The organism is Oryzisolibacter propanilivorax (assembly GCF_900103645.1).
In the GTDB taxonomy this organism is placed as follows: Bacteria; Pseudomonadota; Gammaproteobacteria; order Burkholderiales; family Burkholderiaceae_C; genus Melaminivora; species Melaminivora propanilivorax.
In genome coordinates this window covers 280,930-337,878 of sequence record NZ_FNHP01000001.1, presented here as the reverse complement: position 1 = coordinate 337,878, position 56,949 = coordinate 280,930, and the positions used below count along the sequence as shown (strand labels likewise).

Below are 56,949 nucleotides of genomic sequence, written 5' to 3'. Positions count from 1 at the left end.
GCGGCGCGGTGGTGGTCGGCGCGCGGGTGTCGGACAAGATCATGCCCGGCGTGGTGAGCCTGTACGAAGGCGCCTGGCCGCAGCTGGACAGCAAGGGCCGCTGCAACAACGGGCAGATCAACTTCCTGACCTCCAGCCGCGGCGCCAGCGGCCTGACGCAGGCGGCCACGGCCAACAGCTGCATCGCCTCGATCCGCAAGTGCCGCGACGCCGACGCCGGCGGCACGCGCGCCTTCGCGCCGCCGAAGATCCGCAAGAGCGACATCAAGTTCGACGCCCAGTTCTTCGGCGCCGACCGGGCGGTGTCGCTGCGCGAGAAAGCCACCGCTTCGCTGTCGCCGGCCGAGAAGATCTTTTACCAGCGCTGCACCATGTGCCACGGCCCGCGCGACCCCGGACAGTTCACGGAAAAGCAGTGGCTGGGCATCACGCCCAGCATGTTCCAGCGCGCCGGCCTGAACGACAACGAGCGCAAGGTGGTGCTGGAGTTCCTGCTGAAAAACGCCAAGCAGTAAGTCGGCACGCGCGCACGGCGCGCACGGCGCATGCGGGTCGTCCTGCGGGCGCCGGTGCGCTTTTTTGCGTACCGGCCGACAGGGCGCGCGCCAGGGTGCAAAATTCCGTCCACGGCGCCGCGTGGCGCCCTTTCCACCGTATTCCGAACAAGGCCCTCGCCCATGAGCAGCAGCAACGTCCACGTCATCGACCACCCCCTGGTGCAGCACAAGCTGACCCTGATGCGCAGGAAGGACGCCAGCACCAACAGCTTCCGCCGCCTGCTGGGCGAGCTGTCCACGCTGATGGCCTACGAGGTGACGCGCGACATGCCGTTGCAGGACATCCAGGTCGAAACGCCCCTGGAGACCATGACCAGCAAGGTCATCGACGGCAAGAAGCTGGTGCTGGTGTCTATCCTGCGCGCCGGCAACGGCTTCCTCGACGGCATGCTGAACGTGGTGCCGGGCGCGCGCATCGGTCACATCGGCCTGTACCGCGACCCCGAGACACTGCAGCCCGTGGAGTACTACTTCAAGATGCCGTCCGAGATGCAGGAGCGCGACATCATCGTCGTCGATCCGATGCTGGCCACTGGCAACTCGGCCGCCGCCGCCGTGGCGCGCCTGAAACAGCTGCAGCCGCGCTCGGTCAAGTTTGTCTGCCTGCTGGCCGCGCCCGAAGGCGTCGCCACGCTGCAGGCGGCACACCCGGACGTGCCCATTTTCACCGCCGCCATCGACCGCGAGCTGGACGCGCACGGCTATATCCTGCCGGGCTTGGGCGACGCGGGCGACCGGATCTTCGGCACCAAGTAGTTACCGTTTAAACGGCGCTACAGGTTGGACACTGCCATCCGCATGGACGTATCGTGCAAGGCCATCATCGGAGACCCACCATGCAACATCCTGTAGTGCCCTGCCGTTCGTGCTCGGCCGCGCGTCGCCTTGTCCCGGCGTTGGCGGGTGCCGCGCTGGCGGTGGCCAATGCCTCTGCCCAGGAGGTTCCCGCTGACTTCAGCGCCCACGAAGTGCCTTCTGGTGTACATCCGCGCTACGTAGTCGATCCGGCCCGGCCGACCTGGCCAGGCGCGGTGGTGAATTACTTCTACAACCCGAGTCGCCAGCCAGCCGGATTGAGCGTCGCCACCGTGCTGCAGGCGCTGGTCAACGCTGCGCGCAAATGGGAAGACGTATGCAACGTGCGTTTTCAATATCGGGGGACAAGCACCGCCGAGCCAGCGTTGGACACCGTTTTCAGCACTGTCGACAGGGTGAATGTGGTGGGCTGGCGGCTGCTTTCCGGCAACCAGTCCGGATATGCTGGTTATGTGGCGTGGTGGTGGCAGGGTGCCGGCATGGTGGACGCCGACATGGTGCTCAACACCGCCTATGGCGCACAGCTGTCGCGCAACCCGCGTGAACTGGAAGCCCTGGCCACGCACGAGATGGGACACATGCTGGCGATTGAGCATTCGGACAAACAACAGTCGGTGATGTTTGCCAATCCCTACAACAACTTCGCTTTCCAGACCACTCTGCGAGGCGACGATGCTGCAGCTTGCGCCAGCCTGTATGGGAGCGCGCCGCACGCTCCCGCCAATCGCATCTTCAACTGGGCTGAGCAGACTTTCACGCAGTTTGTCGGCCCCGCCGGTCAGTCCTCCCAGAACCTGGACGGCTATCACTACCGCTATTACCCTGGCACCGCCAGCTATCTGGCGGAAAAAGACGGCATGCTGCTGTACTTGCCCGCGGACGGACCGCTGATCCCTCTGGGCGGAGTGCAGGACACATTGCCGGCGGCTTCAGCAGCAGGTTTTTGACCACTGCCGGCAATCCTTCCCGGGTTCACGGCACGACCTGCCCCACCGTCGCCGACGGAGGTGCCGCCAGATCGGCCGATGGGCCGGGCGCCGCGGCAGTGGCGCTCGTCGGGGCACTGGCCAGGCCACGCCAGCTCGCCACCAGGTCATCGGCCATGGCCTGCAGCAGCCGCAGCTCGCTCGTATCGAAGGCGCGCGGACGTGCATCCAGCAGGCACAGCGAGCCCAGGACATGCCCGGCAGGGTCGCGCAGCGGCGCTCCGGCATAGAAGCGCACGCCCCGGCTGCGCAAGGCCGGGTTGCCGGCAAAGCGCGCATCGCGCGACAGGTCGGGCACGACCATCGTCTGGCGCAATGCCACCACATGCGCGCACAGCGACAGGCGGCGCGGCATGCTTGCGGAACCTTCCCCCCCAGGATCGTCGTCACTGGCCGATGCGGCGTTGGCCTGGAGCAATGCGCCGTGGCTGCACAGAGCGATCTGGTGCTCGCCGTCCACCAGCGACACCATGGCCTGCGGCATGTCGAAAATGTCTGCCGCGCGCTTGGCAGCGTGCAGGCAGGCTTGGCGCACGGCGTCGCTCTCCAGCACGCCGCTGGCCAGCAGCGCCTGCACCCGTGCGGCGTCGTCCTCGGGCACCGCTGCCTCCTCGAACGTGGCATGCAACTGCACGCCCTGCAGCTCGCCCACACGTGCCACCGTCTCAGCCAGCGACAGCGCGACCGCATCCGCACCCAGGGTCTGCACGGCCTCGGCGCTACCGGGCGGACCCTCCTGCGACTCGCCCCACAGCGCCAGCACGATGCGCAGGTGCGGCCACCGCCGGTGCAACCGGCGGCTGAAATGCCGCGCCGCGGCGATCGGTTCGCTGGCCAGCCAGACCACACAGACCACGTGCACGCCCTCCAGTGCCAGTTCGTCCAGATGTTCGTTGGTCAGCGTGCCGAACGAACGCGTCTGCGCTGGCCAGCCCTGCAGGTTGAGCGCGTGCGCCGCCATGCGCGCAGCCATGTGGTCCAGTTCCCATTTCCCGCCCAGGCAGACGATGGGCTGCTGCTGGTGCGTCGCGGCGATGGTGGTGGTGAGCGGTGGCGGGTATTGCTCTTCCAGGTCATCCAGCAGCGCGTCCAGGCCTTCGAACAGCCGCAGGCGATGTTCGGGCGTGGCCACGCGCAGGTGGTCGCCCATGGCCATGTGCAGCACGGGCACGCCGACTTGGCCATAGAACGCCTGCACCGAGCCCTTGAGCGCCTCGATGCGGTGCACGCTCAGCTCGATGGCCTCTTCCGGGTCGCCGGCCAGCAGCCGCTGGTAGATCCGGGTGGGCTCGTCCAGCACCGGCTGGCTGCCCAGCAGGATGTCCAGGAACCCCAGCTGCGGCAGGTAGCGGCCGATGACCAGCAGGCACACCGTCAGCGGCGTGGACATGATCAGCCCGACCGGGCCCCACAGCGTGGCCCAGAACGTGGCCGCCACCACCAGCGACAGGATGGACAGCCCGGTGCTGGAGCCGTACAGCCAGGGCTCGACGATGTTGTTGCTGATCAGTTCCAGCACCACGATCAGGGCGATGGTCCACAGTACCAGGCTCCAGCCGGGATTGACGGCAAACGCCAGCGTGACCGGGAACAGCGCCGCCACGAAGGCGCCGACATAGGGCACGAAGCGCATCAGCCCGGCCAAGGCTCCCCACAGGAAGGCGCCAGGCACGCCGATCAGCCACAGTCCCAGCGCCATCGGAATGCCGTAGCTGACGTTGACCATCAGCTGCATGGTCAGGTAGCGCGAGATGCGTGCGCCGGCCTCGTCCATGGCGTCGGTGGCGCGGTGCAGGTTGCCGCCCAGCAGGCGCAGCAGTCGATCGCGCAGGTCCACCCGGTCCAGCAGGATGAAGATCACGAACACCAGCACCAGGCCGGCATCGGTCAGCGGGCGCTTGAGCGCGTCGAACGCCGCCAGCGCCTGCTGCGCGGGCGACAGCTGCAGCGGCTGCACCTGCACCTTCTGCACCGAGCGGCTGCGGCTGGCGTCGGGTGGCGTCGCCGCCTCGACCTCGCTTTGCACGATGTCCAGCGTGCGCTTGGCGCCATCGAACATGCCGGGCGCGCGCAGCTCGCGTGCCAGGCTGCGCAGCTTCTTGCGGATGGTGGTCTGGTATTGCGGCAGCTGCTCGCTCAGCGAGCGCGCCTCGTTGGTCACGAACAGCGCCGTCACCCCCAGCACCGACAGCGTCGCCGCCACCACCAGCAGCACCGCCGGCAGGCGTGGCAGGCCGATGCGCTTGAGCCGCACCACCAGCGGATCGAGCACGAAGCTGAGCAGGAACGCCAGCGCCAGCGGCACCAGGATGGTGCGCCCGGCGTAGAGGCCGGTGATGATCAGCGCCGCGGTCACCATGCCGGCCATGAAGCGCAGGCTGGGCGCCAGTGTGACCAGGCCCGAAGACTCGCGCCCTATCGGGCCGCCCAGGGGGGCGGGCGCAGGCGCGGCGGCGCCGGAAGGAGTTTCGTTACGGGACATGAACGGCAGGCCTGATGGAATCAGACGATTGTCAGGTCCGGCTGTCCTGCCAGGTTGTAGGCGCTGGCGCGCTGCACCCTAAGGGCAAAGCCCACGCGCAGCGCTGGCGCCCGCTCTCAAGACGCGCCTAAAACGTCGTCGCGAAGGGATGGTGGCGGTGGAGCGGGATCGGTTGCAAGGCGCCAACCGCAGCTAGGGCCGCAGCTGTTCCGAGCATGTGCCACCACGCAGGCCACTCAAGGCCACGGCTGTGCACCGGCATGCAGACCGTGAGCACGCTTTCAGGCCAACTCGGGCGCGATGCTCTCGGCCCAGTCGTACAGTGCGGCCAGGATGGCCTGCCCGCGCTCATCGGCCTGGTCGCCCAACTCGTCCAAACGTTCGAACAGCGTGTCGAAGGTCAGGCCGCCACCGCGCCCCTCCAGCAGCACCGTGGCGCGGTGCGCCTGCCAGCGCTGCTCTTCCTCGGGCGTGAGCGTTTGCGGGAAGTTGCGCGCGCGCCAGCGCCACAGCAGCTCGCCCAGGCGCGGGTCGTCGAAACCGGGACGCGCATGCGCCAGCTCTTCGGGCGGCAGAGCGCGCAGACGCTCCAGCCGGCGCCGGTCCTCGGCGCCCACGAAGCCGCCGTACAGGTCCTGATCCACATCCGACGCGCCTTCCGCCGGCCGCGTGAAGACCTCGGCCCAGATGGCGCTCATGTCGGGCAGCGCACGCGCCGCCTCGGCATGCCGCGCGGCCTGTGCCACGTCGATACCCCAGCGCTGGGCCAGCGCCTCGCTCAGCACGTTCAGGTTGCCCACCACCATCGGCGACTTGTTCAGATGCACGGATTTCAGCGCCAGCCGGCTGACGCCCTCGGGCAGGTCGGCGCTGCGGGTGAACAGGCGCTGGCGGATGGCGGCCGCATCCAGGGCCGCCAGTTCCGCCGGGTCGTGCGCCAGGTCCCAGGCCAGCAGCTCGTTGCGGTTGGTCGGGTGGCTGGCCAGGGGCCACATCAGCGCCAGGCAGCCGCGCTCGGTGCCGAACATGCCCGAGACATGCAGGAACGGCCGCGCGGTCTGCGCGGTGGACGGCAGGCGCAGTTCGGCCGCCACGCGGTCCTTCTTGTGCAGCGACAGCGCGAAGTCGAACAGGCGCGGCTGGTGCCGGCGGATCAGCCGTGCCAAGGCAATGGTGGCGCGCACGTCAGACAGCGCGTCATGCGCCGCCTCGTGCGCAATGCCGTTAGCGCGTGTCAGCTGCTCCAGCTTGAAGCCAGGCTTGCCGTCCGGCCCCTGCGGCCACTGGATGCCATCGGGGCGCAGCGCATGGCACAGGCGCACCACGTCCAGTAGGTCCCAGCGGCCACAGCCGTTCTGCCACTCGCGACCGTAGGGCTCGATCAGGTTGCGCCAGAGCAGGAAACGCGTTACCTCGTCGTCGAAGCGGATGGTGTTGTAGCCCACGCCGATGGTGCCGGCCAGCGCCAGTTCGGCATGGATGCGGCGCGCGAATTCATGCTCCGGCAGGCCGCGCTCGGCGCACAGCTGCGGGGTGATGCCGGTGATCAGGCAGGCGCCCGGGTCGGGCAGGTAGTCCAGCGCCGGCTGGCAGTACCACATCAGCGGCTCGCCGATCTCGTTCAGCTCGGCGTCGGTGCGGATGGCCGCGAACTGCGCCGGACGGTCGCGGCGCGGAACGGTGCCAAAGGTTTCGTAGTCGTGCCAGAGGAAGGTGTGCATGGCGGGCTTGGGGCCGGTCGGCGGCAACGATGGAAAACACGCCAGTATGCCGTCTGGGCGGCGGCACAATGCCAGGCCATGGACCGTCGTTTTTTCCACCTCCTGCCCGGCCGGCTGGCGCGCGGCCTGGCACTGGCCGGCCTGGGCGCTGCCGCTGGCTGCGCCAGCGCCCCTGCACCGACTGCCGCGCCCACCCTGGCGCCGGCGCCCGCAAGTGTCGCCGTGCCGGCAGCCCCGCCAACATCGCCCTGGGTGGCACCCGCCCGGCCACCCGCCGCTCCCGCACCTGCCGCTGCGCCAGCGGTGCGGCCGGCGCCGACGCCGGCGCCAGCTGCCGACACGCGCGGCGCGGCACTGGACGCCCAGGGTTTCCGCCAATGGGTCGAAGCCTTCGTGCCGCAGGCACTGCAGGCCGGCATCGCCCCCGCCACCGTGCAGGCCACGCTGGGCCAGGCGCGCTTCGTGCCGCAGGCCGTGCAGCTGGACCGTGCCCAGCCCGAGTACACCCGCCCACCCTGGGCCTATCTGGACGCGGCCGTGTCGCGCGAGCGCGTGGCGGAAGGCCGGGCGCGCCGCCGCGCCAACGCCGCGGCGCTGGATGCTGCCGCTGCCCGCTGGGGCGTGCCGGCCAGCATCGTGACCGCCATCTGGGGCATGGAGAGCGACTTCGGCCGCAATTTCGGCAACTTCCGCACCGTGGACGCGCTGGCCACGCTGGCCTACGAGGGTCGGCGGCGCGAGTGGGCCCAGCGCGAACTGCTGGCGGCGCTGCGCATCGTGGACCGGGGTGAAATAGCCGCTGACGCGCTCATCGGCTCGTGGGCCGGCGCCATGGGCCACACCCAGTTCCTGCCGTCGGTATTCCTGGAGCATGCCGTGGATGCCGACGGCGACGGGCGGCGCGACATCTGGACCAGTGTGCCGGACGTGGTGGCCTCGACGGCCAACTTCCTGGCGCATTCGGGTTGGACACGCGGCGAGCCCTGGGGCGTGGAGGTGCGCCTGCCCGAGGGTTTTGACTACGCCCGGGCAGAACTTACCGTGCGCCAGGACAGCAGCCAGTGGAGTGCCGAGGGCGTGCGCAGCCGCGACGGCGCGGCACTGCCGGCGCTGGCCGGCGCATCCATCCTCGCGCCGGCCGGCGCGCGCGGGCCGGCCATTTTGGTCGGCGGTAACTTCCGCGCGCTGCTGCGCTACAACAACTCGGTCAGCTATGCGCTGGCGGTGGCACTGCTGGCGCACCAGATCGACGGTGGCACAAGCCTGCAGGCGTCCTGGCCGCGTGAGCTCAAACCGCTGTCGCGCACCGAGGTACTCGCGCTGCAGGAAGCCCTGAATGCACGCGGTTTGGACGTGGGCGCGGTCGACGGCGTGATGGGCCCAGCCACGCGCGACGGAGTGCGCCGCCTGCAGCAGCAGCTGGGCCTGCCCGCCGACGGTTTCGCCACGCGCGAGCTGCTGCTGCAGGTCCAGCAGCGCTGAGTCTGAAAGCTATATATTTCATAGCTAGAGGCCCATGCAAAGCAAGGGCCACAGCCTGATTTGATATAAAAAAACCGCAGCCATGGCTGCGGTTTTTCATATTCCCGGCCCAGGGGACTAGGCGCCAGTTGCATCAGTCGGCGGTGGCTTCTTCCGGCTCAGCCGGCTCGGCCTTGGCGCGGTCCTTCTTGAGCAGCGGCTGGATGTCCAGCTTGACTTCGGAGGTTTCGGCGCCCTTGTCATCGGTGCCGGTCTCGATGTCCACCTCCAGCCGGCCACCTTCGGTCAGGCGACCGAACAGCAGCTCGTCGGCCAACGCCTTGCGGATCATGTCCTGGATCAGGCGCTGCATGGGACGCGCGCCCATCAGCGGATCGAAGCCCTTCTTGGCCAGGTGCTTGCGCAGCGGGTCGGTGAAGGTGACCTCGACCTTCTTCTCGGCCAGCTGGGTTTCGAGCTGCAGCAGGAACTTGTCCACGACGCGCAGGATGATCTGCTCGTCCAGCGCCTTGAAGTTCACGATCGCGTCGAGGCGGTTGCGGAACTCGGGCGTGAATAGGCGCTTGATGTCGGCCATCTCGTCGCCCGCCTGGCGCGGGTTGGTGAAGCCGATGGTCGCCTTGTTCATGGTCTCGGCGCCCGCATTGGTCGTCATGATCAGGATGACGTTGCGGAAGTCGGCCTTGCGCCCGTTGTTGTCCGTCAGCGTGCCGTGGTCCATGACCTGCAGCAGCACATTGAAGATGTCCGGGTGCGCCTTCTCGATCTCGTCGAGCAGCAGCACGCAGTGCGGCTTCTTGGTGACGGCCTCGGTCAGCAGGCCGCCCTGGTCGAAACCGACGTAGCCCGGAGGCGCGCCGATCAGGCGGCTCACGGCGTGGCGCTCCATGTACTCGGACATGTCGAAGCGGATCAGGTCGACGCCCATGATGTAGGCGAGCTGTTTGGCCGCTTCCGTCTTGCCGACACCGGTGGGGCCGGAGAACAGGAACGCGCCGATCGGCTTGTCGCCCTTGCCCAGGCCCGAGCGCGCCATCTTCACGCTGGCGGCGAGCACCTCCAGCGCCTTGTCCTGGCCGAAGACCACGCTCTTGAGGTCGCGCTCCAGCGTCTGCAGCTTGCTGCGGTCGTCGTTGCTGACATTGGCGGGCGGAATGCGGGCGATCTTCGCGACGATCTCCTCGATCTCGTTCTTGCCAATGGTCTTCTTGCGCTTGGACGGCGTCAGGATACGCTGCGCCGCCCCGGCCTCGTCGATCACGTCGATGGCCTTGTCGGGCAGGTGCCGGTCGTTGATGTACTTGGCCGACAGCTCAGCCGCGGCCTGCAGCGCGGCGGCGGCGTACTTCACGCTGTGGTGCTCCTCGAAACGGCTCTTCAGCCCCTTCAGGATGTCGATAGTCTCGGCCACCGTCGGCTCGACCACGTCCACCTTCTGGAAGCGCCGCGACAGCGCCGCGTCTTTTTCGAAGATGCCGCGGTACTCGGTGAAGGTGGTCGCGCCGATGCACTTGAGCTGGCCCGACGACAGCGCGGGCTTGAGCAGGTTGCTCGCGTCCAGCGTCCCGCCCGACGCGGCGCCGGCGCCGATAAGGGTGTGAATCTCGTCGATGAACAGCACCGCGTTGGGTTTGTCCTTGAGGCTCTTCAGGACGCCCTTCAGGCGCTGCTCGAAGTCGCCGCGGTACTTGGTGCCCGCCAGCAAAGCTCCCATGTCGAGCGAGTACACCGTGGCTTCGGCCAGGATCTCTGGCACGTCGCCCTGGGTGATGCGCCAGGCCAGGCCCTCGGCGATTGCCGTCTTGCCGACACCGGCCTCGCCCACCAGCAGCGGGTTGTTCTTGCGCCGGCGGCACAGGATCTGGATGGTGCGCTCGACCTCGTAGTTGCGGCCGATCAGCGGGTCGATCTTGCCATCCTTGGCCGCTTGGTTCAGGTTCTGCGTGTACTGCTCCAGCGGCGAAGACTTCTCGTTGCGCTCGCCCTGGCTGCCCTCCTCGGCCTCGGCCTGGCTGTCAGGCTTGGCGGGTTCCTGCGGCTCACCCTTGCGGATGCCGTGGGCGATGAAGTTCACCACGTCCAGGCGCGTGACGCCCTGCTGGTGCAGGTAGTAGACGGCGTGCGAGTCCTTCTCGCCATAGATCGCCACCAGCACGTTGGCGCCGGTGACTTCCTTCTTGCCGTTGCCGGTGGACTGCACGTGCATGATGGCGCGCTGGATGACGCGCTGGAAGCCCAGCGTCGGCTGGGTGTCCACCTCGTCGGAGCCCGCCACCTGGGGCGTGTTGTCCTTGATGAAATTGGTCAGCGACGCACGCAGGTCGTCGATGTTGGCCGCGCAGGCGCGCAGCACCTCGGCGGCGCTGGGGTTGTCGAGCAGCGCGAGCAGCAGGTGTTCCACGGTGATGAACTCGTGGCGCTGCTGACGGGCCTCGACGAAAGCCATGTGCAAGCTGACTTCCAGTTCTTGGGCAATCATGTGAGAACTCCTTTGTGCTTGCGTGTTGCGAATACGAAAGAAATGTAGATCAGGCCCAAAGTCCGTTTATTCAACAGGCTCGCTCAGGCATTGCAAAGGGTGACCAGCCTGGCGCGCGGCATCCAGCACCTGCTCTACCTTGGTGGCCGCCACGTCACGCGTGTAGACCCCGCAGACGCCTTTTCCGTCGAGATGAATCTTGAGCATGATCTGCGTGGCAGCTTCGCGGTCCTTGTTGAAGAACTCCTGTAGGACGACCACGACGAACTCCATGGGGGTGAAATCGTCGTTCAGCATCACCACTTGGTGCATTTGTGGAGGCTTGGTTTTCAGGGGCAGGCGCTCGGCCACGGCCGAGCCGCCGTCGTCCCAGGACGGGGCCTGCGGCCGGGTGGGCGCCTGGGGCGGAAGTTGGGTTGCCATGAAATTCATTCTAGCCAGCCGCACGAATCGCGCGGTCCTCGGTCAATTGACGCCGGCAAGGCGTTTTTCAAGCTTTTCAGCCGTGCTCGTAGACGACGCTGATGGCGGCCGTTCCAGCCTGCTGCTGCCAGGCCGACAGCGCCGCATCACACGGGAAGAAGCGGCTGTCATCGCCCAACTGCAGCTCGGCCGTGGCGGCCGCGCCGTCCCCCTCGCCCTGGCATTGCACCGCCAGGCGCACGCGCAGGCCGCGCAGCAGCGCCTCGCCATGCTCGCTTTCCTCGCGCCGGGGCGGGTAATCCCGGACAATGGCGGCCACGTCCGGCTGCGCGCCGGCGGCGACGAACAGGTATTTGCCGAAGCGCGCGCGCGCGTCGGCCAGGCTCCAGACCTGCTGCACCTTCAGGCGCAGGCCACCGCTGAAATGGTCCAGCTGCAGGCGTCCGCCCAGCACCACGAACTCGTCGTCACGCAGCAGGCCGTTGCTGGCGGCGATCACGCCCTCGTCGGCCGAGGCTTCGATGGACGCTGACTTGTCGTCCAGTTTGAACAAAGCCAGCTTGCCGCGCTGGCCGTTGATGACGCGGCAGTCGCTGACGATGCCGGCCACCACCTGCGTCTCGCGGCTGTCGGCCAGCTCGGCGATCGGCGTGCGGACGAAGCGGCGCACCTCGGCCTCGACCTCGTCGAACAGGTGGCCCGACAGGTAAAAGCCCACGGCGGTCTTTTCCTGCGTCAGGCGTTCCTTCACGCCCCACTCGGGCACGTCGGCCAGCGCCGGCTCCTCGGTGCTGCAGCCGATCGCCCCTTCGCCCATCATGTCGAACAGCCCGCCCTGATTGGCGTTGGCCGCCTGCGCCGCGGCGTAGTCGAAGGCGCGGTCGATGGACGCCACCAGCGCCGCGCGGTTGGGCTCCAGGCAGTCGAAGGCGCCGGCCTTGATCAGTGCCTCCACGGTGCGCTTGTTCAGACGCGCCCGGTCCACCCGGGTGCAGAAGTCGAACAGGCTCCTGAAGGGGCCGGTGGTGCCGCCTTCGGGCCCGGTGCCGCGGCCCTCGCGCGCAGCGATGATCGCCTCGATGGCCTGCTGGCCAGTCCCCTTGACCGCACCCAGACCGTAGCGGATGACCCGGTCGGTCACCGGCTCGAAGCGGTACAGGCCGCGGTTGATGTTGGGCGGCTCGAAGCTGATGCCGAAGTGCTTGACCGCGTCCTCGTACAGCACCTTCAGCTTGTCCGTGTCGTCCATTTCCACGGTCATGTTGGCGCAGTAGAACTCGGCCGTGTAGTGCACCTTCAGCCAGCCGGTGTGGTAGGCCAGCAGCGAATACGCAGCGGCGTGCGACTTGTTGAAGCCATACCCGGCGAATTTCTCCATCAGGTCGAAGACTTCGTCGGCCTGCGCCTCGCCGATGCCCTTTTCCAGCGCCCCCTTGCGGAAGATCAGGCGGTGCTCGGCCATCTCCTCGGGCTTCTTCTTGCCCATGGCGCGGCGCAGCATGTCGGCGCCGCCCAGGCTGTAGCCGCCCAGCACCTGCGCGGTCTGCATCACCTGCTCCTGGTAGACCATGATGCCGTAGGTCTCGGCCAGCACCGGCTCGACCAGCGGGTGCGGGTACTCCACCTCTTCCTTGCCGTGCTTGCGGTTCACGAAGCTGGGGATCAGGTCCATGGGACCGGGGCGGTACAGCGCGTTCAGGGCGATCAAGTCCTCCAGCCGGCTGGGCCGCGCCTCTTTCAGCATGCCCTGCATGCCACGGCTTTCGAACTGGAACACGGCTTCGGTCTTGCCCTCGGAGAACAGCCGGTAGGTGCGCGCGTCGTCCAGCGGCACGTTCTCGAAGGCGAAGTCTTCCTGGCCCTTGTGGCGCCTCTGGATCAGCCCGCGCGCGATCTCCAGGATGGTCAACGTCGCCAGGCCCAGAAAGTCGAACTTCACCAAGCCGATGGCCTCGACGTCGTCCTTGTCGTACTGGCTCACCGCCGATTCGCTGCCCGGCTGCTGGTACAGCGGGCAGAAGTCGGTCAGCTTGCCCGGCGCGATCAGCACGCCCCCGGCGTGCATGCCGATGTTGCGCGTCATGCCCTCGAGCTTTTGCGCCATCTCAATGATGGTGCGCACGTCCTCTTCCTTGCGCAGGCGCTCGTACAGCAGCGGCTCCAGTTCCAGGGCGTAGTTGTTCTTGTCGCCCTCCCTTTTCGGCTCGGGCGGATAGGCCAGGGTGTAGGTCATGCCCGGCTTGCCGGGCACCAATTTGGAGATGCCGTCGCAGAACATATAGCTCATGTCCATGACCCGACCCACGTCGCGGATCGCCGCCTTGGCGGCCATGGTGCCGAAGGTGGCGATCTGGCTCACCGCATCCTTGCCGTACTTCTCCTTGACGTACTCGATCACCCGGTCGCGGTTGGACTGGCAGAAATCGATGTCGAAGTCGGGCATCGACACCCGCTCGGGGTTTAGGAAGCGCTCGAACAGCAGGTTGTATTGCAGCGGGTCCAGGTCAGTGATCTTCAATGCGTAGGCTACCAGCGAGCCGGCGCCCGAGCCCCGGCCTGGCCCGACCGGGCAGCCGTTGGCCTTGGCCCACTGGATGAAGTCGCCCACGATCAGGAAGTAGCCCGGAAAGCCCATCTTCAGGATGGTGCCCAGCTCGAACTCCAGCCGCTCCTCATAGCGCGGACGCTGGCGCTCGCGCTCAGTGGCGTCGGGGTACAGGTGCTGCAGGCGCTCCTGCAGGCCCTCGTGCGAGGCGTGGCGGAAGTACTCGTCGATGGGCATACCGCCGGGCGTGGGGAAGTCCGGCAGCTGGGGCTTGCCCAGCACCAACGTCAAGTTGCAGCGGCGCGCGATCTCCACGCTGTTGGCCAGCGCCGAAGGCAGGTCGGCGAACAGCGCCTGCATCTGCGCGGCGGTCTTGAAATGCTGCTCGCGCGTGAAGCGGCGCACCCGGCGCGCGTTGCCCAATATTTCGCCCTCGGCAATGCACACACGCGCCTCGTGCGCCTCGTAGTCGTCCGGCGTCGCGAACTGGATCGGGTGGGTGGCGACCACCGGCAGCTGCAGCCGCGCGGCCAGCTCCACGCAGGCCACCACGTGCGCCTCATCGTCGGGGCGCCCGGCGCGCTGCAGCTCCAGGTAGAAGCGCTGCGGGAACAGCGCCGCCAGGCGCCGGGCCAGCGCCTCGGCCGCACCGTCGCTGCCCTTCATCAGCGCCTGCCCGACCGGCCCGGCCTGCGCGCCGGCCAGGGCGATCAGGCCGCCGTTCAGCTCCTGCAGCCAATCCCAGGTGCACAGCGGCAGGTTGCGCACCACGTTGCGCGTCCAGGCCCGCGCCAGCAGCTCGCACAGGTTCAGGTAGCCCTGGCGGTCCTGCACCAGCAGCAGCATGCGGACGGGCGCCGCGCCGTCCTCGCTTTCCAGCGTCACCTCGGCACCCAGAATGGGCTTGACGCCCTTGCCACGCCCGGCCTTGTAGAACTTCACCGCGCCGAACAGGTTGTTCAGGTCGGTGATCGCCAGCGCCGGCTGGGCATCGCCAGCGGCGGCCTTGACAATCTCGTCGATGCGGGTGGTACCGTCGACAACGGAAAACTCGGTGTGCAGGCGCAGGTGGACAAACATCCGGTCGATTGTAAAAACCGGGCCATGCCCGTGCCGGACGTACGGCACCGTTTTCATACAATTGCCGGCCGTGCCCGCTGCGCCGCGTCCCGTGCGCCAGCGCCGCACCCTCTCATCTCACACCCGATCAGCCATGCCACGTTTTTCGCCCGTTGTTCTAACCGTCCTGCTGGCCGGCGCCTTGGCCGCCTGCTCCAGCACCAACGAAGACAAAACCGCTGGCTGGAGCCCGGACAAGATCTATTCCGAGGCGCGCGACGAACTCAACGGCGGCGCCTACGACAAGGCTGTGCCGCTGCTGGAGAAGCTCGAGGGCCGCGCCGCCGGCACGCCGCTGGCGCAGCAGGCGCAGCTGGACAAGGCCTATGCCCAGTACAGGGCGGGCGACAAGGCCCAGGCCGTGGCCACCCTGGACCGCTTCATGAAGCTGCACCCAGCTAGCCCGGCCTACGACTACGCCCTGTACCTGAAGGGCCTGGTCAACTTCAACGACGACCTGGGCCTGTTTTCGTGGGTCTCGCGTCAGGACCTGTCCGAGCGTGACCAGAAAGCCGCCAAGGATTCGTTCGAGGCATTCCGCGAGCTGGTCACGCGCTTTCCCGACTCGCGCTACACGCCCGACGCGCGCCAGCGCATGACCTACATCGTCAATTCGCTGGCTCAGTACGAGGTGCACGTGGCGCGCTACTACTTCCAGCGCGGCGCCTACGTGGCGGCGGTGAACCGGGCGCAGAACGCCATCGCCGAATACAAGGACGTGCCGGCCACCGAGCAGGCGCTGTACATCCTGGTGCAGTCCTACGACGCGCTCGGCATGACACAGCTGCGCGACGACGCGCGCCGCGTGCTGCTGGCCAGCTACCCGCAGACGCGCCTGCTGGAGCAGGGCCTGCCAGGCAAGGACAATCCGTGGTGGAAGTTCTGGTGAACTCGCGCCAAGCCGCCAGTCCTCTTGCATCCGCCGCTCGCGGCGCACCATGACCCAACCCTTTCGCATCGTTGCGGCCACCGGCATCCACCGCGGCGACCGCGAATACCAGCAGGACCAGGTGCTGCTGCTGGCGCACGAGCGCGTGCACGGTTGCGTGCTGGGCGTGGTGGCCGACGGCATGGGCGGGCGCAGCGGCGGGCGCAAGGCCTCCGACCAGGTCATGCTGACCGCACGCCAGCTGTTCGAGCGCTACACCCCGGGCAGCGACGACCCGCAGGGCCTGCTGACGCACCTGGCGCGGGAGGCGCACATGGTCATTCGCCTGACGGCCATCTCTGCGGAGCAGGAGCCGCACAGTACCCTGGCGGCCTTCTTGGTGAACCCGCGCGGGGACTGCCACTGGGTGCATTCGGGCGACTCGCGCATCTACCACTTCCGCCAGGGCCAGCTGGTGCACCGCACCAAGGACCACTCCTACGTCCAGGCGCTGATCGACCGCGGCAGCCTGAACGAAGAGCAGGCGCTGACGCACCCCCAGTCCAACATCCTGCTGGGCTGCCTGGGCACGGAAGCCGACCCGCCCGCCAGCTTGCACCGCATCACCCCGCTGCAGCCCGGCGACGTGCTGCTGGCGTGCAGCGACGGCGTCTGGCATTACTTCTCGCCGGAGGAGCTGGGCACCGTGCTGCAGCGCCTGTCGCCGCGCGAGGCCAGCGAATTCCTGATCGACAAGGCGCGCGCCCGTGCCCGCGGCAATGGCGACAACCTGTCGCTGGCAGTGGTGCGCATCGAGCCGATGGCGCAGCAGGACCGGGCGCCAGCGCTGCTCGCCAGCGCCTGACGCCACGCGGATGGGCTTGCTTCAGGGCTCGGCCGGCAGCGGGCGCGCCGGGGTCTTGCCCGCGGCAGCGTCCTCGGCGCGGCGGCGTTCCTGCTGCTCGCGCCGCTCGCGCGCCTTGCGCTGGCGCTCCTCGTGGCGCTGGCGCGATGCCTCCAGGCGCTCGGCCTGCTCCTGTGCGCGGCGCTGCTGGGCGGCGGCATGCTCGGCGCGGTGGCGCTCGGCGTGCTCGGCCCGTTCCTGCGCCTGCTGGCGGCGCTCCCCATCTTCTGCCGCCTCCTGCCGTGCAGCAGCGGGCGCAGGCGGTTGGATGGCCGGCTCGCGCTGGCGCTGCTCGATGGATTGCAGGCGCTGGGCGGCCTTGTCGCGGCGCTCGGCCTCGTCCAATTCCAGTTCCTCGCGCCACAGCAGGTTGTCGCGCGTGCGTGCGTCGGAACGCACCTGGCGCAGGCAATCCTCGACCGCGAAACGCTGGTAGCAAGCAGCTTCCTGGCGCGCCAGCTCGGCCTGGATGTCACGGCGCTGGTGCTGGATGCGCTCGCGCACGGCAGCGCGCTCCGCCATGGGTTGCGCACCCGAGGGCTGGGCAATGGAGGGCTGCGCAGCAGCCAGGGCCAGCCACAGCGCTGCGGCAGGGACCACGAAAGACAGGCGTTGCATGGCGGTCGCTCGCTGTTGCTGCTTCAGGTCAGCCCGGTATCCACGACGCGCCGCTCCAGCGCCAGGAATTCCTTGGACTGCATTTCGTTCAGGCGCGAGACGGTGCGCGGAAACTCGTGCGCCAGCGGGCCCTCGGTGTAGAGCTCCTCGGGCGGCACCGCCGCCGAGATCACCAGCTTCACGCGCCGGTCGTACAGCACGTCGATGAGCCAGGTGAAGCGCCGCGCGGGCGAGGCCATGTTCACCGGCATGTGCGGCACGTTGGACAGCAGCACGGTATGGAACTGGCTGGCGATTTCGAGGTAGTCGTTCTGCGAGCGCGGGCCCATGCACAGCTCGCGGAAGTCGAACCAGACCACGCCGCCGGCGCGCCGTATGGCTTGGATCTCGCGCGATTCGATATGCAGCACCGGCTCCTCGTCGTGCGCCTCGGCCAGCAGGTCGAAAGTGCGCGCCATTTCCGCTTCCGCCTCGGGGCCGAGCGGGCAGTGGTACAGCCGGGCGTTTTCCAGCGTGCGGCGGCGGTAGTCGGTGCCGTTGTCCACGTTGACCACTTCCATGTGCTCGTTCAGCAACGCGATCGCCGGCAGGATGCGATCGCGGTGCAGCCCGTCCCGGTACAGGTCGTCCGGCTTGAAGTTGGAGGTGGTGACGAATCCCACCCCGTTGTCCCACAGCGCCACCAGCAGGCGGTGCAGGATCATGGCGTCGGTGATGTCGGCGACGTGGAACTCGTCGAAGCAGATCAGCTTGTAGCGCTTGGCGATGCGCGCGCCCAGCACATCCAGAGGGTTCTGCTGGCCCTGCAGCACGGCCAGTTCGCGGTGCACCTCGCGCATGAACTCGTGAAAGTGCAGGCGCACCTTGCGCTTCAGGGGCACGGCGTTGAAGAAGCAGTCCATCAGGAAGCTTTTGCCGCGCCCCACGCCGCCGTACATGTAAACCCCCTTCGGGATGTCCGGGTGGTGGATCAGCTTTTTCAGCGCATTGGAACGGCGCCGCTTGTAGCGACCCCATTCCTGCGCGCAGCGCTCCAGCGCCTCCACGGCGCGCAGCTGCGCCGGGTCGCTCTGGAATCCCTTGGCGGCCAGCTCCGCCTCGTAGGCCTGCCTGACAGTCACATTCGGTCCCGTCGATTTACTATACAAATCATAGCTACTGGCCCTTGATATACAAGGGCCAGTAGCCTTTTTTGCTGAAAATCAGAAGTTCAGCGTGCGCTTGTCCACCGCCAGGGCGGCCTCTTTGGTGGCCTCGGACAGCGACGGGTGTGCATGGCAGATGCGGGCAATGTCCTCGCTGCTAGCCTTGAACTCCATGGCGACGACGGCCTCGGAGATCAGCTCCGAGACCATCGGCCCGACCATGTGCACGCCCAGGATCTCGTCGGTCTCGGCGTCGGCCAGGAACTTGACCATGCCGGTGGTATCGCCCAGCGCACGCGCGCGGCCGTTGGCCAGGAACGGGAAGCTGCCCGCCTTGTACTTCACGCCCTGCTCCTTGAGCTGCTGCTCGGTGCGGCCGACCCAGGCGATCTCGGGGCTGGTGTAGATGACCCACGGGATGGTGTCGAAGTTGACGTGCCCATGCTGGCCGGCGATGCGCTCGGCCACGGCCACGCCTTCTTCCTCCGCCTTGTGCGCCAGCATCGGGCCGCGCACCACGTCGCCCACCGCCCACACGCCGGGCAGGTTGGTGCGGCAGTCGGCATCGACGACGATGGCGCCGCGCTCGTCCAGCTGCAGGCCCACGGCTTCGTGGTTCAAGCCGTTGGTGTTAGGCACGCGGCCGATGGAGACGATGAGCTTGTCCACTTGCAGGCTGGCGGCCTCGCCCTTGGCATTGGTGTAGGCCACGGCCACGCCCTTCTTGCCCTTCTGGACCTCGCTGATCTTCACGCCCAGCTCGATCTTCAGGCCCTGCTTGTCGAAGGCCTTCTTGGCTTCCTTGGCGATCTGCTCGTCCACTGCGCCCAGGAAAGTGGGCAGGCCCTCCAGTACCGTGACGTCGGCACCCAGGCGGCGCCAGACGCTGCCCATCTCCAGGCCGATCACGCCCGAGCCGATCACGCCCAGGGTCTTGGGCACGGACTCGATGGCGAGAGCGCCGTCGTTGGACAGGATGGTCTGCTCGTCGAATTCCGCGCCCGGCAGCGCACGGGCGTTGGAGCCAGTGGCCAGGATGACCTGCTTGGCGGTCAGCGTCTCGGTGCTGGCACCGCTGACCTCGATCTCGTAGCCGCCGTCCACCGCCTTGCCGAATGCGCCGCGCCCGTGGAAGAAGCTGACCTTGTTCTTCTTGAACAGGTACAGGATGCCGTCGTTGTTCTGCTTCACCACGGCGTCCTTGCGGCCGATCATGGTGGGCACGTCCATGCTGACCTTGCCGGTGCTGATGCCGTGCTCGGCGAAGTGCTTGTTGGCGTGCTCGAAGTATTCGCTGGACTGCAGCAGCGCCTTGGACGGGATGCAGCCCACGTTGGTGCAGGTGCCGCCGGGCGCCGGGCCGCCCTTGTCGTTGCGCCACTCGTCGATGCAGGCGACCTGCATGCCCAGCTGTGCGGCGCGGATGGCCGCGATGTAGCCGCCGGGGCCGGCGCCGATGACGATCACGTCGAATTGCTTGCTCATGGTGTCTGAATGAAAAACGGTCTGAACGAAAAAACCCACCGCAGGGCCGGGCCGAGGGTGGGTTGTCGGTCGAAGGAGGGAGCGCTCGGTTCCTGAGCGATCAGAGGTCGAACAGCAGGCGCGACGGGTCTTCCAGCGCGTCCTTCATGGCCACCAGGCCCAGCACCGCCTCGCGGCCGTCGATGATGCGGTGGTCGTACGACATCGCAAGGTAGTTCATCGGGCGCACCACGACCTGGCCGTTCTCGACCATGGCGCGGTCCTTGGTGGCGTGCACGCCCAGGATGGCCGACTGCGGCGGGTTGATGATAGGCGTGGACATCATCGAGCCGAAGGTGCCGCCGTTGCTGATGGAGAAGGTGCCGCCGGTCATGTCCTCGATGCCCAGCTTGCCCTCGGCCGCCTTCTTGCCGAACTCGGCAATCTTCTTTTCGATGTCGGCGAAGCTCATCTGGTCGGCGTTGCGCAGGATCGGCACCACCAGGCCGCGTGGCGAGCCCACGGCGATGCCGATGTCGAAGTAGCCGTGGTAGACGATATCGTTGCCGTCCACGCTGGCGTTGATCACCGGGAACTTCTTCAACGCATGCACCGCGGCCTTGACGAAGAAGGACATGAAGCCGAGCTTGACGCCGTGCTCCTTGGTGAATGCGTCCTGGAATTTCTTGCGCAGCTCCATGACCGGCGCCATGTTCACCTCGTTGAAGGTGGTCAGGATGGCGTTGGTGGACTGCGATTGCAGCAGGCGCTCGGCGATGCGTGCGCGCAGGCGGCTCATGGGCACGCGCTGCTCGGGGCGCTGGCCCAGGTCCTGCGTGCTGCCGGGAGCCGCCACCTGCGGCAGCGCCTTGGTCGGCACGCCGGTGGGGATGACGGCAGCAGTGGGCTTCACGCCGCCAGCGGATGCCGCCAGCGCGTCGCCCTTGGTCACGCGGCCATCCTTGCCGGTGCCCGGCACGTCGCCGGCCGACAGGCCCTTTTCCGCGAGGATCTTGGCGGCCGCCGGCATGGCCACATCACCTTTGCTGCCACCGGCAGAGGCGGCGGCCGCTGCCGGCGCAGCGGCAGGTGCGCTGGCAGCAGCCGGTGCTGCGGCAGCGGCCGCCGGAGCGGCTGCGGCCACGCGGCCCTCGGAGTCGATCTTGGCGATGACCTGGTCGGAGGTGACGGTGCCGCCATCGGCAACGACGATCTCGGCCAGCACGCCGGCGGACGGCGCGGGCACTTCCAGCACCACCTTGTCGGTCTCGATCTCGATCAGGATTTCGTCCTGGGCGACGGCCTCACCGGCCTTTTTCTTCCATTGCAGCAGCGTGGCCTCGGCCACGGACTCGGACAGCTGGGGAACCTTGACTTCAACGATGGACATTTTTCGAATGCTTTCCAAATGGGTTTTGTCTGTACGTCAGTAACGGGGGTGTTCGGCCTTACTTGGTCAGGACAAAACCCTTGAGCTTGGCAAACGCCGCCTCGACCAGCGACTTCTGCTGCTCCTGGTGCAGGTGCGCGTAGCCGACCGCCGGCGACGCCGAAGCGGCACGGCCGGCATAGCCCAGCTTCTGGCCTTCCTGCATGTTCTCGTGGATGTTGTGCTGGATGAAGAACCAGGCGCCCTGGTTCTGCGGCTCGTCCTGGCACCACACGAGCTCGGTGGCCTTGGGATACTTCTTCAGCTCGGCCGCGAACGCCTTGTGCGGGAACGGATAGAGCTGCTCGACGCGGATGATGGCCACGTCCTTCGCCTCGCGCTCGTTGCGCTTCTTCACCAGGTCGTAGTACACCTTGCCCGAGCAGGCGATGACGCGCTTGACCTTGGCCGCATTGGCTGCCACGGCCGCGTCCTGCTCGCCCAGCACGGTGCAGAAGGCGCCTTCGGTGAACTCGGTCACCGGCGAGGTCGCATCCTTGTTCCGCAGCAGCGACTTCGGCGTCATGATGACCAGGGGCTTCCTCAGGTTGCGCACCATCTGGCGGCGCAGCACATGGAAGATCTGGCTGGCGGTGGTCGGCTGCACGATTTGCATGTTGGCCTCGGCGGCCAGCTGCATGAAGCGCTCCAGGCGCGCCGAGCTGTGCTCGGGGCCCTGGCCTTCGTAGCCGTGCGGCAGCATCAGGGTAAGGCCGTTGACGCGGCCCCACTTGACCTCGCCGGAGGCGATGAACTGGTCGATCACCACCTGCGCGCCGTTGGCGAAGTCGCCGAACTGCGCTTCCCAGATGACTAGCGTGTTGGGGTCGTTGGAGGCATAGCCATATTCGAAGGCCAGCACCGCTTCCTCGGACAGGATGGAGTCGATGACCACGAACGGTGCCTGGTTCTCGGCGACGTTCTGCAGCGGCACGTAGGTGCCTTCGTCCCACTTCTCGCGCTTTTGGTCGTGGATCACGGCATGGCGGTGCGTGAAGGTGCCGCGGCCGCTGTCCTCGCCCGACAGGCGGATCGGGTAGCCGGAAGCCACCAGCGAGGCGAACGCCATGTGCTCGCCCATGCCCCAGTCCACGTTCACCTCGCCGCGGCCCATGGCGGCGCGGTCGTCCAGCACCTTCTTGACCAGCATGTGCGGGGTCACGCTGTCGGGCAGCGTGGTGATGCGCTCAGCCAGGCGCTTCCACTCGGCCAGGGGAATGGCGGTGTCGCCGGCGTCGGTCCAGGCCTTGCCCAGGAACGGGCTCCAGTCGACGGCGTACTTGCCCTTGAAGTTGGTCAGCACCGGATCGACCGTGTGCTTGCCCTCTTCCATGGCGGCGCGGTAGGCCTTGGCCATGTCGTCGCCGAGCGACTCGCCCATGCCCTGCGCCGCCAGCTTGTCCGCGTACAGCTTGCGCGTGCCGGGGTGGGCCGCGATCTTCTTGTACATCAGCGGCTGCGTCAGCGCCGGTGTGTCCTGCTCGTTGTGGCCGAGCTTGCGATAGCAGACGATGTCCACCACTACGTCCTTGGCGAATTCCATGCGGAAGTCCAGCGCCAGCTGCATCGCCAGGCACACGGCTTCCGGGTCGTCGCCGTTCACATGCAGCACCGGCGACTCGATCATCTTCACGATGTCGGTGCAGTACAGCGTCGAGCGCAGGTCGCGCGGGTCCGACGTGGTGAAGCCGATCTGGTTGTTGATGATGATGTGCACCGTGCCGCCGGTGCTGTAGCCGCGCGTCTCGGACAGCGCCAGGGTTTCCTGGTTCACGCCCTGGCCGGCGAAGGCCGCGTCGCCGTGCACCAGCACCGCCAGCACCTGCTTGCCCTTGGGGTCGTCGCGCCGGTCCATGCGCGAGCGCACCGAGCCCTCGACCACCGGGTTGACGATCTCCAGGTGCGAGGGGTTGAAGGCCAGCGCCAGGTGCACCGGGCCACCGGCGGTGGAGACGTCCGAGCTGAAGCCGGCGTGGTACTTCACGTCACCGGCGGGCAGGTCCTCGGGGGCGGTGTGGTCGAATTCGGCGAACAGATCCTTGGGGCTCTTGCCCAGGGTGTTGACCAGCACGTTCAGGCGTCCGCGGTGCGCCATGCCGATGACCAGTTCCTGCACGCCGCGCTCGCCGGCGGAGTTGATCAGCTCGTCCATGGCGGCGATGAAACTCTGGCCACCCTCCAGCGAAAAGCGCTTCTGGCCAACGTACTTGGTATGCAGGAAACGCTCGAATCCTTCGGCGGCCGTCAGGCGCTCCAGGATGCGCTTCTTCTTCTCGGCGGTGAAGCTCGGCTTGGAGCGGATCGACTCCAGCCGCTGCTGCCACCAGCGCTTCTGGTTCTGGTCGGTGGCATACATGTACTCGGCGCCGATGGTGCCGCAGTAGGTCTCGCGCAGGGCGTTGATCAGCTCGCGCAGCGACAGGCTTTCCTTGCCGAAGAAGGTATTGCCGACGTTGAACACGGTTTCCTGGTCGGCGTCGGTGAAGCCGTAGAAAGACGGCTCCAGCTCGGGGATCGCGGGACGCTCCTGGCGCTTGAGCGGATCCAGGTCGGCCCAGCGTTGGCCGACGTTGCGGTAAGCGGCGATGATCTGCTGCACCGCCACGCGCTTGCGGCCCAGCTCGGTGTCGGCGCCAGTGGCCACGACCACCTGGGTGCCGCCCTGCTTGGCGCGTTCGGCGAAGGCATTGACGACTGGCAGGTGAGGCACGTCGCGCGCATCGCTGCCGTCCACGGCGGGCACATGTTGCAATGCGTCAAAGTATTCGCGCCACGAATCGGGCACGCTACCGGGGTTGGCGAGATAGTTCTCGTACATCTCCTCGACATAGGGCGCGTTGCCGCCGAAGAGATACGTGTTGCCCTGGTAGGCTTGGTAGACGGACGTGGGTTCGCTCATTGCTGCGCTGACCTCCGCTTCCCTGCGGGAAGCTTGAGCTGGTTGGAGAAAACCTTCCGCGTCACGGCTGAACCGGTTGGCGGATGCGACTGTGGCAGGGGAAGGGCCTGGTGCAAGGGGCTATTGTGCCACCGATGCCTACAGCGACCGGCGCGTCCGGCCTGCCGGTTGCCCCTGGTTGGCGGCCTTACATTTGCGGCACTTCCTGCCCGGGCACCCCATGAACGACTCCTCGATCCACCAACGCACGCTGCTGCTTTTGCTTGTCGTCGCCACGCTGGCATTCGGCGCGATCCTGTGGCCATTCATCGGCGCCGTCTTCTGGGGAGTGGTGCTGGCCATCCTGTTCTATCCGCTGCACCGCCGGCTGCTGGCGCGCCTGCCCGGGCGGCGCAACCTGGCGGCACTGATCACGCTGGCGCTGTGCCTGCTGGTGGTCATCATCCCGACGGCGCTGATCGCCGCCTCGCTGGTGCAGGAGGCCAGCGTGGCCTATGCGCGCGTGCGCTCGGGCCAGCTGAACTATGGCCAGTACGCGCAGCAGATCCTGGACGCGCTGCCGCAGTGGCTGCTGTCGCTGCTGGAGCGCCTGCACCTGAGGTCGCTGACCGAAGTGCAGGAGCGGCTGAGCTCGGTCGGCGCGCAGGCTAGCCAGTTCCTGGCGACCAAGGCGCTGGACGTGGGGCAGAACACGCTGCAGTTCGTGGTCAGCTTCGGCGTCATGCTGTATCTGCTGTTCTTCCTGCTGCGCGACGGCGCGCGCCTGGCGGCGCGCATCCGCGAGGCCGTCCCGCTGGACGCCTCGCACAAGCAGCAGCTGTCGACCAAATTCACCACCGTGATCCGCGCCACCGTCAAGGGCAACATCGTGGTGGCCCTGGCACAGGGCGCGCTGGGCGGCCTGATCTTCTGGATCCTGGGCATCCAGGGCCCGGTGATGTGGGGCGTGCTGATGGCCTTCCTGTCGTTGCTGCCGGCGGTGGGCGCGGGGCTGATCTGGGGGCCGGTGGCCCTGTACTTCCTGGCCACGGGCGCCGTGTGGCAGGCGGTGGCGCTGACGGCGTACGGCATCTGCGTCATCGGCCTGGTGGACAACCTGCTGCGCCCGCTGCTGGTCGGCAAGGACACCAAACTGCCCGACTACGTGGTGCTGATCTCCACCCTGGGCGGCATGGCGTTGTTCGGCCTGACCGGCTTCGTCATCGGCCCGGTCATCGCCGCGCTGTTCATCGCCGTGTGGGACCTGTACGCACCACCGCGCCAGTCGCCGGCTCGCTCCTGAAAACATAGCTACCGGCCCATACAGCACAAGGGCCAGCAGCCGTTTTTTCTTAAATTGGGGGCCTGAACAGCCCCTTTCATCACTCCGGCTCGATTCCCGCCGCCTTGATGACCCGGCCCCACTTCTGCGTCTCCTCCGCCTGGAAGCGCGCCAGCTCCTGCGGCGTGCTGGTCCAGGCTTCCGAGCCGGCCGTGTCGAAGAAGGTGCGCGCCGCCGGCGCGCGCGTGGCCTTGGACAGCAGCTCGTTCAGGCGCGCCACCACCGGCGCCGGTGTGCCGGCGGGCACGTAGGCGGCGAACCAGTAGCCCATGTCATACCCCTTCACGCCGGCCTCGGCGATGGTCGGCACGTCCGGCAGCTGCGCGCTGCGTTTTTGCGTGGAGTAGCCGAGCGCGCGCAGCTTGCCGGCCTTGACCTGCGGCACGCCGGTGGAGGTGTCGGTGATCATCAAATCGATCTGCCCGCCCAGCAGGTCGGTGATGGCCAGCGGGTTGCTCTTGTAGGGTACGTGCAGGATGTCCACGCCAGCCAGCTGCTTGAGCAGCTCTCCGGCCATGCGGCTCGACGAGCTGCCGCTACCGAAGCTGAGCTTGCCGGGGTTCTTCTTTGCCGCAGCCAGCAGCTCGCCCACGTTTTGGTAAGGCGCGCTGGCGTTCACCACCAAGACTTGCCCACCTTTGCCCAGGCCGGTGACGGGTGCGAAGTCCTTGACCGGGTCGTAGGGCAGCTTCTTGTACAGGTGCTCGTTGGCGGCGTGGGTGGTGTTGGTGGTGATCAGCACCGTATAGCCGTCGGCGGGCGCCTTGGCGACGGCCTGCGCGGCGATCATGCCGCTGGCGCCGCCCTTGTTCTCCACCACCACCGGTTGCTGGGTGTCGGTGGTGACGGACTGGCCCAGGGCGCGCGCCAGCTGGTCGGTGGCGCTGCCGGCGGCGAACGGCACGACGAACGTGATGGCCTTGGCCGGGTAGGCCGGCGCCTGGGCCGCGGCGGTGTGGGCCAGCGTCAGCGCCAGCAGCGCGGTGGCGGCAGCAGCGGTGGCGCGGCGGCGGTCGGGGGAAAAGCGCATGGTGTCTCCTGGAATGGTGGTGGGGGAAGGAAAAATCAGATGCGTGCGCCCGGGCATCACGGCGGCCCGGCCAGCAGCGGCGCCAGCGACTGCGGCACGCGCACCGGCAGGTCCAGCAGCAGATACGACAACGCCTTGCCGTGGCTGTCCAGGTTCAGGGCATCGTTGACGCCGCCGTCCAGCACGCCGTCGAGCACGAAGTTCATCGCCTGCAGTTGCGGCAGCAGGTAGCGCGTCACGCGGCGCGGCCGGCGCGCGGCGAACTGGCGCGCCACGGCGTCTTCTGTGACCTGCTGCACCAGCAGCTCCCACAGCTCCGGGTGCCAGGCGATGACGCTGATGTTGGAGCGGTCGCCCTTGTCGCCGGTGCGGCCGTGGGCCAGGCGGTACAGCGGGACGGTGAGGTGCGAGGTCGATTCCATGGTGGTCCTTCGCAAGCCGTTCATTGCACCCAGGTGAAGCCGGTGGCCACCGCCGCGCGCGGCACCAGGCACGATGCCATGCCCAGGCGTGGGCGCAGCGCGGTACGCACGCCGCCGCCGCCGGCCGGGCCGCAGCAGTACAGCGCGGTGACCTCGTGCACCAAGCGCTCGGCGCAGCCGCGCTCGGCGTGCTGCAGCGCCACGCGCAGGCGCACGTCCCGGGCGCCCTGCCCTGTCTGCGCGGCCTGCCATTGCCCGGCGTCGTCGCCGAACACGCTGGCCACGCCGATCAGGTCGGCGCGCAGCGGCGCCACGCCGGCCAGGCGCTCGCGCAGCACCTGCGCCGCGAGCCGGGCGCGGTCGGCGGCGCGGGCGCCGGCATAGGAAATCTCGCCTTCGGCGAACCAGCCGGACTCGAAGCACAGGTTCACCTTCAGCGTGGGCGGGCGCGCATGGCCGCGCACGCCTTCCAGCCGCACCCGGTCCGGGCCGACCTGCGTGACATGCGCCTGCGTGATGTCGGCCACCACGTCGGGCGTCAGGTAGGCGGCGGGGTCGTGCAGCTCGTACAGCAGCTGCTCCTTGACGGTGCGCTCGTCCACGCGCCCGCCGGTGCCGGGCGGCTTGGTGACGGTGCAGTGCCCGTCGGCGTCGATCTCGGCGATCGGATAGCCCAGCCGGGCCAGGCCCGGCACGTCCTTGTAGCCCGGGTCGGCGAAGTAGCCGCCCGTGACCTGCGCGCCGCACTCCAGCAGGTGTCCGGCCATGGTGGCGCGCGCCAGGCGGTCCCAGTCGTCCAGCGCCCAGCCGAAGTGCGCCAGCGCCGGGCCCAGCACCAGCGATGGGTCGGCCACACGGCCGCAGACCACCACGTCGGCGCCGGCGCGCAGCGCCTCGGCGATGGGTTGGGCGCCGATATAGGCGTTGGCGCTGACCAGCGGCTGCGCCGGCATGGCCGCGCCCAGCGCGTCCTGCAGCAACGCGCGGTGCCGCGCATCGCTCAGGTCGTCGCCGTGCACCACCGCCACGCGCGGAGCGCGCGCGCCCAGTTCGCGCGCCAGCTGCACTATGCGCCGCGCCGCGCCGGCTGGATGGGCCGCACCGAAGTTGCTGACGATGCGCACGCCATGCTGCAGGCACTGCGCCAGCACCGGGCGCAGCAGATCGTCCAGCAGGGGCTCGTAGCCGGCGGCCGGGTCGGCGCGGCGCGCCAGCTGGGCCAGCGCCAGCGTGCGCTCGGCCAGCGTTTCGAAGATCAGCGCCGCCGGCCGGCCACTGTCCACCAGCGCCTGCACTACCGGCGCCGCGGCATCGGTGCGGTCGCCCGAAAAGCCGGCCGCGCAGCCGATCAGCAAGGGGGAAGGTGGGGAAGTTGCCATGCAGGGTCCGTGGGTGGTATCGGGCCACTGTAGGTGGGCGCGGTTATTCTGTGAAATAGATTATCAAGATGAATTCATCGGCCAAACAAATGAATATCTCGACCCGCCAGATCGACGCTTTCCTGGCGCTGGCCACGCAGCGCAGCTTCACCCGCGCCGCCGCGCAGTGCCACCTGTCGCAGCCGGCGTTCAGCGCGCTGATCCGTGCGCTGGAGGACAGCGTGGGCCTGCGCCTGTTCGACCGCAGCACGCGCCACGTGGCGCTGACGGCCGAGGGCGAGAACTTCCACGCCGCGGCGCTGCGCATCCGCGCCGAGGTCGATGCCGCCCTGGCAGCTATGCGCGATGCGGCCACGCTGCGCCGCGGCCGCGTAGCGCTGGCGCTGTTGCCCTCGCTGGCCGCCGGCTGGCTGCCGCAGGTGCTGGCGCTGTTCCATGCGCGCCACCCGGGCGTCGAGCTGGACATCGCCGACGTGCTGTCCGAGCCCTGCATCGAGCGCGTGGCCGACGGGCGCGCGGATTTCGCGCTCGCCGCGATCCGCGCCGACACGCCCGAGCTGCGCGCCGAAGCCCTGTGCAGCGACGGTTTTCACCTGGTGTGCCGCGCCGACCATCCGTTGGCCGCCGCAGCCCTGCCGCGCGGCGCGGCGCTGGCGCGCACCCTGGCGCAGTGGCCGTTCATCCACCTGGCGCGGCACAGCAGCGTGCGCCAGTACCTGGAGGCGGCGCTGCACCCCCAGCCCATGCGCACGCTGATGGAGGTCGAGCAACTGGCCACGGTAGCCGGCATGGTGCACGCCGGGCTGGGCATCACCGTCGTACCGAGCTTTGCCCTGTTTCACTTCCAGCACCCCGAGCTGGCCACCCGGCCGCTGCCCCTGGCCGGCCTGACGCGCCGCATCTACCTGGTGCGCCGGCGCGACCGCAGCCTGTCGGCGGCCGCGCAGGCCTTGTACGACCTGGTGCTGCAGGCACGGCCCGGCACGCCTGATGCTATCTAAAACATAGCTATAGGCCCATGATCCATGTGGGCCAATGGCATTTTTGGCTTGCAATTCACGCTACGATGGATGGCACCGATGGCCGGCGCTGGTCGGGGGTGCCACACTTGACGGCATCGCCGCTGCGCCAACGTCTGTCCAGGAAAGGAATCGCATGAACGCCCACGACACCGTCTACGCCTGCATCGACGGACTGGCCGCCACCCATGCCGTAGCCGACGGCTCCGCCTGGGCCGCCCGCCGCCTGGGCGCGCCGCTGGCGCTGCTGCACGCACTGCAGCAGCCCGAGCCGCTGCCCCCGGTGGGCGACTACAGCGGCGTGATCGGCATGGGCGCGCAGGACCTGCTGCTGGAGCGCCTGCACGCGCTGGACGAGGAGCGCTCGCAACTGGCGCAGGAGGCGGCGCGCCGCATGCTCGACGAGACCAGCACCCGCGTGCAGCAAACGACCATCATCCCCACGGTGCAGACGCTGCTGCGCCACGGCGAGCTGACCGACGTGCTGCTGGAGCATGAAGCCATGGCACGCCTGTTCGTGCTGGGCAGCAACCACCGCGCCAGCGCGCCGCGCAAGCTGCGCCTGGACCACCGCGTCGAGGGCGTGGTGCGCCAGGTGCGCCAGCCGGTGCTGGTGGTCACGCGCCCGGAGTTCACGCCGCCCAGCCGCTTCGTCGTCGCCTATGACGGCAGCGCCACCGCCCACCGCGCGGTGCAGGCCGTGGCGCGCAGCCCGCTGCTGCGCGGCATGCCCGGCCTGCTGGCGATGGCCGGCGAGCCCACCGACGCCGCGCGCCAGTGCCTGCAGGAGGCACGGGCCACGCTGGTGGCCGCGGGGTTCGAGGTGGACACGCGCATCGTGCCGGGCGCGCCCGAGGAAGCCCTGCCGGCGCTGGCCGAGGAGCATGGCGACGCGCTGCTGGTGCTGGGCGCCTACGGCCACTCGCGCATCCGCCAGCTGATCGTGGGCAGCAGCACCACGGCGCTGCTGCGCCTGTGCAGCGTGCCGGTGCTGGTGCTGCGCTGACTGAACATCGGCTGCGACTCCTTGCCTCCAGTGCATATTGCTGGGTCGCCCGCCACGCGCGGCATGGGGCGTCAGACGCCGTGGAGCTCGGCTGCCGCGTCTACCAGCTGTCGGGTATAGGTGTGGCGCGGCGCCTGCAGCACCTGCTGCACCGGCCCGGCCTCGACCACCTCGCCGTCCTTCATGACGATCACGTCATGCGCCATGGCACGCACCACCGCCACATCGTGGGTGATCAGCACGTAGGCCAGCGCCCGCTCCTTCTGCAGCCGTTGCAGCAGCGCTAGCACCTGCTGCTGGATGGTCACGTCCAGGGCGCTGGTGGGTTCGTCCAGCACCAGTACGCGCGGCTGCACGATGAGCGCGCGGGCGATCGCCAGGCGCTGGCGCTGGCCGCCGGAGAATTCGTGCGGATAGCGATCCAGCAGGCCGGGGAACTGCGCCTCCTCCAGCCCCACCTCGGCCAGCATGTCGCGCACGCGCTCGCGCTGCGCCTGCGCGTCCAGCTGCGGCGCGTGCACGCGCAGGCCCTCGCCGACGATCTCGGCCACCGTCATGCGTGGCGAGAGCGAAGAGAACGGGTCCTGAAACACCACCTGCACCTGCTGGCGCAGCTGCTGGTTGTGCACGCTGTTGTGCTGCGCCGGCTGCTGCCAGGCTTGGCCGGCCACCTGCAGTTCGCCGCTGCTGGGCAGCAGCCCGAGCAGCGCCTGCGCCAGGGTGGACTTGCCCGAGCCGGACTCGCCCACCACGCCCAGGGTGCGCGCCTGCGGCAACTGCAGCGCCACGCCGCGCACGGCGACGTATTCGCCCTTCTTGAACCAGCCGCGCACGCCGGGCACCGGCACCGGGTAGGCCACGCGCAGGTCGCGCGCCTGCACGGCGGGCGGCGCGTCGCCTGCCGGCAGTGCCTCCAGCACGTTGCGGCGCGGGATGCTGTCGATCAGGCGGCGGGTGTAGGCGTGCTGTGGCGCCTGGAACACTGCGGCCACCGTGCCCTGCTCGACCAGGTGGCCCTGCTGCATCACCGCCACGCGGTCGGCGAAGCGGCGCACCAACTGCAGGTCGTGCGTGATGAGCAGCAGCGCCATGCCGGTCTGGCGCTGCAGGTCGGCGAGCAATTCCAGGATCTGGCCGCGCAGGCTGACGTCCAGCGCCGTGGTCGGCTCGTCGGCCAGCAACAGGCGCGGGCGGCTGGCCAGGGCCATGGCGATCATGGCGCGCTGGCGCTGTCCGCCCGAGAGCTGGTGGGCGTAGCTGGCGGCGCGCCGAGCGGGCTCGGGGATGCCGGTGGCCGCCAGCAATTCGATAGCGGCCTGCGCAGACTGGGTGCGGGTCAGCGCCTGTTTGAGCATCAAAACCTCGGCCACCTGCTGGCCCACCGGCATGAGCGGGTTCAGCGCCGTCATCGGCTCTTGGAAGATCATGGCGATGTCGTCGCCACGCACGCCGCGCAGTTCGCGCTCGGACAGCTGCAGCAGGTCGCCGCGGCCCTGCAGCAGCGCCCGGCCCGCCAGCCGCGCGTCGCCGGTCAGGCGCAGCAGGGCCAGCGCCGTCACGGTCTTGCCGGAGCCGGACTCGCCCACCAGCGCGAGTTTTTCGCCAGACTGCACGTCGAAGCTGACGCCGTGCACTACTTCTTTGCCGCCAAACGCCACCCGCAGGTCCTGCACCTGCAGCAGCGGCGCGGCATCGGCGGAAGGTGCGGGTCGCGGGGACAAGTCGTCGTTCATTGCTTGCGCGGGTCGAGCGCGTCGCGCAGCGCATCGCCCATGAAGGTCAGCAGCAGCAGTGTGGTCACCAGCACCGCGAAGGTCGACAGCGAGATCCACCACGCGTCGATGTTGTTCTTGCCCTGGCTGAGCAGCTCGCCCAGGCTGGGCGTCCCCGGCGGCACACCCAGGCCGAGGAAGTCCAGCGAGGTCAGCGCCAGGATGGCCGCGCCCATGCGAAACGGCAGGAACGTGACCACCGGCGTCATGCTGTTGGGCAGGATGTGGCGCCAGATGATCTGCCCGTTCTTTACGCCCAGGGCGCGCGCGGCCTTGACGTAGTCGAGCTGGCGGTTGCGCAGGAATTCGGCGCGCACGTAGTCCGACAGGCCCATCCAGCCAAAGAGCGACAGCAGCACCAGCAGCAGCGCGATGCTGGGCGCGAACACGGCGCTGAAGATGATGAGCAGGTACAGCTCGGGCATGGAGCCCCAGATCTCGATGAAGCGCTGGAACGCCAGGTCCGTCTTGCCGCCAAAGAAGCCCTGCACCGCCCCGGCCGCCACGCCCAGCACTACGCCGACCGCCGTGAGGGCCAGCCCGAACAGCACGCTGACGCGAAAGCCGTAGATCAGCTGCGCCAGCATGTCGCGCCCGCGGTCGTCCGTGCCCAGCCAGTTCTCGCGCGAGGGCGGTGAGGGGTTGGGCTCGCGGCTGAAGTAGTTCAGCGTGTCCGGGCCGTAGGGGTTGAGTGTGTACAGCGCCCAGTTGCCGCCCTCGGTGATGCGCTGGCGGACGAACGGGTCGAGGTAGTCGGCCGGCGTGGCGAAGTCGCCGCCGAAGGTGGTCTCGGGGTAGTCGCGCACCAGCGGGAAGTACCACTGGCCGTCGTAACGCACCAGCAGCGGCCGGTCGTTGCTGACCAGCTCGGCGCCCAGGCTTACCAGCACCAGCACGGCGAACAGCACCAGGCTCCACAAGCCCAGCCGGTTGCTGCGAAACCGCCGCCAGGCGCGGCGCGCGGGTGAGGCGCCGGCCTGTGCGGCAGCGGGGGACGAATGCTCAGCCGCCATCGCGTTGCAGCAGGATGCGGCTGTAGTGCAGAAAGCCATCGAGATGCCGCTCGATAATGGCCACGGTGATCGGCAGCTGCAGTTTCTGGTAGTCGTGCACGGCAATGTTGCGAAAGCCCACCATGCGCTGCAGCTCCTGCGACAGCTCGGGTGCAATGGCGCCGGCCCGCTCCAGCAGCGCGAACACGTCGCGCGCGCCCTGCGGCACGCCCATGCGGTCGCGCCGCACCAGGTGCTGGCCCATGTCCAGCGCCGCCTCGCAGGCGCGCTGGATGTTCAGAATGGCCGCGTCCTGGCGCGTGAAGTCCTGGGCAAAGCTGCCCGGGTCGCGAAAGTATTCCTCGCGTGCGCGCGCCACGCAGCGCTCGATCGTGGCCGCCTTGTTCAGCAGCACGTCATCGGCCATGAACGGTTCCCCTTTGCATGATGTCGGCCAGCAGGCCGGCGCGCGCCGTGTCCAGCGCGGTCTTCTGGCTCAGTATCGCGGCTTCGTACAGCGCCGCCTGGCTGTCCCGGGCCCACCAGCGCCGGCCCGTGGTCACGATCTGGTACTGCATCACGGTGCTGGCGGCGCGCAGGTCCAGCAGATCGATGTCGGTGCCAGCCAGCGCCGCCAAGTCGCCCGCCAGCTCCCACAGTTGCAGTGCCGGCACATAGCCTGGCACCAGTACCGCCATGTCCAGGTCGCTGCCTGGACGCGCCGTGCCCTGCACCCGGCTGCCGAAGCCATAGACCGCCAGCAACCCGGGCAGCCGCTGGCGCAGCAGCGTCACCAGCGGTGCGGCGGCGGCGTCCAGGACAGGAAGCGGCGCAACATGCACTGACATGGCGCGGCTCAATCGAACTTCACGCGCGGGTCGACCCACACGTAGCACAGGTCGGACACCAGCTTGGTCACCAGCCCGATCAGCGTGAACAGGAACAGCGTGCCCAGCACCACGGGGTAGTCGCGCCGGATGACGCTCTCGTAGCTCAGCAGCCCCAGGCCGTCGAGCGAGAACAGCGTCTCGATCAGCAGCGAGCCGGCGAAGAACGCGCCGATGAAGGCTGCTGGAAAGCCGGTGACGATGGGCAGCAGGGCGTTGCGGAACACGTGGCGGTACAGCACCTGGCGTTCGGACAGGCCCTTGGCGCGTGCCGTCAACACATACTGCTTGCGGATCTCCTCCAAAAAGGCGTTCTTGGTCAGCATGGCGGTGACGGCGAAGCTGCCGGCGACCATGGCGGTGACGGGCAGCGCGATGTGCCACAGGTAGTCCGCGATGCGCGCGCCCCAGGAGAGTTCGTCCCAGTTGGCCGACGTCAGCCCGCGCAGCGGGAACCACTGCAGCTGCCCGCCGAAGATCACCAGCAGCGCCACCCCCAGCACGAAGCCGGGGATGGCGTAGCCCACCAGGATGATGAGCGTGGTGACGAAGTCGAAGCGCGAGCCGGCGCGCACCGCCTTGGCCACGCCCAGCGGCACGGCGACCAGGTAGCTGATGAAAAACGTCCACATCCCCAGACTGATGGACACCGGCAGCTTTTCCTTGATGAGCTGCCACACGTCCTTGTTCTGAAAGAAGCTGCGCCCTAGGTCGAAGCGTGCGAACTGCCCCAGCATCTGCAGGAAGCGCTCGTGCGCCGGCTTGTCGAAGCCGTACAACTGCTTGATCTGCTCCAGGCGCTTGGGGTCCACCCCCTGCGCACCGCGGTAGGCCATGCCGCCGCCCTCGCCCGCCCCACCGCCACCCGCGCCCATCCCGGCCTTGGCTTCGGCCAGGTACTGCTCGACCGGGCCGCCCGGCACGAATTGGATGACGACGAAGGTCAGCAGCAGCACGCCCAGCAGCGTGGGCAGCATGAGCAGCAGGCGCTTGAGGATGTAGGCGAACATGGCGGGCGTCCTTTCTTCACACGGCAGCCATCAGGCCACAGCCCCGGAAGTATGGCTGGCCGCATCGACCAGTTCCGCCAGCGCGCGCAGCCGCAGCTGGCTGGTGAAGCGCCACCGCTCCTGCGTGACCGGATCGGTGAACGAGATCTCGCGCGCCAGCAGCTGCAGCGGGTGGGAATAGTCGCCCGGCGCCGCGTCACGCACCTGGGGGTACAGCGTCTCGCCGACCAGCGGCATGCCCAGCGCCGCCATTTGCACGCGCAACTGGTGGCGCTTGCCGGTCACCGGCTCGAGCCGGTAGCGTGCCAGCGGGCCCAGGCGCTCGATGACGTCGATGGCCGTGATGGCATTGGGCACGCCCGGCACTTCGTGCATGCGAAAGAAGTGGCCGCATTCTTCCAGCCGGCTCTCGTACACGCGCGGCAGCGGCAGATCGGCACGCCAGGGGGCGATCGCCTCATACAGCTTGCGCACGGCCCGTTCGCGAAACAGCGCCTGGTACCGGCCACGCTCGGCGCGTTGCACGCACAACAGCACCAGCCCTGCAGTGCCGGCGTCGATGCGGTGCACCGGCGAGAGTTCCGGCAGTCCCAGGCGGCGCCTCAAGCGCACCAGCAGCGTGTGCTGCAGGTGCCCGCCGGCCGGCAGCACGGGCAGGAAATGCGGCTTGTCGGCGACGACGATATGCGCGTCCTGGTACAGCACACTCTCGTGGAACGGCACGGGCTGCTCATGCGCCACCTCGCGGTAGTAGTAGTAGCGCAGGCCAGGGGTGAAAGGCGTATCGGGACGGGCGGGCCGCGCCAACTCGTCCACCACCTCGCCGGCAGCCATGCGCCTGACCCAGTCCGTTCGCGTGACGGCAGGCAGACGTATCGCGAGAAAGTCCAGCAGTAGCCCCTGGCCGACGGACGGCAGCACCACGCAGCTAGGACTGACGCCATCGCGCAGCGGTAGAACGCGGGGATCGTGCGGGTTGTGCATGGGAGGGCGATTGTAGCCATGCAGCCTGACAAATCGCTCCTTCTTTGATAGCTTACCCCCCTTTCAGAACAAGGGCTGGAGGCACTTTTTACTGCAAACCTGGCTCGAACACCCCGGGCAGCGGTGGCTGATGCTCGGCCCCTTCCAGCGCCACATCGATGGCGTGCTTGATATGCGCCAGCGTATGCAGGTCACCTTCGGACCGCTCCACCGCGTCCCAGCGGACCAGATCCAGGTGCGTAGCGGCATGGTCGGTGATGGCGGTGACGCTAACCTGCACCGGCTCGGACACCATGCGCCCGTCTTGCTCGGGCACCGGAATGCGGATCAGGAAGCCGCGGTAGCTCTCTTCCAGCACATGCACGGTGGTGGCGCTCATGCCCGCTCCCCGGCACCTGAAGCCGCACGGCAGGTACCAGCGATCTGCGCCAGGCCCTTGAGCGCAGCTTCCCTAGATTCGAAGTCCTCACCTGGAACCGCGATCGCGTGGCCATCCACCTGGGCCTGCGTGAAGAAGTAACGCCGTCCGTCCTCGCCCATGCACAGCATGCCGGAATAGGTGGCGCCGTCGGCGATGCCAAAAATGGTCTCCTGGGTCAACGCATTCGCAGAGCGCATGGAAAGCAGCCTCCTCAATCAATCAACAAACCGTGAATACGTTTGGATTCTGTAAGCAACAAATAAGCGCAACACGTAGGCCAATGACGCGCCAATCTGCCTGCCCGATTCCTCTTTCAGCGCTCCCTGCCATGCCAGGTGTAGGACAAGCGCGGCAATCCCGCGGCCCGGCGCTTGGTGTACCGGCAGCGGCACTAGCATGGCTGCGCGGTCTGACACGGCCAGCGGCCACAGCCGTGCCAGCGATGTTTTCCTGCCTATGCCATACATGAGTACAGAGACTTCAACTCCTGTCACCCCATCCGCTGCACCAGTCAGGCCGGGAACGCGAGGCCCGCGTTTGCTGCGCTGGCTTCTGCTGGTGCTGGCCGCGCTGGCAGCCGTGCTGGTGCTGCTGGTGGTACTGGTGGCCACCTTCGACTGGAACCGCCTGAAGCCGCGCATCAACGCCAAGGTCAGCGAAGCCTCCGGGCGCACCTTCGCCATCCAGGGCGATCTGGACGCGCACTGGCACTGGCCGCAGCCGCTGGAAAGCGGCTGGCGCCGCTGGGTACCCGGAGTGACGGTGCAGGCGCAGCAGCTGGTGCTGGGCAATCCCGAGGGATTTGCCGTGGCCGAGGCGCCCGCCAAGCCTGCTGACGGTCTGCCCGCCCTGCCACCCCGCCCGGCACCGCAGAACGACACAGATGAGGCGCCCCAAGGCGGCCCCGCCGACACTGCGTCCGAACGTGATGCAACGGCGTCTTCCGAAGATGCCCAAGCCGCGCGAGATGCGCAGGCCGAAGCGCCACCGCGCACCCCGCAGGACATGGGCACCATCCGCAGCGCCAGCGCCACGCTGCGCCTGCTGCCGCTGCTGTCGCGCACGGTGGTACTGGATACGCTGGTGCTGAGCGGCCCCGACATCGCGCTGGCACGGCGCCAGGATGGCACCAACAATTGGACTTTCCACTCACGCCGCCAGGAGAAGCAAGGCGAGCAGCGCGACAACCCGTGGGACCTGCGCGTGGACCAGCTGGTGGTACGCGGCGGCTGGCTGGGTTACGTGGATGGCACCAAGCAGCTGGCGCTGCGCGCGCGGGTGGACACCCTGGAGCCCGGTGCGCCGCAAGCCGAGGACGGGCGCTATGGCGTGCGCATGGCCGTGCAGGGCCAGTACGGCAAGGCACAGGTGCGTGGCAGCGTTGTGGGGGGGTCGATGCTGGCCCTGCGCGACAAGCAGGTGCGCTACCCACTGCGCGCGTCCCTGCGCTCGGGCCACGTGCGCACGCAGGTCGAGGGCGTGCTGAACAACCCGGCGCAGCTCTCGGGCATGGACCTGCAGGTGCTGCTGGGCGGGGCCAGCATGGCCGACCTGTTCCCTCTTACTGGTCTGGTACTGCCCAACACGCCGCCGTTCGAGGTCAAGGGCCGCCTGCTGGGCAGCCTGGCGCCGGACAAGGCGGTGTGGGAATACCGCGATTTTAACGGCAAGGTGGGCGACAGCGACCTGCACGGCAGCGTGACCTATACCTCGGGCAAGCCGCGACCCAAGCTGCAGGGGCACGTGACCTCGAAGCTGCTGCGCCTGGCCGACCTGGGCCCGGTGCTGGGCGCGCCCAGCGGCAAGCGCCCGCAGGAAAAGGGCACCAGCAAGCGTGCAGGCAAGGTGCTGCCCGATGCACATTTCGCTACCGAACGCTGGGACGCCATGGACCTGGACCTGGCATTCGCCGGCGAGAAGGTCATCCGCCCCGAGGCCCTGCCCTTGGACCGCCTGAGCGTGCGGGCGGTGCTGGAGGACAGGCGGCTGCACCTGACACCGCTGCGCTTTGGCTTCGCCCAGGGGCGCATCGATTCGGACGTGCTGATCGATGGGCGCAGCAAACCCCTCAATACCACGCTCAAGGGCTCAGTCGAAGGCCTGCAGCTGTCGGCGCTGTTCCCCAAGGTGGAATTGATGAAGAAGAGCTTTGGCCGGCTGGACGGGTCGTTCACCCTTGCCGGCCAGGGCGACTCTCTCGCCAAGATGCTGGGCAGCAGCGACGGACGCGCACGCCTGTACATCCGCGAAGGCACTTTCAGCAAGCAGATGCTGGACCTGGCGGCCTTGAACGTGGGCAGCGTGGTGGTGGCCAAGCTGTTCGGCGAGAACAAGGAGGTGAAGCTGCGCTGCGCCGTGGCCGATCTGCGTATCAAGGACGGCATGGCGGATGCGAACAACGTCAAGCTGAACACCGAAGAAGCCATCGTCGACGTGACCGGCCTGATCGATCTGGGCGAGGAAGAGCTGAGCCTGCGCATCAAGCCGAAGTCGCTGGAGTGGAAATTCCTGTCGCTGCGCACTCCGCTGTACGTGCGCGGCACCTTCGCCAACCCCCAGGTGGGCGTGGAGCCAGCACCGCTGCTGCTGCGCGCCGGCGCGGCCGTGGCGGCGGCTGCGGTAGCCCCGGCAGCGCTGGCGCTGGTGCCGATCACGGTGCCGGGGGCAGAGGACGAGGCCAGCTGTGCAAAGCTGCTGGCGCCGGTACAGTCGCCGCAGAGAGAAGCACCTACGCAGCAGCGCAAGCGCTGAGTGCCCGGACAAGTGATGCACTTTGCATACCTGGTCCTGCTGTACAACAGGCAAGTGCGGGACTGCCCAAGGGCTGAGAAACGCCCTTCGGCGTCTTGAGCCCTTGTTTCACGCGCCTTTCTGCCCTGCGGATTGCGCGAGGGCCTCGATTTGAGCGCGGCACGATTGTCTGGCGGAGGCGGGCATGGTCACCTGCACGCATGTGCCACCGCTGGTGACGGGCACCAGCTCCCAATGCGCGCCCTGGCGCTCCGCCCTGCGCCGCATGTTGGCCAGGCCCTGCCCCGTGTCTACCCCAGCTTGCAGCCCGCGACCGTTGTCTCGCACCTGCAGGCACCACGCTTCAGGCGGGATATCGGGTGGCCCCAGCGGCTGCAGCGTCAGGCTGAGTTCGGTAGCGTCGGCATGCTGCAGGATGTTGCTGATCGCCTCTTGCACGATGGCGGAAAACTCGCGTGCTGCCTCGCCTGAAGGCCAATTGACGTCCCTCGCCCCGCCCACATTCCATCGCAGGGCAATGCCGCGTTGATCCAATGCCGGCTGCAGCCGGTGGCGCAGGCGTGCCAAGCGGCCCGGCAACACATCATCGTCGCCGTCCATGGAGTCCACCACCAGCCGCAACTCCAGCAAGCACTGCTCTAGTGCTTGCGCCAGAGGTTGCAGTGCAGCATCGTCACGATCCAGGCGCGCCATGACACCGACGATTCGGGAGCCGACATGGTCGTGCAGGTCACGCGCGATGCGCTGGCGCTCCAGCACCACTTCCCGACTGGTGCGCTTGCTGCGCCGGGGGCGCCACAGCAAATCGCCCGGCAATCGCAGCAATATCAGGCTGGCCAGCACCATGCTCAGTCCGAGCAGCAGCCACTGCGCATACCGTATCGCCTGGGCACTCCATCCAGCAGCGGCCAGCAGTAAACCGCACAGCAAGAGTTGCATGCAGCACAGCGCCACACATACCAGTGCAACAGCCGGACGCCGGATCAAGGCCACTGCGGTTCCTTCCAGTCTGGCGCCACTTCTCCAGGCGGTCATCCCCTGCCCTGCGCGCCAAACGCGCTAGAAAAGCCCCCGCACCGAGGCAAAACGGACGGCTTGGGCGCGCGTGCGCACCTGTAGTTTGCGATAGATGTTCTTGATGTGCGTGTTCACGGTGACCGTGCTGATCATCAGCTGCTCGCCGATCTCGCCGCTGGTGTGACCACTGGAGACCAGCCGCAGCACTTCTTTTTCCCGCGGGGAAAGCCGCTCGATGTCCTTGTCGGTCCGGCGCGCCGTGGCAGGAGCCCCACCCGCCGTGCCACTGTCAAACCGCTGCAGCAGCCTGCGTGCCAGGTTGGGTGTGATGGACGCTCCGCCGTTGGCCACCTGCAGTACTGCCTGCGGGTAATTGCCAAACCAGGAATTCTTGACCAGATACCCCGTGGCACCCAGCTCGAAGGCGCGCATCACCTGGTCATCGCACTCCATGATCGACACCACGATGGCTTCGGCACAGGGCCGCACGGCCTTCATGAAATCGATCAGGGCAAAACCCTCACCGTCGCCCAGGTGCAGGTCGACGAGCATGACGTCGAAATCATGCTGCTTGATGGCCTTGCGGCCTTCCCTCACGTTTTCCGCCTGCGCTACCAGCAGGGTGCGCTGATCGGCCATCAGCTCCTGCGCAATCACCCGACGCATGTGGGCATCGTCATCTACCAGCAGGACACGCACGGGCTTTTCATGCTGCCCAGTGAGAAAGTCCGGCCAGATCGCCGGGGGACTCTGGTGCATGGCGAACTGTTGTGGAGGAAGCATCCGCTCGTTGTGAATGGATGTGTTCGTAGTAGCCATGTTAAGTCCCGACATCGGTCTCTCCTCCATATGCAACCAATTCTCCGCCTTCGACTTGCAACTTCCACCAAGTCGTGTTTCAGCAAACAAAGTTACATCGAAACATGAGTACGCAGGATAGTTATCTTCTTACATTACACAAGAAACATTTTGATTCAAAAAAACAAAGGAGCGTAGCTAGAGATTTCTCTATTGACAAGTAGCGAAATTCAAATTTTTTACGACGAAGAGTTTTTGAGACTCAAAACACATATGAAAAATTCTTCTCTTCTTCGAGAGACAAATTTCCTCAAGCAATTTTTTTCTTACAACCCAACACCAACGCCTTCCAGGACATCTGTAAGAGCTTACAAATTATGCAAGAGGTCCAATTCCAAGGAACTATTCTTCATGTTGCTTTATACACTTTTCTTTACAAAGTGAGATGATGATCGATTTTGCTATTTTTTAGATAGCATCATCTTTAGCCAAGGCAGGGCAGTTCATGTTGATGCCATCTTTCAACCAGCCTTCCTTGACGTCGAATGAGGGAACCACTTCTAGCGATTGTTTCTCTCCCCTGCTCCGACAGAAACTGCAATCGACAAAACCGACTGCCAAATGAGCGGGAAAAATTCAAGCAGCGGTCACGTCAATGAAGAGTCAGCTGGAATTCGCCAGCAGGTTCTGCTTTTATCTTTTGCTCCTGGAGGAGACTGTCATGAAATCGCTTGCCTTCTTTGCATTGAGCACCATTGCCTCTGCAGCAGCGTTTGCCGTTACCACTACACCGCAGATCACCATTTCAGGAACGTCGGATCAGTCGGTAACTGTGAACTCCGGCTCGCAGGCGCACAACCACGCTGGCGCACAAGCCTCTGCGATTCAGAATCTTTCCAGTAACCGTGGTTATGTCACCATCAATACTGGCAGTGATTCTAAGCAGAAGACCACGCTCTCCAACGGAGCGGATGTATTCAACCATGCCTGGAATCCAGGCGACATTGCCATTCAAAACGTTTCTTCTAACTATGGAAAGGTTGAACTTTCGGGAGGCGGCCACTCCACCCAGACAACCTCCATGAATAACAGCAACCTATCGAATACAGCCCGAGGGCAGGGAGGCGAAAATTGCAATGGCGTGGACTGCAAGGATGCAGCCAAAGCCATGCAGAACGTATCGAGTAATGCGGGCAATGTCGCCATCACCGGTACTAGCACACAATCCACAAGCCTTACCAGCACCAGTGTTTCGAACACAGCAGATGGCGCTGGCGCCGTGGCCGTCCAGTCGGCTGCAAGCAATACAGGTAAGGTTGACGTTTTTGGAACCAGCAAGCAGACCGTTAGTTTGACTGGAGGAACGGTCAGCAATTTCGCTGACGGCGCAGATACAACTGCCGTTCAGAATCTTGCCAGCAACTATGATGGGGTAGAAATCAAGAAGGGCGGCTCTTCCACTCAGACGGTGACTGGCAACGGAACCATCACCAACAAGGCAAATGGTAAGGGTTCTCAAGCATTCCAGAACCTTTCTTCCAACTTTGCCAAGGTTGTAATTGGAGGGAGCTCTACCCAGATGACTTCCGTTTCTGGCACGGTAATGAACTGGGCTGATGGGCGTGGTAGCGTCGCGGTGCAGAACCTGGCGTCCAATGATGCTTGCGAACCACCGAAGTTCAAGCTGCCTGATTGCCCGACTGGCTATTGCTGGAACACTGCCTCGTCCAATTGAGGAAGTAACAAGCTTGGCCGTTTCGTGCGGCCAAGCTTTTATTTTTTAAGACCGGGAGATTTACCATGAAAAAGATGAATGCAATATTCAACCTTCTGCTTTTGGTCTCTGGTGCAATTTTCTCCAACTTCGTCTTGGCTGCTCCTGGAGAAGATCCTGTAATGTTGACAGGCAGGGTCAATTATATGCAATTCCCGACTGCCAGGCCTGCTGGGTCATCAAACATAGTTTATCGCCAGAACCTACCCGACAATGCCAAGGCAAAAATTGCCCGGTATATTGCTCGGTCTTATAGTCCTGATACGAGCGGCATCCAGACGGAAAAAGATGTAGTATCAGCAGTGCAGACAAATGCTACCCGCACTACCTGTGTTCAGACATTGGCTCCCGCAGGCAATGGTTCTCCTGCAGCATCATCTGATCAAGTCGTAGTCATCCGGGGCGACCTAGTCAATATCTGCCGTTAGGAAAGAAGCCCCATGGGAAAACCCTCTTTCTTGATCCTGGCACTTGTAATATAAATTGTTGCAAATTTTTTTCAAGTCCATAGTGTAAGAGCCACGACTGAAGAGGATCACCATGTCATTCCAGAAAGCAATGAAGGATACAGCTTTATCCAAGTACAGTCATTGCAAAAATCTGTTTGGCATAGTAGCCATTACAACTGTCCTAGTGGGTTGTGCCACGCCGATGGATGCACGCAAAGATGCTCAATACCAAGAGCATGCGCCAGTTGCCAGTCGGCCTGTAGTTCGACCTGTGCGCTCTGTTTCCAGCTTCTCTGAATCCCTGATGTGCATGGACCGTATGCTGCGCGCTGCAGAGGTTCCCACCACTCTCATCACCAGCAAGCAATTCGTTGATTTTTCAGGGAAAGTTCCAGCGGCCACAAAAGAGATGGTAGTAACCGCACTTTCCCAAATGTCCCGAATCAGCAATGCATTCCGCTTTGTGGATTTTGAAGTAGATATTGCCAGGCAGGATACTGTACAGAACCTGACTACTATTTTACTGAACAACAACCAGATGCAATTGCAGCGACCTGCCTTGTATGTATCTGGAGCCATTGCGTTCGTTGATCAAAGCGTAATCAATAATACGTTTGACAATGGACTCTCGGGGCCAAGAGTAGACCTTGGTTACAGCCGCAGTCGCAATGCGACCATCATTGCATTGGAAGTGCATCTAGGAGATTTTCGCACCCGCACAATTATCCCGGGCCTTGATTCAGCGAACGAAGTGATAGTCGGCAGTGGCGGCCAGGGCGTCGATCTCGGGGGACGTATCGGCGACTACGGAGTGCGTTTCAACGTTGGCAGAGATTATGCAATCGGTACTGGAGCCGCCCTGCGTACCCTGGTCGATCTCGCCATGATCGAACTCGTCGGCAAGTGGGCGCGCATCCCCTACTGGCAGTGCTTGACCTTGGACCAGAGCCATCCTCAGTTCCAGCGCCAGATGCACGAGTGGTACCTGGAAAGCGGTGCAGGCGGCCAATCCCAACTGCTGCGCAGTGCACTCACCACACGCGGCTATCTGCAGCCCACCCAGGGCGATCTGCCCATGAGTGACCCGGTGATGCGCGAGGCGCTTGCCAGGTTCCAGGCCGACCGCGGCATTCCCGTCAGCGGGCGCGTGGATTTCCAGACTTACGAAGCGGCACTGGGCAATTTCGTCGCGTTGTCCGAGGATGGTTCGCTGGCACGCGTCGGCTGGGCTACATCCGGGCCGCAGCAGTCCGCGGACGACCAGCGTCCGGGTCTCGCGGTGGCAGCAGCAGCGCCCTGGGCCATCGACTTGCAGATCGAGAACCCGCAACCCGTGGGCCAGCGGCCCGCCTTCACCGAGGGTGAACAGATCTTCCTATCCGCCACGGTTTCGCGCGCATCTCACCTGTACTGCTATTTCGGTGATTCCAGCGGCTCCATCATGCGACTGCTGCCCAACATGCTGCAGCCGCATTCCCTGGTATCTGCCAATCAGGCCATTCGCATCCCTGACTGGATGGCGCCCAACCCAGGTTTCATACTGGATGCGGGCCGTCCGGGTTCGGAGGCGGTGATGTGCCTCGCCACGGCCGAAGACGTGTACCCGAAATTGCCGGCCGAACTGCAGGTACCGCCGCTGGCACCCTTGCGCAGCGTACGCACGCTGGATGAACTGCGCCAACGGTTTGCCGAGACGGCGGGCCAGCAGGGCATGGTGTCGCAGACCGTGCAATGGTCCGTGGCGCCGCGCCAGGGCAACGGTGCCGGTCCTGCAGCAGCACCCGCACCCCAGCGTTGAGCGGCAAGGCTGCCCATGCAGTCCCAACTGGAATGGCACCTGTCCCTCTGCCCCGCAGGGAACCGACCCGGCGCGGCCTGCGTAGGCCTCAAGTTCAGGAATGGACCCATGCATGCTCCGCTGTCGACGCTGCTCTTCGCCTGGCTGTTCGCGCTGCTCAGCTTGGCGGCGTGTGTCACCTCGTGGGCAGGTGTGGTCGCGCAGTTGGAGTTGCCCGCGAACCCACCACCCCGTATCGAGCCGCGCAGCCTGCAGGCAGCGCCGGTCGATTTTGCGGTGCCGGGGCCTGCACCCATCGAGGGACGCCCGACGTCAGACGCACCGACTATCCAAGCCGCACCGATCGGGGGCGGCACGGCTCTGCAGGCCGCACCCTCTCAGGAGCCAGCGGTGCAGCGCGAGCTGTATCGCCTGCTGCGCCAGGCCGAGGCAGCACGTCCCGTGGGCAGCACAGTCTCGTCGGCGCAGGCCGCCTGGCAGCTGGGCCTGATCTATCTGCATGGTGCCGGCGTGCGGCATGACGAAGCCCAGGCGCAACAGTGGTTCGAGCAGGCAGCACGTTTCGGGCGCGAGCCCTGGGCCTATGCGGGCTTGGCTTGGTGCCATATCCAGGGCTGCGTGGGCCCGGCCAACCCGGCGGCCGCCGCGCGCGCCATCGCCCAGCTGCGGCCCAGCCACCCCGCACGGGCCGATTTTCTGTCCTGGATGCTGGCCCGGCGCCAGCCCCGACCACAGGCCGACCGGCCCGGCATTGCACCGGCGCCCCTGCCTCAGGCGCCCGATCTGGCGCTGCTGAAAAAGGCCGCCGCCGCGGGTGACCTGCAGGCGCGCATCGAATTGGGCATGGAGGCCGTGTCACAGGACCGCCCCGACCAGGCGGAACAGTTCTTTCGCCAGGTGGCCGCACAGTCGCCGGCCGCCGCCTACAACCTGCGCGAGCTGCAGTCGCGCACGGGTGGACAAGCGCATGGCGCCGATGCACAGGACACCGGTGGCGCCGATGCGGCGGCGGCCCTGCAACAAGCGCGCAAGTACCACCGGGGCGAAGGCGTGCCGGCCAACTTTGTCGAGGCCATCCGCTTCTACCGGCTGGCAGAGCAGCGCGGCAGCACCCAGGCACGCCGCATGCTGGCGCTGATCAACTCGCGGCCCGACCCGGCCGGTGGCGTCAACATCCTGTGGATGCAGCAGCTGGCACGTGTCGACCCAGGCGCCGTGGGCCTGAGCATCGGCAGCCCGGTGACCGCGCACCAGCTGCTGCGCGAACCCACGCCGCTGGCCGACCTGTTGCCAGGGTTCTGGCGCCGGCGGCTGCTGGCCCTGGGCAACTGAGCCCTGCGCCTACCGCGCCGCCGCGGGTGTCCGGTATGTCTGGCGCCGGGAACGCCGTTGAAGAAGGTGGACAACACTGGCCGTGGGGCTTGGCGCACCCGCGCAACTGAATACGGCACCAACCAAGCCGGGCGGTGGGGGACGAGACAGGCCGTGCCGTGCCGCGCTCAATGGAAATCCCGACTGCCCCCCAGCGCCCCGGCCAGCCGGCCCAGCAGCGGCGTGCAGTCGCGCATCCGCTCGGCCACCAGGTGACACACGGGCACGCTGGCATCTGGCGCCGCATGCCGCTGCCAGCGGCCCTGCACCGCCAGCAGGCGCGCGCGCAACAGCGGTTCGCGCCAGCGCTCGAGCACCGTCGGCCAGACGATGACGTTGACCGGGCCTGATTCGTCCTCCAGCGTGACGAACATGGTGCCGCCGGCCGAGCCCGGACGCTGGCGCACGGTAACGATGCCGCAGGCGCGCACCTGCCGGCCGTCGGGCACGGCGCGCAGCTCCCAGGCGGTGCGCACGTGCAGGCGGGTCAGCCGTTCGCGCAGCAGTGCCAATGGATGACGGCGCAGCGTCAGGCCGGTGGCGGCGTAGTCGAAGGTGATGTCCTCGCCCTCGGGCACGGCAGGCAGCGCCGGCGCTGCCTCGTGCACCGGTGCGGTGCCCAGCAGCGGCGTGGCGGGCAGCTGCCCGGCCGCGTCCCACATCTGCTGGCGCCGGTGGCCCGACAGGCAGCCCAGCGCATCCGCGGCGGCCAGCGCCTGCAGATCGGTGCGTGCCAGCTGCGCGCGCAGCGCCAGATCTTCCACGCTGGCAAAGGGTCCGCCCTCGCGGCGTGCCTGCACCAGCCGCGCGGCACCCTCCCGCGTCAGGCGGGCCGCCAGGCGCAGGCCCAGGCGCACGGCGGGCTGGGGCTGGTCCACGCCGGGCAGCGGCTGACAGGGCGGCTCCAGCGTGCAGTCATCCTCGCTCGCGGCCACGTCCACGGGCAGCACGCGCACGCCGTGGCGGCGCGCGTCCTGCACCAGCTGCGCGGGCGGATAGAAGCCCATGGGCTGGGCGTTGAGCAGCGCGGCCAGAAAACACGCCGGCTCATGCCGCTTCAGCCAGGCGCTGGCGTACACCAGCAGCGCGAAGCTGGCCGCATGGCTTTCGGGAAAGCCGTATTCGCCAAAGCCCAGAATCTGCTGGAACAGCCGGTCGGCGAAATCCTGCGGATAGCCGCGCACCTGCAGGCCGGTTTTCAGCTGCTCCTCGAAATGGTGCACGCCGCCGCGGCGCCGCCACGCGGCCATGGAGCGGCGCAGCGCGTCGGCGTCGCCCGGCGTGAAGCCGGCGGCGTCGATGGCGATCTGCATGACCTGCTCCTGGAAGATGGGCACGCCCAGGGTACGGCCCAGCACGTGCGCCAGCTGCGGGAACTCCATCGGGTACGGCCCGGTGTGGCCGGCGCGCACCAGCGCCCGGTGGTGCGCCCGCGCCCGCAGGTAGGGGTGCACCATCCCGCCCTGGATGGGGCCGGGCCGCACGATGGCCACCTGCACCACCAGGTCGTAGAAGGTGCGCGGCTGCAGGCGCGGCAGCATGCCCATCTGCGCGCGGCTCTCGATCTGGAACACGCCCACGGTGTCGGCGGCGCAGGCCATGGCGTAGGTGGCGGCGTCCTCCTGCGGAATGTCGGCCAGATCCCAGACCTGGCCGCGCAGCGCGGCGCGCGCCTCCAGGCAGCGGCGCAGCGCGCTGAGCATGCCCAGCGCCAGCACATCCACCTTCAACAGACCCATGGCGTCCAGATCGTCCTTGTCCCACTGGATGACCGAGCGCCCGGGCATGGCGGCCGGCTCGACCGGCACCAGCCGGGTCAGCTTGCCCTCGGTCAGCACGAAGCCGCCCACGTGCTGGCTCAGGTGGCGCGGCAGGCCGCGCAGGGCGTGCGCCAGTTCCAGCCAGAGCGCCGCCTGATGCGCGTGCAGCGGCTCGTCCAGGGTGCCTGCCAGCGCCTGCAGATGTTCGGGCGCGCGCAGGTCGTCGAACCAGTGGTGGTCCCGAGCGAAGGCGTCCACCAGCCGCGGCGCCACGCCCAGCGCCTTGCCGGCGTCGCGCAGCGCGCTGCGCGTGCGCCAGCAGATGACCACCGCGGCCAGCGCGGCGCGCTCGCGGCCGTAGCGGGTGTAGAGGTACTGGATGACGGTCTCGCGCCGGTCGTGCTCGAAGTCCACGTCGATGTCCGGCGGCTCGCCGCGCTCCTTGCTGATGAAGCGCTCGAACAGCAGCTGCGACTGCGCCGGGTCGACCGCGGTGATGCCAAGCACGAAACAGACCGCCGAATTGGCCGCCGAGCCACGCCCCTGGCACAGGATGCCCTGGCTGCGCGCGTAGCGCACGATGTCGTGCACGGTGAGGAAATACATCTCGTAGCCGCACTCCTGGATCAGCGCCAGCTCGTGCTCGATGCGGTCCCTGACGCGCTCGGGCACGCCGGCGGGGTAGCGCGCGCGGGCGCCCTCCCAGGTCAACCAGGCCAGGGTCTGCGCGGCAGTGGTGCCGGGCAGCACGGTTTCCTGCGGGTAGCGGTAGCGGATCTCGCGCAGATCGAACCGGCAGCGTGCGGCGATCTGCAGCGTGGCCGCCAGCAGCGGCGCCGGATACAGCCCCGCCAGCTGGCTGCGCGGGCGCAGGCACTGCTCGGCATGCGGCTGCAGCGCGGCGCCGCACTCGGCCACGCTGCGGCCCAGGCGCACGGCGGTCAGCACATCGTGCAGCGGCTTGGCCGAGCGCGCGTGCAGGCGCACGTCGCCAGCGGCCACCAACAGCAGGTCCAGCTGCCGGCCGAGCTGCTGCAGGGTGCGCAGCCACAGCGCATCGTCGGCCGCCAGGTGCAGCTGCACCGCCAGCCAGCATTTATGGTCAAAAAGGGCTGCAGCCCTTGAAACACATGCGCCTATAGCTATTGAATCCGTAGCATCAGGAAAGGCTTGGCGGCGCGGTGCCAACAGCACCTCGCAGCCCTGGCGCAGCAGCGGCCAGGGCGATGCATCGTCCACCTGGTAGCCGCCCTTGGATCCGCGCGCGCGCGCGGCGGTGATGAACTCGCACAGGTTGCCCCAGCCCTGCGCGTCGCGCACCAGCACCACGATGCGCACGTCGCCCAGCAGGAATTCGCTGCCCACGATCAGCCGCAACCCGGCCTGCAGCGCCGCGCCATGCGCACGCACCACGCCGGCGACCGAGCACTCGTCGGTCAGCGCCAGCGCGGCATAGCCCAGGGCCTGCGCGCGCTCGACCAGCTCGTGCGGGTGCGAGGCGCCGCGCTGAAAGGAAAAGCAGCTCAGGGCGTGCAGCTCGGCATAGCCGGGCAGCGCGGGCGGCAGCAGCGGCGCCGTCATGCGTACACCCCGTGCAGGAACCACGCACCGCTGGCGCGGTCGCGGAAGATCCAGACCCAGCCGGCCAGTGCGTTGTGGGCGACGAAGTAGTCGCGCCGCGCCAGGCCCTGGCCGTGCTCGCCGCCGTGCGGCTCCCACCAGCCGGCCTCGATGCGCTCGGGGCCGGCCAGCAGCACCAGCGGCTGGTCGTGCAGCAGCGGCCGGTCGCCCTGCAGCCGCAGCGCCTGCGGCGGGCGCACCAGCCAGCCGGGCCACAGCGCAGCGCGCTTGTTGCCACAGGCACCGTCATCGGACGCACTGCCGCCGGCCTGGACCGGCGCGCCGCTGGAAGGCGGCATGCGGCGTGCCGCTGCGGACAGCGGCCTGTGCGGCTGCGCCAGCGCCGGCATGTGCCAGCGCTGCATGCGTTCCGGCCGGTGGTCGGCATGCAGCTCGGGCGTGTGCAGGCTGGCTGCGCCCAGGCGCGCGGCCAGGCGCTCCAGCAGCTGGTGCCAGGGCTCGCCCGGAGGGCAATCGTCCACGCCTGCCGCGGGCGGCAGCAGGCCTCGGGTGCCGGCATGCAGCGGCGCCGTCTGCCGGCTGCGCAGCGCCAGCCGGCCGGCGGGGGCGGCCAGCACCTGGCGCGCCAGCCGTTCAGACAGCAAGCGGCGCAGGTGCGCCATGTCCCGCAGCGGCTCGGCGGTGCGCAGCACCAGCGACTGCCAGTCCGGCAGTCGCTGTCCGTCCACCCGGCGCAATGCATGCTGCCAAGCCAGTTCCAGCACCAGCACGCCCTGCTGGCGTGCGCGCAGCCAGGCCTGCAGCGCATCCAGCAGGTGCTGGCCGTATTGCAGCAACGCCGGCGCTGAATCGACGGGCGCGGGCAGCTCGAGCTGTAGATCAAACGCTTCTGGCAACTGCAGCCAGTCCCAGGCCTGCTCCTGCGTACCCCAGGCCTGGTCCATCGCCGTCAGGCAGTCCTGGCCAAAGCGCCGCGCCACCCCGGCGCGCGGCAGGCTGCGCAGCGCGCCCCAGGTGCGGCAGCCCAGGTGCGCCAGGGCCTGGGCATGCGGGCGCAGCGCGCTGAGCGTGTCCAGCGGCAGGTCGTGCGGCACGCACGCCGGCCGGCGGCGATCCCGCAGCTGCAGGCGCAGCAGCGCCAGCGCCTGCTGGGCGGTGGCACCTTCGGCCCAGCAGCGCACGTCGGGGGCACCGGGCGCCGCGTGATGCAGGCGCGTGCGCAGGGCTGGCAGGCCGCCCCACAGGCGCAGGGTGCCGGACACCTCGAGCACCAGCGCTTCTTCCAGGATCGCCACGCACGGCGTGAAGCCCAGCGCCCACCAGCCGCGCGCGGCCGTCGGGACGCCAGGGTCAGGCGCTTCACAGGGCGGCAGCTGCCATGCCAGCCAGTGCGGCGTTGCCATGGAAATCCTCGGACATCGGAACGCCCGGCGCCACGTCGGCGCCCGGCCCGGCCTGCGGCAGCAACTGCCGCTGCATCTGCCGGCGCCGCTGCGCCTGGGCGGCCAGCACCTGGCGCAGCAGCGCCGGACCGGCGGGCAGCGCCACCGGCCGCTCCACCGGCGGGCCGCGGCGCTTGAGCACCTGCACCTGCAGCGCCTGCTGCGCTGCCTGCAGCCACAGCCGCAGCGGCGCCGGCGACGCCGCCAGCCGGGCCTGCACCGGCCGCACCACCCACAGCAGCTGCCGGTGCTGCACGGCAGCCAGCTGCAAGCGGCGCAACACCGGCGCGGTCGCCTGCGGCAGCCACGCCAGCACGGCGCGCACGTCGCGGCAGCGCAGCGCCTGCTCGCAGGCCCAGGCGGCGGCCAGCGCGGCGTCGCCCGGCCGGCCGGCTGCCGGGCGTACCCAGCACAGCCGTTCGGGCGGCAACCCGGCGGCCTGCAGCGCAGGCGCGAAAGGCTCCAGCGGCGGCGCGACCAGCACCGCGTAGCCGCCAGCCTGACCCAGCCGCGCAGCCAGGGCCGGCAGCACCAGCGCCCATTCGCTGCGCGCCGCGGGCGCCAGCAGCAGTTCGCACAGCGCGCCCAGCGGCCAGCCGCCGGCGGGCAGCACGGCGTCCAGCGCCGCATGGCCGCTGGGCACCACCGGCTGCGGCGCGCCCAGCCAATCCTGGCCACGCCACAGTCCGGGCAGCTCGGGAATGGAAGGAGAAAAGGCAGGCATGTGCACAGGTCTTTCGATACCTGTACAAATATACAGTATCCGACCGCTTGTGCGGCGCTTGCGGCGCTTGCGGAGCGCGCGTCGCCGTCGGACGACAGGCCTGCCCAGGCAGACAGGCAGCTTCAGGCGGGCGGCGTCTGCGCCTGCTCGACCCGCTGCGCCAGCGCGTCGCCCCATTGGGCCACGGCCTGGTCGGCTGGATCGGGGCTGTCGTGCAGGCGCGGCCAGCGGCCGTGCGCGGCATCGACCACGCCCTGCAGCTGCCACAGCGCCTCGCGCCCCAGCAGCACCAGCTCGGCCAGGCCGTCCTCGTCGTCCTGCAGCTGGTCCAGCGCCTGGGCCTGTTGCTGCGGGTGCGAGCCGGCCTCGAACAGCGCTTTTTGCAGCGCCACCAGCTGCTGGGTGACGAAGGCGCAGGCGCGCCCGCCCTGCGGTGCGAAGGCCTCGGGCGGCAGATCGAGGCAGCGCCGGTCCCAATCCTCCAGCGCTGTGTTCAGCAACCCGACCAGCGTCTGCACGTGTGCCGGGCGTGCACACAGCGGCTTCTGCGAGGCGTGCTGGTCCAGCGCCGGCAGCAGGCCAGCCGCCAGCGCCGGGGGAAAGCGCCGGTGGCCCATGCGCAGCGTCAGCGACAGGCGTTGGGCGCCGCCCTCGTCGGCATATTTCTCGAAAAATCCGGCCGTCACCTCGGCCAGCAGCAGCACCTGGCCCAGCGGCGAGATCTGCGCGCCGCGCAGGCCGCGCGGATAGCCGCTGCCGTCCATGCGCTCATGGTGCTCCAGCACCGCCTGCACCACGGCCGGCGGATAGCTGCCCTGCGCCTGTACCACCAGCGCCGCCGTGACCGGGTGCACCAGCAGCTCCTTGCGTCGCTCGCCGGTCAGGCGCTGGCGCGGGTCGCGCCATTCGGGCGGCATGTGCAGCACGCCAATGTCGTGCAGCAGCGCGGCAGTGGCGACACGGCCCGTGTCACGCTCATCCATGCCGGCCTGCAGCGCCAGGAAGATGCTGGTGAGCAGCATGCGCACGCTGTGCTCATACAACTGCGCATGCTGCTCGCGCATCACCGTCAGCCGAAATGCCAGCGCATGCGGCAGCACCAGCGCGCGCACCGGCGCCAGCAGGCGCTCGGCGCCACGCGGCCCGAGGGTGCGTGCCAACAGCCCGGCCAGCGCGTCTTCGGCGCACTGCTGCGTGGCCAGCTGTACCACGCCCGCGACATCGACCACGCCCTGCACCGCCAGCTGCTCATCGATGGTGCCCTGCAGCCGGTGCTGCACCAGCCGGTCGTACACGCCGCGGTCCACGCGCATGCCCTGGTCCAGCAGCTTCACGCCACGGTCGTTGTACACGGCCTGGCGCGTCGTCACCTGGCAGCGCGCGGCCATTTCGGTCACGCTGCGCAGGTAATGGGGACTGTCTTCGGCCTGGCCCGGAGGCACCACCAGGTCCGGCGCGCGGGTGTCAAGAGTGGACATGCAGGAATGGGTGGCTGGGAAGGAATGTGCAAGGAATTGGTCTGAATGTATTGCCCTTTGCCAGACGACTTACCGAACCCGGGCAGACGCAAAAAAAGCCGGGCACGCGGCCCGGCTGGTGGGGAAGCGGTGCGTCCGGTGCTCAGCGCAGCAGCGTCACGCCAGTCTTGGACTGGATATCGTCGAAACTCACGTCCGGCGCCAGTTCGACCAGCTTCAGCCCCTCGGGCGTCACGTCCAGCACGCCCAGGTCGGTGATGATGCGGTCGACCACGCCCACGCCGGTCAGCGGCAGCGTGCACTCGGGCAGGATCTTCAGATCGGTCGTGCCGTCCTTCTTGCGCGCCACATGCTCCATCAGCACGATCACGCGCTTGACGCCGGCCACCAGGTCCATGGCGCCGCCCATGCCCTTGACCATCTTGCCGGGGATCATCCAGTTGGCCAGGTCGCCCTTTTGCGATACCTGCATGGCGCCCAGGATGGACAGGTTGATCTTGCCGCCGCGGATCATGGCGAACGACTGGTCCGAGCCGAAGATGGCCGAGCCGGGCAGCGTGGTCACGGTCTGCTTGCCGGCGTTGATCAGGTCGGCATCCACCTCATCCTCGGTCGGGAACGGGCCGATGCCCAGCATGCCGTTCTCCGACTGCAGCCACACCTCCTTGGCGCCGGTGTGGTTGGCCACCAGCGTCGGGATGCCGATGCCGAGGTTCACGTAGAAGCCGTCTTCCAGCTCCTGCGCCGCGCGCGCGGCCATCTGGTCTTGGGTCCAGGGCATTGCAGTCTCCTTATTTCTTCTCGGACAGGGTGCGCTTTTCGATGCGCTTCTCGGGGGTCGGGTTGTGCACGATGCGGTGCACGTAGATGCCGGGCAGGTGCACGTCGTCCGGGGCGATCTGTCCGGTCTCGACGATCTCTTCAACCTCGACGATGCAGACCTTGCCGGCGGTGGCCGCGGCCGGGTTGAAGTTGCGTGCCGTCAGGCGAAACTGCAGGTTGCCGCTCTTGTCGGCGCGGTGCGCCTTGACGAGGGACACGTCGGGCACCAGCGAGCGCTCCATCACGTAGGTCTCACCGTCGAACTCGCGCAGCTCCTTGCCCTCGGCGACCATGGTGCCCACACCGGTCTTGGTGAAGAACGCCGGAATGCCGGCGCCGCCGGCGCGCAGCTTTTCGGCCAGCGTGCCCTGCGGGGTGAATTCCAGCTCCAGCTCGCCCGCCAGGAACTGGCGCTCGAACTCCTTGTTCTCGCCCACGTAGGAACTGATCATCTTCCTGATCTGGCGCGTCTCCAGCAGCTTGCCCAGGCCGAAGCCGTCGACGCCGGCGTTGTTGGACACCACGGTGAGGTTCTTGGCGCCGCTGTCCTTGAGCGCCTCGATCAGCGCCTCGGGAATGCCGCACAGGCCGAAGCCGCCCACGGCCAGCATATGGCCGTCCTGGACGACGCCCGCGAGCGCCTCGGCCGCGCTAGGGTAGAGCTTGTTCACTGACTGTCTCCTCTTGAGATGGGAAAAAAGCAGGTGGCGATGCGCTACGATACTACGTAGTTTTCTAAGTAGTTTTCCCTAAGCACAACCATGGACATTGCTGACTATCGCCTGGCTTTCGAGATGGCCCCCGTGGGCCTGGTGATCTCACGCAACCGCGCCATGGTGGACTGCAACCAGCACCTGTGCGAGATGTTCGGCGCCTCGCGCGAACTGCTCATCGGCCAGTCGTTCCGCATCCTGTACCCATCCGCCGACGAGTACGAGCGCCTGGGCCGGCGCATGGAACCCATCCTGAACGCCAAGGGGCACTACGCCGACAGCCGCCTCATGAGACGCGCCTGCGGCGAGATCTTCTGGTGCCATGTCTCGGGCCGGGCGCTGAACCGCGACCAGCCGCACGCCTCGGGCATCTGGAGCTTCGAGGACCTGAGCGCCGAGCGCCCGGTGCGCGCCGAGCTCACCGCGCGCGAGCGCGAGGTCGCCGCGCGGCTGCTGGACGGCATGACCAGCAAGGAGATCGGCCGGGCGCTGGAGATCAGCCACCGCACGGTGGAGATCTACCGCGCGCGCCTGATGCGCAAGTACGGCGCCTCCACCGCCGCCGACCTAGTGCAGAAGCTGCTCGTCGGTTGATACAAAAAGCATAGCTGCAGGCCCATATTCCATAAGGGCTGATGCGGTTTTTTTTACTTGAAATCCAGCCCCATTCCGCGTCGTGCCGTCTGCAGCACCTGCCTGCGGCCGCAGCGCAGCTGCATCTGCGCCGCCGTGCGCTGCGTGGCGCACCAAGCGCAGGTGCTGATCCTGCAGCACCCGCTGGAGGAGCACCACGCCAAAGGCACGGGCCGGCTGCTGCACCTGTGCCTGGCGCGCAGCCGGCTGCTGGTGGGCGAGGCCTTCGCGCCCGATGCGCTGGCGCACGCACTGCACGGGCCGTGGGACGCTGGCAGCCATGAGAAGCCGCGCCACACGCTGCTGCTGTACCCGCCCACGCCGCCCGGCGGCGCGCTGTCCGTGCGCGCGCCGCCGCCCCTGCCCGCCAACTGGCTGGCCGCGCCCGAACGTCTGCGGCTGGTGCTGCTGGACGCCACCTGGCGCAAGAGCCGGCGCATGCTGTGGGCCAACCCGCAGCTGCAGCAGCTGCCGCGCCTGGCGCTCGAAGAAGCCGCCCTGCCCGCATCGCGCTACGCCGTGCGCCGCGCCCACGCGCCGCACCAGCGCAGCACGCTGGAGGCCACGGCCCAGGCGCTGGCGCAGCTCGAACCCGACAACGCCCAACTGCCGGCGGCGCTGCACGCAGCCATGGACGCCTTCGTCGCCCAACTGCAGGCGCAGCAGCGCAGTGGCTCGGCTATGCTGACCGCGCCGCCCCCGGCTTCGTGAACCACCCGCCTGCAGGAGACCCGCCCCATGTCCGAGCGCTACCCCCACCCCGACCTGAACAGCCTGCCCGAGGACATCCGCGCGCGCATCGCGCAGGTGCAGGAAAAAGCCGGCTTCATTCCCAACGTGTTCCTGGCGTTCGCGCGCCGCCCGGCCGAGTGGCGCGCGTTCTTCGCCTACCACGACGCGCTGATGGAGCCCGAGAGCGCCGGGCGCAGCAGTGGCCTGACCAAGGGCGAGCGCGAGATGATCGTCACCGCCACCAGCGCCGCCAACCAGTGCCTGTACTGCGTGGTGGCGCACGGCGCCATCCTGCGCATCCACGAAAAGAAGCCGTTCGTGGCCGACCAGGTGGCGATCAACCCCGCCAAGGCCGACATCAGCGCGCGGCAGAAGGCGATGCTGGACTTCGCCATGAAGGTCTGCTTGCGCTCGCAGGATGTGGGCGAGGCGGATTTCGCCGCCCTGCACGCGCATGGCTGGGGCGACGAGGACATCTGGGACATCGCCGCCATCACGGCGTTTTTCGGCATGTCCAACCGCATGGCCAGCTTCGCCGGCATGCAGCCGAACCCGGAGTTCTACCTGATGGGCCGCGTGCCGCGCGAGAAGAAGCCGGCCAATTGAATGCTCCTTGAAAAATAGCTGCAGGCCCTTGATTCTTGAGGGCCTGCACCCTTTTTGATGTTCAAGAGGCGCGGCGGCAGCTGGCCCAGGCGTCCAGTTCCGGCCGATAGCTGGGCGAGCGCACGTCCAGCGCGCCCAGCACCGTGTGGTACAGGTTGTCGTGCGTCAGCGGCGCCTGCCGGCCGGTCTCCAGGCAGGCCACGTCCAGGTGCTGGCGCTGGCGCAGCGGCGCGTCCAGCCAGGCGATCATCGGCACGTGCTTTTGCACGTCGGGCGCCATGGCGTAGGGCATGCCGTGCAGGAACAGTCCGTACTCGCCC

The 56,949-nt window shown here is 67.6% G+C and carries 47 protein-coding genes (2 of these 47 cut by a window edge); 17 read left to right on the top strand and 30 right to left on the bottom strand.

Features of this window, described 5'->3' with window-relative positions:
* The 3 genes from BLQ61_RS01485 to BLQ61_RS01475 all read left to right on the top strand — a co-directional run.
* Positions 1–515 carry the 3' portion of a molybdopterin-dependent oxidoreductase gene (locus tag BLQ61_RS01485; protein ID WP_217629366.1) on the top strand. Its footprint begins 2,197 nt before the window's first position, so only the last 515 of its 2,712 coding nucleotides appear in the window; its start codon lies off the left edge, out of view; its stop codon occupies positions 513–515.
* Positions 516–677: 162 nt separating this feature from the next.
* On the top strand, positions 678–1,313 hold the full coding sequence (gene upp, locus BLQ61_RS01480; protein ID WP_091565805.1) for a uracil phosphoribosyltransferase: 636 nt from the start codon (positions 678–680) through the stop codon (positions 1,311–1,313).
* An 80-nt stretch (positions 1,314–1,393) separates the two neighbouring features.
* Positions 1,394–2,320 carry a matrixin family metalloprotease gene (locus BLQ61_RS01475; protein ID WP_091565802.1) on the top strand — a complete coding sequence of 309 codons (927 nt, stop codon included), beginning with the start codon at positions 1,394–1,396 and terminating at the stop codon, positions 2,318–2,320.
* 25 nt (positions 2,321–2,345) lie between these two features.
* On the opposite strand, the gene BLQ61_RS01470 is transcribed toward BLQ61_RS01475, so the two are convergent.
* A complete protein-coding gene (locus BLQ61_RS01470; protein WP_091565799.1) occupies positions 2,346–4,841 on the bottom strand; it encodes an AI-2E family transporter in 2,496 nt (831 codons plus the stop codon).
* A gap of 281 nt (positions 4,842–5,122) precedes the next feature.
* Positions 5,123–6,562, bottom strand: a complete 1,440-nt coding sequence (gene sbcB / locus BLQ61_RS01465) for an exodeoxyribonuclease I (protein ID WP_091565797.1) — start codon at positions 6,560–6,562, stop codon at positions 5,123–5,125.
* Positions 6,563–6,640: 78 nt separating this feature from the next.
* On the opposite strand from sbcB, the gene BLQ61_RS01460 reads away from it, so the two are divergent.
* Positions 6,641–8,044, top strand: a complete 1,404-nt coding sequence (locus BLQ61_RS01460) for a lytic murein transglycosylase (protein WP_091565794.1) — start codon at positions 6,641–6,643, stop codon at positions 8,042–8,044.
* A 133-nt stretch (positions 8,045–8,177) separates the two neighbouring features.
* Here the strand turns inward: BLQ61_RS01460 and clpA are convergent, their stop codons facing one another.
* The 3 genes from clpA to dnaE form a co-directional block, all read right to left on the bottom strand.
* Positions 8,178–10,523: an ATP-dependent Clp protease ATP-binding subunit ClpA gene (clpA, locus tag BLQ61_RS01455; protein ID WP_091565791.1), complete on the bottom strand. Its 2,346-nt coding sequence runs from the start codon at positions 10,521–10,523 to the stop codon at positions 8,178–8,180.
* Between the two features lie 66 nt (positions 10,524–10,589).
* Complete coding sequence (gene clpS / locus BLQ61_RS01450) at positions 10,590–10,946, bottom strand: ATP-dependent Clp protease adapter ClpS (protein WP_175488182.1); 357 nt, start codon at positions 10,944–10,946, stop codon at positions 10,590–10,592.
* A gap of 76 nt (positions 10,947–11,022) precedes the next feature.
* Positions 11,023–14,571 (bottom strand): DNA polymerase III subunit alpha, encoded by a 3,549-nt coding sequence (gene dnaE, locus BLQ61_RS01445; protein ID WP_091565783.1) that lies wholly within the window; start codon positions 14,569–14,571, stop codon positions 11,023–11,025.
* A 133-nt stretch (positions 14,572–14,704) separates the two neighbouring features.
* On the opposite strand from dnaE, the gene BLQ61_RS01440 reads away from it, so the two are divergent.
* Both BLQ61_RS01440 and BLQ61_RS01435 read left to right on the top strand, forming a co-directional pair.
* A complete protein-coding gene (locus BLQ61_RS01440) occupies positions 14,705–15,499 on the top strand; it encodes an outer membrane protein assembly factor BamD (RefSeq protein WP_091565781.1) in 795 nt (264 codons plus the stop codon).
* A gap of 49 nt (positions 15,500–15,548) precedes the next feature.
* Positions 15,549–16,343: a PP2C family protein-serine/threonine phosphatase gene (locus BLQ61_RS01435; protein WP_091565778.1), complete on the top strand. Its 795-nt coding sequence runs from the start codon at positions 15,549–15,551 to the stop codon at positions 16,341–16,343.
* 21 nt (positions 16,344–16,364) lie between these two features.
* Here BLQ61_RS01435 and BLQ61_RS01430 read toward each other — a convergent pair whose 3' ends face one another.
* The 5 genes from BLQ61_RS01430 to BLQ61_RS01410 form a co-directional block, all read right to left on the bottom strand.
* Complete coding sequence (locus BLQ61_RS01430; RefSeq protein WP_091565775.1) at positions 16,365–17,000, bottom strand: hypothetical protein; 636 nt, start codon at positions 16,998–17,000, stop codon at positions 16,365–16,367.
* Positions 17,001–17,023: 23 nt separating this feature from the next.
* Positions 17,024–18,121: a cell division protein ZapE gene (gene zapE / locus BLQ61_RS01425; RefSeq protein ID WP_091565772.1), complete on the bottom strand. Its 1,098-nt coding sequence runs from the start codon at positions 18,119–18,121 to the stop codon at positions 17,024–17,026.
* A gap of 81 nt (positions 18,122–18,202) precedes the next feature.
* Positions 18,203–19,630, bottom strand: a complete 1,428-nt coding sequence (gene lpdA / locus BLQ61_RS01420) for a dihydrolipoyl dehydrogenase (protein ID WP_091565769.1) — start codon at positions 19,628–19,630, stop codon at positions 18,203–18,205.
* A gap of 100 nt (positions 19,631–19,730) precedes the next feature.
* On the bottom strand, positions 19,731–20,999 hold the full coding sequence (odhB, locus tag BLQ61_RS01415; protein ID WP_091565766.1) for a 2-oxoglutarate dehydrogenase complex dihydrolipoyllysine-residue succinyltransferase: 1,269 nt from the start codon (positions 20,997–20,999) through the stop codon (positions 19,731–19,733).
* Positions 21,000–21,057: 58 nt separating this feature from the next.
* Positions 21,058–23,937, bottom strand: coding sequence for a 2-oxoglutarate dehydrogenase E1 component (locus tag BLQ61_RS01410; RefSeq protein WP_091565764.1), 2,880 nt, complete (start codon positions 23,935–23,937; stop codon positions 21,058–21,060).
* A 220-nt stretch (positions 23,938–24,157) separates the two neighbouring features.
* Between BLQ61_RS01410 and BLQ61_RS01405 the strand changes: the two genes are divergently transcribed.
* Positions 24,158–25,219 carry an AI-2E family transporter gene (locus BLQ61_RS01405; RefSeq protein ID WP_091565761.1) on the top strand — a complete coding sequence of 354 codons (1,062 nt, stop codon included), beginning with the start codon at positions 24,158–24,160 and terminating at the stop codon, positions 25,217–25,219.
* 79 nt (positions 25,220–25,298) lie between these two features.
* On the opposite strand, the gene BLQ61_RS01400 is transcribed toward BLQ61_RS01405, so the two are convergent.
* The 3 genes from BLQ61_RS01400 to BLQ61_RS01390 are packed head-to-tail and all read right to left on the bottom strand — an operon-like array spanning position 25,299 to position 28,089.
* Complete coding sequence (locus tag BLQ61_RS01400) at positions 25,299–26,288, bottom strand: Bug family tripartite tricarboxylate transporter substrate binding protein (RefSeq protein WP_091565758.1); 990 nt, start codon at positions 26,286–26,288, stop codon at positions 25,299–25,301.
* Between the two features lie 56 nt (positions 26,289–26,344).
* Positions 26,345–26,710 carry an AtuA-related protein gene (locus BLQ61_RS01395; protein WP_091565756.1) on the bottom strand — a complete coding sequence of 122 codons (366 nt, stop codon included), beginning with the start codon at positions 26,708–26,710 and terminating at the stop codon, positions 26,345–26,347.
* 20 nt (positions 26,711–26,730) lie between these two features.
* The gene (locus BLQ61_RS01390) at positions 26,731–28,089 is read right to left on the bottom strand and encodes an acyclic terpene utilization AtuA family protein (RefSeq protein WP_091565753.1); all 1,359 of its coding nucleotides are present in this window, start codon (positions 28,087–28,089) and stop codon (positions 26,731–26,733) included.
* Between the two features lie 89 nt (positions 28,090–28,178).
* Between BLQ61_RS01390 and BLQ61_RS01385 the strand changes: the two genes are divergently transcribed.
* Both BLQ61_RS01385 and BLQ61_RS01380 read left to right on the top strand, forming a co-directional pair.
* Entirely contained in the window at positions 28,179–29,090 is a 912-nt protein-coding gene (locus BLQ61_RS01385; protein WP_091565750.1) for a LysR family transcriptional regulator, read from the top strand.
* A gap of 154 nt (positions 29,091–29,244) precedes the next feature.
* A complete protein-coding gene (locus BLQ61_RS01380; protein WP_091565749.1) occupies positions 29,245–30,114 on the top strand; it encodes a universal stress protein in 870 nt (289 codons plus the stop codon).
* 71 nt (positions 30,115–30,185) lie between these two features.
* Here the strand turns inward: BLQ61_RS01380 and BLQ61_RS01375 are convergent, their stop codons facing one another.
* The 8 genes from BLQ61_RS01375 to BLQ61_RS01340 form a co-directional block, all read right to left on the bottom strand.
* Positions 30,186–31,847, bottom strand: a complete 1,662-nt coding sequence (locus BLQ61_RS01375; RefSeq protein ID WP_091565746.1) for an ABC transporter ATP-binding protein — start codon at positions 31,845–31,847, stop codon at positions 30,186–30,188.
* A complete protein-coding gene (locus BLQ61_RS01370) occupies positions 31,844–32,899 on the bottom strand; it encodes an ABC transporter permease (RefSeq protein ID WP_091565744.1) in 1,056 nt (351 codons plus the stop codon). The genes BLQ61_RS01375 and BLQ61_RS01370 overlap by 4 nt, the downstream gene beginning before the upstream one ends.
* Positions 32,889–33,305: a type VII toxin-antitoxin system HepT family RNase toxin gene (hepT, locus tag BLQ61_RS01365; protein WP_091565741.1), complete on the bottom strand. Its 417-nt coding sequence runs from the start codon at positions 33,303–33,305 to the stop codon at positions 32,889–32,891. The genes BLQ61_RS01370 and hepT overlap by 11 nt, the downstream gene beginning before the upstream one ends.
* Positions 33,295–33,726, bottom strand: a complete 432-nt coding sequence (mntA, locus tag BLQ61_RS01360; protein ID WP_091566453.1) for a type VII toxin-antitoxin system MntA family adenylyltransferase antitoxin — start codon at positions 33,724–33,726, stop codon at positions 33,295–33,297. The genes hepT and mntA overlap by 11 nt, the downstream gene beginning before the upstream one ends.
* An 8-nt stretch (positions 33,727–33,734) precedes the next feature.
* Positions 33,735–34,775, bottom strand: coding sequence for a microcin C ABC transporter permease YejB (locus tag BLQ61_RS01355; RefSeq protein WP_091565739.1), 1,041 nt, complete (start codon positions 34,773–34,775; stop codon positions 33,735–33,737).
* Between the two features lie 30 nt (positions 34,776–34,805).
* Complete coding sequence (locus tag BLQ61_RS01350) at positions 34,806–35,759, bottom strand: pseudouridine synthase (RefSeq protein ID WP_091565733.1); 954 nt, start codon at positions 35,757–35,759, stop codon at positions 34,806–34,808.
* Between the two features lie 88 nt (positions 35,760–35,847).
* On the bottom strand, positions 35,848–36,138 hold the full coding sequence (locus BLQ61_RS01345; RefSeq protein ID WP_091565731.1) for a hypothetical protein: 291 nt from the start codon (positions 36,136–36,138) through the stop codon (positions 35,848–35,850).
* Entirely contained in the window at positions 36,135–36,377 is a 243-nt protein-coding gene (locus BLQ61_RS01340) for a hypothetical protein (RefSeq protein WP_091565728.1), read from the bottom strand. Before BLQ61_RS01340 ends, BLQ61_RS01345 begins: the two co-directional genes overlap by 4 nt.
* 259 nt (positions 36,378–36,636) lie before the next feature.
* Here BLQ61_RS01340 and BLQ61_RS01335 point away from each other — a divergent pair, with 259 nt between their 5' ends.
* Positions 36,637–38,931, top strand: a complete 2,295-nt coding sequence (locus tag BLQ61_RS01335; protein WP_091565726.1) for an AsmA family protein — start codon at positions 36,637–36,639, stop codon at positions 38,929–38,931.
* A gap of 108 nt (positions 38,932–39,039) precedes the next feature.
* Here BLQ61_RS01335 and BLQ61_RS01330 read toward each other — a convergent pair whose 3' ends face one another.
* Both BLQ61_RS01330 and BLQ61_RS01325 read right to left on the bottom strand, forming a co-directional pair.
* Positions 39,040–39,870, bottom strand: coding sequence for a sensor histidine kinase (locus BLQ61_RS01330; protein ID WP_245703762.1), 831 nt, complete (start codon positions 39,868–39,870; stop codon positions 39,040–39,042).
* A 120-nt stretch (positions 39,871–39,990) separates the two neighbouring features.
* A complete protein-coding gene (locus BLQ61_RS01325; RefSeq protein ID WP_245703798.1) occupies positions 39,991–40,731 on the bottom strand; it encodes a LuxR C-terminal-related transcriptional regulator in 741 nt (246 codons plus the stop codon).
* Between the two features lie 736 nt (positions 40,732–41,467).
* Here BLQ61_RS01325 and BLQ61_RS17515 point away from each other — a divergent pair.
* The 4 genes from BLQ61_RS17515 to BLQ61_RS01310 all read left to right on the top strand — a co-directional run bounded on the left by BLQ61_RS17515 (position 41,468) and on the right by BLQ61_RS01310 (position 46,099).
* On the top strand, positions 41,468–42,481 hold the full coding sequence (locus tag BLQ61_RS17515) for a hypothetical protein (RefSeq protein ID WP_245703760.1): 1,014 nt from the start codon (positions 41,468–41,470) through the stop codon (positions 42,479–42,481).
* 65 nt (positions 42,482–42,546) lie between these two features.
* Positions 42,547–42,948, top strand: coding sequence for a hypothetical protein (locus BLQ61_RS17155; protein WP_139182702.1), 402 nt, complete (start codon positions 42,547–42,549; stop codon positions 42,946–42,948).
* Between the two features lie 223 nt (positions 42,949–43,171).
* Entirely contained in the window at positions 43,172–44,767 is a 1,596-nt protein-coding gene (locus tag BLQ61_RS01315) for a DUF4384 domain-containing protein (protein ID WP_425415597.1), read from the top strand.
* A 108-nt stretch (positions 44,768–44,875) separates the two neighbouring features.
* The gene (locus BLQ61_RS01310; protein WP_175488181.1) at positions 44,876–46,099 is read left to right on the top strand and encodes an SEL1-like repeat protein; all 1,224 of its coding nucleotides are present in this window, start codon (positions 44,876–44,878) and stop codon (positions 46,097–46,099) included.
* Between the two features lie 167 nt (positions 46,100–46,266).
* Here the strand turns inward: BLQ61_RS01310 and BLQ61_RS01305 are convergent, their stop codons facing one another.
* The 6 genes from BLQ61_RS01305 to BLQ61_RS01280 form a co-directional block, all read right to left on the bottom strand.
* Complete coding sequence (locus BLQ61_RS01305) at positions 46,267–49,479, bottom strand: error-prone DNA polymerase (RefSeq protein WP_091565712.1); 3,213 nt, start codon at positions 49,477–49,479, stop codon at positions 46,267–46,269.
* Positions 49,476–50,882, bottom strand: coding sequence for a Y-family DNA polymerase (locus BLQ61_RS01300; protein ID WP_091565710.1), 1,407 nt, complete (start codon positions 50,880–50,882; stop codon positions 49,476–49,478). Before BLQ61_RS01300 ends, BLQ61_RS01305 begins: the two co-directional genes overlap by 4 nt.
* Entirely contained in the window at positions 50,839–51,645 is an 807-nt protein-coding gene (gene imuA / locus BLQ61_RS01295) for a translesion DNA synthesis-associated protein ImuA (protein WP_091565707.1), read from the bottom strand. Before imuA ends, BLQ61_RS01300 begins: the two co-directional genes overlap by 44 nt.
* A gap of 122 nt (positions 51,646–51,767) precedes the next feature.
* Positions 51,768–53,123 carry an HD-GYP domain-containing protein gene (locus BLQ61_RS01290; RefSeq protein WP_091565703.1) on the bottom strand — a complete coding sequence of 452 codons (1,356 nt, stop codon included), beginning with the start codon at positions 53,121–53,123 and terminating at the stop codon, positions 51,768–51,770.
* 142 nt (positions 53,124–53,265) lie between these two features.
* A complete protein-coding gene (locus BLQ61_RS01285) occupies positions 53,266–53,904 on the bottom strand; it encodes a 3-oxoacid CoA-transferase subunit B (RefSeq protein ID WP_091565701.1) in 639 nt (212 codons plus the stop codon).
* Positions 53,905–53,914: 10 nt separating this feature from the next.
* A complete protein-coding gene (locus BLQ61_RS01280) occupies positions 53,915–54,616 on the bottom strand; it encodes a CoA transferase subunit A (protein WP_091565698.1) in 702 nt (233 codons plus the stop codon).
* Positions 54,617–54,706: 90 nt separating this feature from the next.
* Between BLQ61_RS01280 and BLQ61_RS17685 the strand changes: the two genes are divergently transcribed.
* The 3 genes from BLQ61_RS17685 to BLQ61_RS01265 are packed head-to-tail and all read left to right on the top strand — an operon-like array spanning position 54,707 to position 56,629.
* On the top strand, positions 54,707–55,252 hold the full coding sequence (locus tag BLQ61_RS17685; RefSeq protein WP_091565696.1) for a PAS and helix-turn-helix domain-containing protein: 546 nt from the start codon (positions 54,707–54,709) through the stop codon (positions 55,250–55,252).
* Positions 55,253–55,309: 57 nt separating this feature from the next.
* Positions 55,310–56,002, top strand: coding sequence for a tRNA-uridine aminocarboxypropyltransferase (locus BLQ61_RS01270; protein ID WP_091565693.1), 693 nt, complete (start codon positions 55,310–55,312; stop codon positions 56,000–56,002).
* Positions 56,003–56,029: 27 nt separating this feature from the next.
* Positions 56,030–56,629 (top strand): peroxidase-related enzyme, encoded by a 600-nt coding sequence (locus BLQ61_RS01265; protein WP_091565691.1) that lies wholly within the window; start codon positions 56,030–56,032, stop codon positions 56,627–56,629.
* 61 nt (positions 56,630–56,690) lie between these two features.
* On the opposite strand, the gene BLQ61_RS01260 is transcribed toward BLQ61_RS01265, so the two are convergent.
* On the bottom strand, positions 56,691–56,949 hold the 3' portion of the coding sequence (locus tag BLQ61_RS01260; RefSeq protein ID WP_091565688.1) for a phosphoethanolamine transferase. It continues 1,472 nt past the right edge of the window; only the last 259 of its 1,731 coding nucleotides appear in the window; its start codon lies off the right edge, out of view — the gene reads right to left on this strand; the stop codon is at positions 56,691–56,693.

Excerpts from the sequence above, each read along its gene's own strand:
- BLQ61_RS01410 (WP_091565764.1), bottom strand. The coding sequence starts at position 23,937 with ATGAGCGAACCCACGTCCGTCTACCAAGCCTACCAGGGCAACACGTAT.
- BLQ61_RS01470 (WP_091565799.1), bottom strand. The coding sequence starts at position 4,841 with ATGTCCCGTAACGAAACTCCTTCCGGCGCCGCCGCGCCTGCGCCCGCC.
- BLQ61_RS01305 (WP_091565712.1), bottom strand. The coding sequence starts at position 49,479 with ATGACGGCGCCGCTGCTGCCGCCCGCGCTGCCCGGCTATGCCGAGCTG.
- BLQ61_RS01345 (WP_091565731.1), bottom strand. The coding sequence starts at position 36,138 with ATGAGCGCCACCACCGTGCATGTGCTGGAAGAGAGCTACCGCGGCTTC.
- BLQ61_RS01380 (WP_091565749.1), top strand. The coding sequence starts at position 29,245 with ATGAACGCCCACGACACCGTCTACGCCTGCATCGACGGACTGGCCGCC.
- BLQ61_RS01325 (WP_245703798.1), bottom strand. The coding sequence starts at position 40,731 with ATGCTTCCTCCACAACAGTTCGCCATGCACCAGAGTCCCCCGGCGATC.
- BLQ61_RS01430 (WP_091565775.1), bottom strand. The coding sequence starts at position 17,000 with ATGCAACGCCTGTCTTTCGTGGTCCCTGCCGCAGCGCTGTGGCTGGCC.
- BLQ61_RS01300 (WP_091565710.1), bottom strand. The coding sequence starts at position 50,882 with ATGGCAACGCCGCACTGGCTGGCATGGCAGCTGCCGCCCTGTGAAGCG.
- BLQ61_RS01335 (WP_091565726.1), top strand. The coding sequence starts at position 36,637 with ATGCCATACATGAGTACAGAGACTTCAACTCCTGTCACCCCATCCGCT.
- BLQ61_RS01310 (WP_175488181.1), top strand. The coding sequence starts at position 44,876 with ATGCATGCTCCGCTGTCGACGCTGCTCTTCGCCTGGCTGTTCGCGCTG.
- BLQ61_RS01475 (WP_091565802.1), top strand. The coding sequence starts at position 1,394 with ATGCAACATCCTGTAGTGCCCTGCCGTTCGTGCTCGGCCGCGCGTCGC.
- BLQ61_RS01315 (WP_425415597.1), top strand. The coding sequence starts at position 43,172 with ATGGATGCACGCAAAGATGCTCAATACCAAGAGCATGCGCCAGTTGCC.
- BLQ61_RS01390 (WP_091565753.1), bottom strand. The coding sequence starts at position 28,089 with ATGGCAACTTCCCCACCTTCCCCCTTGCTGATCGGCTGCGCGGCCGGC.
- clpS (WP_175488182.1), bottom strand. The coding sequence starts at position 10,946 with ATGGCAACCCAACTTCCGCCCCAGGCGCCCACCCGGCCGCAGGCCCCG.
- clpA (WP_091565791.1), bottom strand. The coding sequence starts at position 10,523 with ATGATTGCCCAAGAACTGGAAGTCAGCTTGCACATGGCTTTCGTCGAG.
- BLQ61_RS01385 (WP_091565750.1), top strand. The coding sequence starts at position 28,179 with ATGAATATCTCGACCCGCCAGATCGACGCTTTCCTGGCGCTGGCCACG.
- upp (WP_091565805.1), top strand. The coding sequence starts at position 678 with ATGAGCAGCAGCAACGTCCACGTCATCGACCACCCCCTGGTGCAGCAC.
- BLQ61_RS01460 (WP_091565794.1), top strand. The coding sequence starts at position 6,641 with ATGGACCGTCGTTTTTTCCACCTCCTGCCCGGCCGGCTGGCGCGCGGC.
- imuA (WP_091565707.1), bottom strand. The coding sequence starts at position 51,645 with ATGCCTGCCTTTTCTCCTTCCATTCCCGAGCTGCCCGGACTGTGGCGT.
- BLQ61_RS17685 (WP_091565696.1), top strand. The coding sequence starts at position 54,707 with ATGGACATTGCTGACTATCGCCTGGCTTTCGAGATGGCCCCCGTGGGC.
- lpdA (WP_091565769.1), bottom strand. The coding sequence starts at position 19,630 with ATGAGCAAGCAATTCGACGTGATCGTCATCGGCGCCGGCCCCGGCGGC.
- BLQ61_RS01265 (WP_091565691.1), top strand. The coding sequence starts at position 56,030 with ATGTCCGAGCGCTACCCCCACCCCGACCTGAACAGCCTGCCCGAGGAC.
- BLQ61_RS01375 (WP_091565746.1), bottom strand. The coding sequence starts at position 31,847 with ATGAACGACGACTTGTCCCCGCGACCCGCACCTTCCGCCGATGCCGCG.
- odhB (WP_091565766.1), bottom strand. The coding sequence starts at position 20,999 with ATGTCCATCGTTGAAGTCAAGGTTCCCCAGCTGTCCGAGTCCGTGGCC.
- sbcB (WP_091565797.1), bottom strand. The coding sequence starts at position 6,562 with ATGCACACCTTCCTCTGGCACGACTACGAAACCTTTGGCACCGTTCCG.
- BLQ61_RS01435 (WP_091565778.1), top strand. The coding sequence starts at position 15,549 with ATGACCCAACCCTTTCGCATCGTTGCGGCCACCGGCATCCACCGCGGC.
- BLQ61_RS01290 (WP_091565703.1), bottom strand. The coding sequence starts at position 53,123 with ATGTCCACTCTTGACACCCGCGCGCCGGACCTGGTGGTGCCTCCGGGC.
- BLQ61_RS17155 (WP_139182702.1), top strand. The coding sequence starts at position 42,547 with ATGAAAAAGATGAATGCAATATTCAACCTTCTGCTTTTGGTCTCTGGT.
- BLQ61_RS01355 (WP_091565739.1), bottom strand. The coding sequence starts at position 34,775 with ATGTTCGCCTACATCCTCAAGCGCCTGCTGCTCATGCTGCCCACGCTG.
- BLQ61_RS01370 (WP_091565744.1), bottom strand. The coding sequence starts at position 32,899 with ATGGCGGCTGAGCATTCGTCCCCCGCTGCCGCACAGGCCGGCGCCTCA.
- dnaE (WP_091565783.1), bottom strand. The coding sequence starts at position 14,571 with ATGTTTGTCCACCTGCGCCTGCACACCGAGTTTTCCGTTGTCGACGGT.
- BLQ61_RS01330 (WP_245703762.1), bottom strand. The coding sequence starts at position 39,870 with ATGCAACTCTTGCTGTGCGGTTTACTGCTGGCCGCTGCTGGATGGAGT.
- hepT (WP_091565741.1), bottom strand. The coding sequence starts at position 33,305 with ATGGCCGATGACGTGCTGCTGAACAAGGCGGCCACGATCGAGCGCTGC.
- BLQ61_RS01285 (WP_091565701.1), bottom strand. The coding sequence starts at position 53,904 with ATGCCCTGGACCCAAGACCAGATGGCCGCGCGCGCGGCGCAGGAGCTG.
- BLQ61_RS01350 (WP_091565733.1), bottom strand. The coding sequence starts at position 35,759 with ATGCACAACCCGCACGATCCCCGCGTTCTACCGCTGCGCGATGGCGTC.
- BLQ61_RS01440 (WP_091565781.1), top strand. The coding sequence starts at position 14,705 with ATGCCACGTTTTTCGCCCGTTGTTCTAACCGTCCTGCTGGCCGGCGCC.
- BLQ61_RS01395 (WP_091565756.1), bottom strand. The coding sequence starts at position 26,710 with ATGGAATCGACCTCGCACCTCACCGTCCCGCTGTACCGCCTGGCCCAC.
- BLQ61_RS01400 (WP_091565758.1), bottom strand. The coding sequence starts at position 26,288 with ATGCGCTTTTCCCCCGACCGCCGCCGCGCCACCGCTGCTGCCGCCACC.
- BLQ61_RS01405 (WP_091565761.1), top strand. The coding sequence starts at position 24,158 with ATGAACGACTCCTCGATCCACCAACGCACGCTGCTGCTTTTGCTTGTC.
- BLQ61_RS01340 (WP_091565728.1), bottom strand. The coding sequence starts at position 36,377 with ATGCGCTCTGCGAATGCGTTGACCCAGGAGACCATTTTTGGCATCGCC.
- mntA (WP_091566453.1), bottom strand. The coding sequence starts at position 33,726 with ATGTCAGTGCATGTTGCGCCGCTTCCTGTCCTGGACGCCGCCGCCGCA.
- BLQ61_RS17515 (WP_245703760.1), top strand. The coding sequence starts at position 41,468 with ATGAAATCGCTTGCCTTCTTTGCATTGAGCACCATTGCCTCTGCAGCA.